Origin of the sequence: Undibacterium sp. Ji49W (assembly GCF_049340205.1) — a bacterium.
In the GTDB taxonomy this organism is placed as follows: domain Bacteria; phylum Pseudomonadota; class Gammaproteobacteria; order Burkholderiales; family Burkholderiaceae_D; genus Undibacterium.
This window is the reverse complement of sequence record NZ_JBMPOW010000027.1, coordinates 1-57,671: the sequence shown is the minus strand read 5'-3', so window position 1 is coordinate 57,671 and position 57,671 is coordinate 1. Positions and strand designations below refer to the sequence as shown.

At 50.5% G+C, this 57,671-nt stretch carries 54 protein-coding genes (1 of these 54 running past the window's edge); 13 read left to right on the top strand and 41 right to left on the bottom strand.

Annotated elements, in window-relative coordinates:
* The 5 genes from ACO0LK_RS25325 to ACO0LK_RS25305 form a co-directional block, all read right to left on the bottom strand.
* A protein-coding gene (locus tag ACO0LK_RS25325; protein WP_422980060.1) for a zinc-dependent peptidase crosses the window boundary here: on the bottom strand, positions 1-93 show its 5' portion. 714 nt of this gene lie to the left of the window's left edge; 93 of the gene's 807 nt are visible here — the first part of the coding sequence; it begins with the start codon at positions 91-93; its stop codon lies beyond the left edge, outside the window.
* A 190-nt stretch (positions 94-283) separates the two neighbouring features.
* Positions 284-1,630 carry an MBL fold metallo-hydrolase gene (locus tag ACO0LK_RS25320; RefSeq protein ID WP_422980059.1) on the bottom strand — a complete coding sequence of 449 codons (1,347 nt, stop codon included), beginning with the start codon at positions 1,628-1,630 and terminating at the stop codon, positions 284-286.
* A 15-nt stretch (positions 1,631-1,645) separates the two neighbouring features.
* Positions 1,646-4,168, bottom strand: coding sequence for a TonB-dependent receptor domain-containing protein (locus ACO0LK_RS25315; protein WP_422980057.1), 2,523 nt, complete (start codon positions 4,166-4,168; stop codon positions 1,646-1,648).
* A gap of 126 nt (positions 4,169-4,294) precedes the next feature.
* Positions 4,295-5,269: a FecR family protein gene (locus tag ACO0LK_RS25310; protein ID WP_422980055.1), complete on the bottom strand. Its 975-nt coding sequence runs from the start codon at positions 5,267-5,269 to the stop codon at positions 4,295-4,297.
* Positions 5,266-5,838, bottom strand: a complete 573-nt coding sequence (locus ACO0LK_RS25305) for an RNA polymerase sigma factor (RefSeq protein WP_422980053.1) — start codon at positions 5,836-5,838, stop codon at positions 5,266-5,268. Before ACO0LK_RS25305 ends, ACO0LK_RS25310 begins: the two co-directional genes overlap by 4 nt.
* 209 nt (positions 5,839-6,047) lie before the next feature.
* Between ACO0LK_RS25305 and ACO0LK_RS25300 the strand changes: the two genes are divergently transcribed.
* Together ACO0LK_RS25300 and ACO0LK_RS25295 are read left to right on the top strand one after the other, a co-directional pair.
* Positions 6,048-6,275 (top strand): DUF6500 family protein, encoded by a 228-nt coding sequence (locus ACO0LK_RS25300; protein WP_422980051.1) that lies wholly within the window; start codon positions 6,048-6,050, stop codon positions 6,273-6,275.
* 139 nt (positions 6,276-6,414) lie between these two features.
* Positions 6,415-7,530, top strand: a complete 1,116-nt coding sequence (locus ACO0LK_RS25295; protein WP_422980049.1) for an NADH:flavin oxidoreductase/NADH oxidase — start codon at positions 6,415-6,417, stop codon at positions 7,528-7,530.
* Positions 7,531-7,598: 68 nt separating this feature from the next.
* On the opposite strand, the gene ACO0LK_RS25290 is transcribed toward ACO0LK_RS25295, so the two are convergent.
* The 3 genes from ACO0LK_RS25290 to ACO0LK_RS25280 form a co-directional block, all read right to left on the bottom strand.
* A complete protein-coding gene (locus tag ACO0LK_RS25290; protein ID WP_422980047.1) occupies positions 7,599-8,078 on the bottom strand; it encodes a DUF1870 family protein in 480 nt (159 codons plus the stop codon).
* Between the two features lie 24 nt (positions 8,079-8,102).
* Positions 8,103-10,781: a polysaccharide deacetylase family protein gene (locus ACO0LK_RS25285; protein WP_422980045.1), complete on the bottom strand. Its 2,679-nt coding sequence runs from the start codon at positions 10,779-10,781 to the stop codon at positions 8,103-8,105.
* A 118-nt stretch (positions 10,782-10,899) separates the two neighbouring features.
* A complete protein-coding gene (locus ACO0LK_RS25280; protein ID WP_422980043.1) occupies positions 10,900-11,592 on the bottom strand; it encodes a DNA alkylation repair protein in 693 nt (230 codons plus the stop codon).
* Positions 11,593-11,803: 211 nt separating this feature from the next.
* Here ACO0LK_RS25280 and ACO0LK_RS25275 point away from each other — a divergent pair, with 211 nt between their 5' ends.
* The 3 genes from ACO0LK_RS25275 to ACO0LK_RS25265 are packed head-to-tail and all read left to right on the top strand — an operon-like array spanning position 11,804 to position 15,709.
* Positions 11,804-13,873 carry a ferritin-like domain-containing protein gene (locus ACO0LK_RS25275; RefSeq protein WP_422980041.1) on the top strand — a complete coding sequence of 690 codons (2,070 nt, stop codon included), beginning with the start codon at positions 11,804-11,806 and terminating at the stop codon, positions 13,871-13,873.
* Between the two features lie 28 nt (positions 13,874-13,901).
* Entirely contained in the window at positions 13,902-14,822 is a 921-nt protein-coding gene (locus ACO0LK_RS25270; protein WP_422980039.1) for a DUF692 domain-containing protein, read from the top strand.
* The gene (locus ACO0LK_RS25265; protein WP_422980037.1) at positions 14,819-15,709 is read left to right on the top strand and encodes a putative DNA-binding domain-containing protein; all 891 of its coding nucleotides are present in this window, start codon (positions 14,819-14,821) and stop codon (positions 15,707-15,709) included. The genes ACO0LK_RS25270 and ACO0LK_RS25265 overlap by 4 nt, the downstream gene beginning before the upstream one ends.
* A 25-nt stretch (positions 15,710-15,734) precedes the next feature.
* Here the strand turns inward: ACO0LK_RS25265 and ACO0LK_RS25260 are convergent, their stop codons facing one another.
* From ACO0LK_RS25260 to ppsA, 4 genes are all read right to left on the bottom strand, one after another.
* On the bottom strand, positions 15,735-17,678 hold the full coding sequence (locus ACO0LK_RS25260; RefSeq protein ID WP_422980035.1) for an SPFH domain-containing protein: 1,944 nt from the start codon (positions 17,676-17,678) through the stop codon (positions 15,735-15,737).
* 135 nt (positions 17,679-17,813) lie between these two features.
* A complete protein-coding gene (locus ACO0LK_RS25255) occupies positions 17,814-18,764 on the bottom strand; it encodes an SPFH domain-containing protein (protein ID WP_186945302.1) in 951 nt (316 codons plus the stop codon).
* A gap of 75 nt (positions 18,765-18,839) precedes the next feature.
* Positions 18,840-19,274, bottom strand: a complete 435-nt coding sequence (locus ACO0LK_RS25250) for an NfeD family protein (RefSeq protein ID WP_422980032.1) — start codon at positions 19,272-19,274, stop codon at positions 18,840-18,842.
* Positions 19,275-19,606: 332 nt separating this feature from the next.
* Positions 19,607-22,024, bottom strand: a complete 2,418-nt coding sequence (gene ppsA, locus ACO0LK_RS25245; protein ID WP_422980030.1) for a phosphoenolpyruvate synthase — start codon at positions 22,022-22,024, stop codon at positions 19,607-19,609.
* A 311-nt stretch (positions 22,025-22,335) separates the two neighbouring features.
* On the opposite strand from ppsA, the gene ppsR reads away from it, so the two are divergent.
* Positions 22,336-23,184, top strand: coding sequence for a posphoenolpyruvate synthetase regulatory kinase/phosphorylase PpsR (gene ppsR, locus ACO0LK_RS25240; protein ID WP_422980028.1), 849 nt, complete (start codon positions 22,336-22,338; stop codon positions 23,182-23,184).
* An 11-nt stretch (positions 23,185-23,195) separates the two neighbouring features.
* Here ppsR and ACO0LK_RS25235 read toward each other — a convergent pair whose 3' ends face one another.
* The 16 genes from ACO0LK_RS25235 to ACO0LK_RS25160 all read right to left on the bottom strand — a co-directional run bounded on the left by ACO0LK_RS25235 (position 23,196) and on the right by ACO0LK_RS25160 (position 36,260).
* Positions 23,196-23,990 carry a TrmH family RNA methyltransferase gene (locus ACO0LK_RS25235; protein ID WP_422980026.1) on the bottom strand — a complete coding sequence of 265 codons (795 nt, stop codon included), beginning with the start codon at positions 23,988-23,990 and terminating at the stop codon, positions 23,196-23,198.
* 11 nt (positions 23,991-24,001) lie between these two features.
* On the bottom strand, positions 24,002-24,607 hold the full coding sequence (gene rnhB / locus ACO0LK_RS25230; protein ID WP_422980024.1) for a ribonuclease HII: 606 nt from the start codon (positions 24,605-24,607) through the stop codon (positions 24,002-24,004).
* The gene (locus tag ACO0LK_RS25225) at positions 24,600-24,857 is read right to left on the bottom strand and encodes a glutaredoxin family protein (RefSeq protein ID WP_422980022.1); all 258 of its coding nucleotides are present in this window, start codon (positions 24,855-24,857) and stop codon (positions 24,600-24,602) included. The genes rnhB and ACO0LK_RS25225 overlap by 8 nt, the downstream gene beginning before the upstream one ends.
* Positions 24,858-24,993: 136 nt before the next feature.
* Entirely contained in the window at positions 24,994-26,487 is a 1,494-nt protein-coding gene (locus ACO0LK_RS25220) for a DegQ family serine endoprotease (protein ID WP_422980020.1), read from the bottom strand.
* 12 nt (positions 26,488-26,499) lie between these two features.
* Entirely contained in the window at positions 26,500-27,519 is a 1,020-nt protein-coding gene (locus ACO0LK_RS25215; protein ID WP_422980018.1) for a MucB/RseB C-terminal domain-containing protein, read from the bottom strand.
* Positions 27,520-27,521: 2 nt separating this feature from the next.
* Positions 27,522-28,208 (bottom strand): sigma-E factor negative regulatory protein, encoded by a 687-nt coding sequence (locus ACO0LK_RS25210; protein WP_422980016.1) that lies wholly within the window; start codon positions 28,206-28,208, stop codon positions 27,522-27,524.
* A gap of 65 nt (positions 28,209-28,273) precedes the next feature.
* Positions 28,274-28,876 carry an RNA polymerase sigma factor RpoE gene (gene rpoE, locus ACO0LK_RS25205; protein ID WP_186945311.1) on the bottom strand — a complete coding sequence of 201 codons (603 nt, stop codon included), beginning with the start codon at positions 28,874-28,876 and terminating at the stop codon, positions 28,274-28,276.
* A gap of 131 nt (positions 28,877-29,007) precedes the next feature.
* Positions 29,008-29,463 carry a protein YgfX gene (locus ACO0LK_RS25200; protein ID WP_422980014.1) on the bottom strand — a complete coding sequence of 152 codons (456 nt, stop codon included), beginning with the start codon at positions 29,461-29,463 and terminating at the stop codon, positions 29,008-29,010.
* A gap of 75 nt (positions 29,464-29,538) precedes the next feature.
* Positions 29,539-30,780 carry a beta-ketoacyl-ACP synthase II gene (gene fabF / locus ACO0LK_RS25195; RefSeq protein WP_422980012.1) on the bottom strand — a complete coding sequence of 414 codons (1,242 nt, stop codon included), beginning with the start codon at positions 30,778-30,780 and terminating at the stop codon, positions 29,539-29,541.
* A 32-nt stretch (positions 30,781-30,812) separates the two neighbouring features.
* Positions 30,813-31,052, bottom strand: coding sequence for an acyl carrier protein (gene acpP / locus ACO0LK_RS25190; RefSeq protein WP_110253556.1), 240 nt, complete (start codon positions 31,050-31,052; stop codon positions 30,813-30,815).
* Between the two features lie 151 nt (positions 31,053-31,203).
* Positions 31,204-31,956, bottom strand: a complete 753-nt coding sequence (fabG, locus tag ACO0LK_RS25185; protein WP_422980010.1) for a 3-oxoacyl-ACP reductase FabG — start codon at positions 31,954-31,956, stop codon at positions 31,204-31,206.
* Positions 31,953-32,894, bottom strand: a complete 942-nt coding sequence (gene fabD / locus ACO0LK_RS25180) for an ACP S-malonyltransferase (RefSeq protein WP_422980008.1) — start codon at positions 32,892-32,894, stop codon at positions 31,953-31,955. Before fabD ends, fabG begins: the two co-directional genes overlap by 4 nt.
* Before the next feature lie 228 nt (positions 32,895-33,122).
* Complete coding sequence (locus ACO0LK_RS25175) at positions 33,123-34,109, bottom strand: beta-ketoacyl-ACP synthase III (RefSeq protein WP_422980006.1); 987 nt, start codon at positions 34,107-34,109, stop codon at positions 33,123-33,125.
* Positions 34,106-35,188, bottom strand: a complete 1,083-nt coding sequence (gene plsX, locus ACO0LK_RS25170) for a phosphate acyltransferase PlsX (RefSeq protein WP_186945317.1) — start codon at positions 35,186-35,188, stop codon at positions 34,106-34,108. Before plsX ends, ACO0LK_RS25175 begins: the two co-directional genes overlap by 4 nt.
* A 239-nt stretch (positions 35,189-35,427) precedes the next feature.
* On the bottom strand, positions 35,428-35,610 hold the full coding sequence (gene rpmF, locus ACO0LK_RS25165) for a 50S ribosomal protein L32 (protein ID WP_186945318.1): 183 nt from the start codon (positions 35,608-35,610) through the stop codon (positions 35,428-35,430).
* A gap of 125 nt (positions 35,611-35,735) precedes the next feature.
* Positions 35,736-36,260 (bottom strand): YceD family protein, encoded by a 525-nt coding sequence (locus ACO0LK_RS25160; RefSeq protein WP_186945319.1) that lies wholly within the window; start codon positions 36,258-36,260, stop codon positions 35,736-35,738.
* Positions 36,261-36,386: 126 nt separating this feature from the next.
* Between ACO0LK_RS25160 and ACO0LK_RS25155 the strand changes: the two genes are divergently transcribed.
* The 3 genes from ACO0LK_RS25155 to ACO0LK_RS25145 all read left to right on the top strand — a co-directional run bounded on the left by ACO0LK_RS25155 (position 36,387) and on the right by ACO0LK_RS25145 (position 39,102).
* On the top strand, positions 36,387-36,998 hold the full coding sequence (locus ACO0LK_RS25155) for a Maf family nucleotide pyrophosphatase (protein WP_422980003.1): 612 nt from the start codon (positions 36,387-36,389) through the stop codon (positions 36,996-36,998).
* A 126-nt stretch (positions 36,999-37,124) separates the two neighbouring features.
* The gene (locus tag ACO0LK_RS25150) at positions 37,125-37,877 is read left to right on the top strand and encodes an SAM-dependent methyltransferase (RefSeq protein ID WP_422980087.1); all 753 of its coding nucleotides are present in this window, start codon (positions 37,125-37,127) and stop codon (positions 37,875-37,877) included.
* Positions 37,878-37,941: 64 nt separating this feature from the next.
* Entirely contained in the window at positions 37,942-39,102 is a 1,161-nt protein-coding gene (locus ACO0LK_RS25145; RefSeq protein ID WP_422980001.1) for an iron-containing alcohol dehydrogenase, read from the top strand.
* Positions 39,103-39,344: 242 nt separating this feature from the next.
* Here the strand turns inward: ACO0LK_RS25145 and ACO0LK_RS25140 are convergent, their stop codons facing one another.
* The 9 genes from ACO0LK_RS25140 to ispD form a co-directional block, all read right to left on the bottom strand.
* Positions 39,345-40,568 (bottom strand): hypothetical protein, encoded by a 1,224-nt coding sequence (locus ACO0LK_RS25140; protein ID WP_422979999.1) that lies wholly within the window; start codon positions 40,566-40,568, stop codon positions 39,345-39,347.
* A 90-nt stretch (positions 40,569-40,658) separates the two neighbouring features.
* The gene (locus ACO0LK_RS25135) at positions 40,659-41,423 is read right to left on the bottom strand and encodes a hypothetical protein (RefSeq protein WP_186945324.1); all 765 of its coding nucleotides are present in this window, start codon (positions 41,421-41,423) and stop codon (positions 40,659-40,661) included.
* A gap of 9 nt (positions 41,424-41,432) precedes the next feature.
* Positions 41,433-42,032, bottom strand: a complete 600-nt coding sequence (locus ACO0LK_RS25130; protein WP_422979997.1) for a hypothetical protein — start codon at positions 42,030-42,032, stop codon at positions 41,433-41,435.
* Entirely contained in the window at positions 42,029-42,307 is a 279-nt protein-coding gene (locus tag ACO0LK_RS25125) for a DnaJ domain-containing protein (RefSeq protein WP_186945326.1), read from the bottom strand. The genes ACO0LK_RS25130 and ACO0LK_RS25125 overlap by 4 nt, the downstream gene beginning before the upstream one ends.
* A gap of 122 nt (positions 42,308-42,429) precedes the next feature.
* A complete protein-coding gene (locus ACO0LK_RS25120; RefSeq protein ID WP_186945327.1) occupies positions 42,430-42,909 on the bottom strand; it encodes an FKBP-type peptidyl-prolyl cis-trans isomerase in 480 nt (159 codons plus the stop codon).
* 143 nt (positions 42,910-43,052) lie between these two features.
* The gene (locus ACO0LK_RS25115; protein WP_422980085.1) at positions 43,053-43,211 is read right to left on the bottom strand and encodes a cytochrome bd-I oxidase subunit CydX; all 159 of its coding nucleotides are present in this window, start codon (positions 43,209-43,211) and stop codon (positions 43,053-43,055) included.
* A 95-nt stretch (positions 43,212-43,306) separates the two neighbouring features.
* A complete protein-coding gene (locus ACO0LK_RS25110) occupies positions 43,307-43,579 on the bottom strand; it encodes a DUF4404 family protein (RefSeq protein ID WP_186945328.1) in 273 nt (90 codons plus the stop codon).
* A 38-nt stretch (positions 43,580-43,617) separates the two neighbouring features.
* On the bottom strand, positions 43,618-44,121 hold the full coding sequence (gene ispF / locus ACO0LK_RS25105; RefSeq protein WP_422979995.1) for a 2-C-methyl-D-erythritol 2,4-cyclodiphosphate synthase: 504 nt from the start codon (positions 44,119-44,121) through the stop codon (positions 43,618-43,620).
* A complete protein-coding gene (ispD, locus tag ACO0LK_RS25100; protein ID WP_422979993.1) occupies positions 44,111-44,848 on the bottom strand; it encodes a 2-C-methyl-D-erythritol 4-phosphate cytidylyltransferase in 738 nt (245 codons plus the stop codon). The genes ispF and ispD overlap by 11 nt, the downstream gene beginning before the upstream one ends.
* A gap of 118 nt (positions 44,849-44,966) precedes the next feature.
* Between ispD and mfd the strand changes: the two genes are divergently transcribed.
* Positions 44,967-48,398 carry a transcription-repair coupling factor gene (gene mfd / locus ACO0LK_RS25095; protein WP_422979991.1) on the top strand — a complete coding sequence of 1,144 codons (3,432 nt, stop codon included), beginning with the start codon at positions 44,967-44,969 and terminating at the stop codon, positions 48,396-48,398.
* A gap of 50 nt (positions 48,399-48,448) precedes the next feature.
* Positions 48,449-49,309 carry a phosphoserine phosphatase SerB gene (gene serB / locus ACO0LK_RS25090; protein WP_422979989.1) on the top strand — a complete coding sequence of 287 codons (861 nt, stop codon included), beginning with the start codon at positions 48,449-48,451 and terminating at the stop codon, positions 49,307-49,309.
* 50 nt (positions 49,310-49,359) lie between these two features.
* On the opposite strand, the gene ACO0LK_RS25085 is transcribed toward serB, so the two are convergent.
* On the bottom strand, positions 49,360-52,002 hold the full coding sequence (locus ACO0LK_RS25085) for a hypothetical protein (protein ID WP_422979987.1): 2,643 nt from the start codon (positions 52,000-52,002) through the stop codon (positions 49,360-49,362).
* A gap of 450 nt (positions 52,003-52,452) precedes the next feature.
* On the opposite strand from ACO0LK_RS25085, the gene ACO0LK_RS25080 reads away from it, so the two are divergent.
* Positions 52,453-53,526: a phosphotransferase gene (locus tag ACO0LK_RS25080; RefSeq protein ID WP_422979985.1), complete on the top strand. Its 1,074-nt coding sequence runs from the start codon at positions 52,453-52,455 to the stop codon at positions 53,524-53,526.
* 62 nt (positions 53,527-53,588) lie between these two features.
* Positions 53,589-54,848, top strand: coding sequence for an acyl-CoA dehydrogenase family protein (locus tag ACO0LK_RS25075; RefSeq protein WP_422979983.1), 1,260 nt, complete (start codon positions 53,589-53,591; stop codon positions 54,846-54,848).
* Between the two features lie 75 nt (positions 54,849-54,923).
* Here ACO0LK_RS25075 and ACO0LK_RS25070 read toward each other — a convergent pair whose 3' ends face one another.
* From ACO0LK_RS25070 to ACO0LK_RS25060, 3 genes are all read right to left on the bottom strand, one after another.
* Positions 54,924-55,646 carry an SIMPL domain-containing protein gene (locus ACO0LK_RS25070; RefSeq protein ID WP_422979981.1) on the bottom strand — a complete coding sequence of 241 codons (723 nt, stop codon included), beginning with the start codon at positions 55,644-55,646 and terminating at the stop codon, positions 54,924-54,926.
* A 76-nt stretch (positions 55,647-55,722) separates the two neighbouring features.
* A complete protein-coding gene (locus ACO0LK_RS25065) occupies positions 55,723-57,078 on the bottom strand; it encodes a M56 family metallopeptidase (protein WP_422979979.1) in 1,356 nt (451 codons plus the stop codon).
* Complete coding sequence (locus tag ACO0LK_RS25060; RefSeq protein ID WP_186945337.1) at positions 57,075-57,455, bottom strand: BlaI/MecI/CopY family transcriptional regulator; 381 nt, start codon at positions 57,453-57,455, stop codon at positions 57,075-57,077. Before ACO0LK_RS25060 ends, ACO0LK_RS25065 begins: the two co-directional genes overlap by 4 nt.
* Positions 57,456-57,671: the final 216 nt, after the last annotated feature.

The following is a 57,671-nucleotide window of genomic DNA, read 5'->3' as shown; positions in this document are numbered from 1 at the left end:
AAAAGCCTGCGACAGCACATAGCGCAAACGCGCCCGGGGCAGCACAAACACGCCCAGTCCCAGCAAGACCAATACAGCAAGTAGCCATTCCATGTTAAGGCCAATCAAGGTTGCCGATGCTATAACAAAGTTAGCATCCATTTACGTAAAGCAAATGGGCGCAACAAAGGCAAAATCAATAGCAAAGGCAAAAAATCCGGATTTACAAGATACATGCTGGCATAGCAAGACAGAATATCAACAGTATTACCTTCCGCAAAAAAGTAGGACTCCCATTTTCTCGCTAGCTTGCAGAACCAGACAGATACGGCCCAAATTTCAGCTTGATACGATCTTCTTCATCAGCATTATCAGTGACCAGAATAGTAAAGGTTTTACCACCAGGAGCAACACGAACAATCACATGCCCATCGCGGCTGCTGAGCCGGCTGATCAAACGCCGGTTGGCGAGGAAGTTTTCATGCATGATAGAGGTTGCAAACACTTCACGCTTCCCTGGATAGAGACGCTCACTAAACATGCGTTCCAGTTGAAGCTGATCAGGATGGGAAATATGCCAACTGGGAATAATCCAGGCTTTTGGCCTCAGGATGCGAACGGAATCTGCGCTGATACCGTCAAACATGCCATGATGGTCGGCTGTTGATACATCAACAGGCCCCGATGCGCGGGCAGCGGCAGTAAGGACATCACGCCAGGGAGCATCACCATCAAAGGTATAACTGGTCAAATCACCGGCAGTAAAATAAGCGAAATTTCCGTACCCAATACGGATGGCTGTGGAACAGACGTTCTCATTCGGATAATCCTTGAGCGTCAGGGTATTCAGGGCCGGGAATAACATCCTGGTTTGCTCGCCCTTCCCGGTCCAGACCTGTCCATTCGCAGCAAGATTGCGAATATCAAAACCTGCCTGGTGCCCGGAACCATTTTCAGCAGTCTTATTGCGGGAAGTGAATTGATCGTTTCTCCCTACCATGAAACGCTCAACCTTTTGCCCGGTTTGTATGCGTGACTGAACAAAGGCGAGATAGTTGGAAGCAAATCGCCCATTGGGAGCGACGGGGTAATCGTAGCCAGGGTAAGCGCGGTCGATCAGGGTCGCAACCGGCACAATTTCAGCAACGTCGGTAATGCCTGACAATTGGTAAGCCCCCTTGGCAGATGGAGGGGACGACTCATTAACATCACCGGTATGATCGGGGTGCAAGTGCGTCACCAGCACATAGTCAAGCCCGCCTCGTTTGGTGGCACGTAAGTGACGCTGTACGTAACGACCTATCCATTCACCAGGCCGGCGCTGGGCACTCGGTCTTGGTGCGGCAGACGTGTCAAGCCCATCTGCCGTGGCACCTGCGTCTATCAGCAAACTGGTTCCGTCTGGCATGATGACGAAAGTCGCATTGCCTCGCCCCGTGGCAATATGATGTATGTCGAGGAAGCCCGGTGCCCAGGCGAGCATGCTGCTACCGACTGCATCCAAGCCCGCACTTTGCAACGATTCTCCAGCCACACCTCCAGCCACACCTCCAGCAACACCTCCAGCCACATCGCCAGCCACAGCCATCGTGGACAAGGGTGCTGCCAGCATGCCAAGAATAAATTGACGTCGATTAATTGTCGTATCCATCATCGATCTCAATAATCAGAATTTGGCCGTCAGCGTCAGTCCGAAGGTACGTGGTTCACCCACATATTCGGCACGCACAACTTGTATGGAACGTGTCAACAGATACGTAGTGTTGTTCGCATTTTTTATCCACGCAATGATGCGCCAGCCGCGGTCGGCAGATTCGTAACCGAGACTCAGATTGCTTAAGCCATAACCTGGAATCTGTAAGTTTGGATCATTTGCCGCCCCTGTGTTATAGCCGTCACGCCAGGAATAATTGGCCGAGCCCACCAGATAGCCTGTCGATTCAAGAGGAATAATGACATTTGCAGCAGCAGAAAATTGATTGCGCGGTGCAGAGGCAATCGGGTTGCCGCTATTGTTGACGGTGCCCACCACAAAACTATCGTAAGTACCGTCAATCCTGCTATAGCTGGTCGATAAATCCAGCCAGTTCACTGGCTTGTAGGTAATTTCGACTTCACCACCTTTGACCGTTGCTTTGCTGGCGTTGACAATAGTCAAAATGCCTGTCAATGAGTTATTCACCAGTTCTTGCTTGTCTTTATATTCCAACTTGTAGAGTGAGGCATTCACCCGCAAGCGATTCTGTAACCATTGGGTTTTAAGACCCGCTTCATAGTTAGTGACTTTTTCAGGATTGAAAGGTGTTTTAAAAACACTGAAGGATGATGCGTCGCCATTAAAACCACCGGCAGTGAAGCCACGTGTGACGCTGGCATAGGCCATCAGATTGCGTTCTGGCTGCCAGCTCAGCACCAGACGAGGTGTTACCTCGCTCCATTTGGCCTTGACGTCACCACTGCTAAAGTTGTTTACTGGACGTATGAAGTCAGACCGTATCAGGCTGGCGGTCTTTTCGTCTTGTGTGTACCGCATACCTGCCGTCAAATCAAACGCTGAAGCCAGATGTATGACACCATCTGCGAATACTGCATAGCTTGTTGTATCTACATGCTGATTGGCCAAAGTTGCGCTGGCAAGGATTCCTGTCTTTGCCGCCAGGCCGCGCGTATCCAGTTGCCGCGAACCGTTTTCGCTCATGTAATACAGGCCAGTGACGAAATCGCCATAAGCCCATTTCGGACTGGCGTAACGCAGCTCTTGTGAAAATGTACCTATCTGATCAGCATCTCGCACCAGACTCTGGCTACCTGTACTCAGAAAACTATAATTCGCACCGACGCCGGAATAGTCTTCACCGGATTGCGACTTCCGGTAAGCAGTGACTGAGGTGACTTCACCTGCATCAGATTTCCAGTTGATTTTCGCCGATGTACCAGCAATGGTTCGCTTGAATCCTTGAATCACACCCAATTCTGATGTACGTACATCGCCATCATTTCCCAGCGTATCGGAGGATAGTGTACGGCCACCATTCCAGTCTTCACTATAGTCTGCACTTAACATGGTTTCGACACCACTACCAGGCTTAAAAAATAATTGCGCACGCGAATTACGGCTATTGATATCGTCTTGCTGCTTGCCGGTAAGACGGTCAACACCGTAGCCGTCACGGCCTCGTACAGAAGCAGAAAGCTTGAATGCAGTACTATCATTTAGTGGTGTGCTGATCAGACCATTAAACTGACGGGCATTCAAATTACCCAAAGTTAATTGTGTTTCCAATACCCGTTCGTCCAGAGATGGAGGACGCGTGGTGAGTACGATCGCACCACCCGTCACATTACGTCCAAACAGTGTCCCTTGCGGGCCTTTCAAAACGGTCAACGAGTCAAGGTCAAACAATTCAAAATTGGCGGCACTGTTGCGCGGGATGAACACATCATCAAGCACGACTGCAACCGGTTTGCTCACACCAATTTGCGAGAAAGTATTGCTGATGCCACGAATCGCAATCGTGGGATTATTTTGGCTGAAAGCAGACACCAGCAATCCGGGAGTCAGACGCGCTACGTCCTGCAAGCTTTGGATGCGATTGACTTCCAGTGCCTTGGCCGAAAATGTCGTCATGGAAATAGGTACGGCCTGGGCCAATTGCGGGCGCTTTTGTGCAGTGACGGTTACCGTGCTGAGCGATATTTCCGCCTGACGCCTAAGAAAGATGGTAGTGCCATCATCGCTCGCCAGTTCCAGCCCACTGTCGACAATGAGCTGGCGCAAAGCGTCTCTTGCCTCGAATGCACCTTTCAGGGGGTTGCTGCGCAGACCCTTTGCCTCAGCAGGCACAACGATGTGCAAACCGGTTTTAGCTGACAATGCAGCCAGCGCCTCAGTCATATCCTGCGCAGGCAGATCGAGCACCGTGCCACGAAAAATGACAATCGCATTTCCCCCGTCACGCTTCACCAATAAACCACTGTTACCCAGCAGCGAAGTCAGTGCCTGTTCCTGTGACACCAGACCTTTGATTCCCTTGGTAGAAATTCCACTAATGTCGCCCGGCTTGTACAGTAACTGAATGCCATATTGGGTGGCATAAGCATCGAGCGCGATCCTCAAATCGCCGCCCGGTATATTGATCTCGCTTGCCTGGGCCCGAGCTTGGGATTGCGCCTGTACTTGAGCTGACATGCAGGTTGTCATTATGCATAGTGCACCGACAAGTTGATGACGAACCATTTTCATTCCTTTGAAATAAGTGAAGTTTTTTTGCTACCCACTTACTTAGACGAGTCCATCTCGAAAATCCGGCATGTCTCAGCGAAGGATTTTTATGTCATCCTTTCCAATTTCAACTTTCAGGCCAAAACCCTGATGCAACAGGCGGGCAAAACCATCAACATTATCGACATTAAAACTGCCAGCGATTTTAATCTGGCCAGCAGAAGCGTCAAGAATCACCAGCTTTTTTTGGTTATAGCGATTGAATTCTGATACCGCCTGGGCCAGTGTCATGTCATCGAGTACCAGCTTACCCTGGCGCCAGTCAAGTTGCCTCATGATCTGTTCAGTGGTTTTATGATTGACAACAAGCTGGCCACTGCCGGTTTCCAGCGTTTCGTTTTTGGTCATCACCACGGCGTTTTCTGGTATCTGCTGGCTGGGGGATTTCGCATCACTATTGCTGACCTGTACCCGTCCGTCGACAACATTTACTTTAATTTGATTGCCATCCCTGCGTACTGAAAATTTGGTGCCAAGGACAGTGACCCGATTTTTGCCTGCATCAATGACAAAGGGGCGCTTCGCATCGTGGGCAACCTCAAAATAAGCTTCCCCGCTATCCAGCCACACCAGACGCTTTTCAGAAGATATCTGCGTCCGGATATGGGTGTTGGTATTGAGTGCCAATCTGGAACCATCAGGCAAGGCCAGCGTCTTGCTTTCACCAAGCACGGTGCCATATCTTGTTGCCGGGGTGAGGATGTCAGACGAAACCACCAGTGCGCCGGCACCCACGATGAGCAATACACCTGCCGCGATTCTCCACCCGGCCAGCAGTGAAAATGTAGCCCTTGGTTTGGGTACAGAATATTGTTGAGGCATTTTCAATGAGCTGAGACGATTGGCCCGCTGCCACACACTCTTCAGCCTTAAATAAGCAATCCGGTGTGCCGTTGCTTCATTAACCCAGGCCTGCATTGCCGTTTCCTGCTCATCAGACCAGTTGCCACTGTCGCGGCGTGCTAACCAATTGGCTGCCTGCTCTTCAATTTCAGACGCGCTTTTCATATCGAGTCGTCCTTTTTGCGAATTTTTAATGATAATTTAGTTACTCCTACGTTTACGCCTTTGACAAGGAGAGAGCTGGCCAGGACACGCATTCCCTTGGATATCTGTTTTTCTACCGTGTCTTCGGTAATGCCCATGTATAGCGCGACATCTCGCTGCGACATATCGTCAATTTTTCTTAATTGCACGACTTCACGGCAGCGCGCCGGCAACATGTCCATTGCCTGTTGCAGCAAACGTAGTTCCTGATGTCCGGTTGCGTGCCGCTCGGGCGTGAGCTCATCGCTGGATACATCCAGGATATCCAGATCAGCGTAGGCTTCAATTGACACCACTTGCGCGCGGCGTGCCAGATCGATCAGCAGGTTACGCGCCGTCGCGAAGACAAATGGCTTGACCATGTCTGGCATGCGTTTCGCAGCAGACTCATACAGACGCACGTACACTTCTTGCAATAAATCGGCAACATCGTCCTCTTGCCTGCGATTACGGCGCAAAAAGCGGATCAGCGCGGCTTCCAGCGGCAACACCTCGAATTCAAACCATTCATCCAGCTTATTGGATTCCATGAATCACACTTTCTTAACCAGATTGAACGAAAATACACCCCTACTCTAACTTAGACGAAGATGAAAAAGAAATCCGCCATATCTTGAAGCGATATATATTGAAGCAATGAATCACATTATTATTGTCGTCTCCAACGACATGCCAGGTTTGTTGACAATTGAACCTTGCTCAGACCTTCCTATACCTCAATAAATAAAACTATTTCCCTATGCAAGATGTATTAAGAAAAAAAATCATTGCCGTATGCGACAACAAAATCAAGCAAAAGGGTACGGATGTAGGTTTATCCTTTTACGCCTTCTTCGCCAATAAAAATGATGACCCGGAATTGCTGATGGAAGCAGCTACCTGGTGGATCATGGAAAAAAAATTCGACCACTTTGAAAAAGCAGTCAAAATCAGGCAGTTGGTCACGGCCATGGATATGAAGGATTGACACCACCGGGCAGGCACCGGCAGCCTGCGGGCAACAAATGGAAACTGCGGGCATAATGTATAGGTACCAGTCTGGCCTTAGCCCACTGTTCCACGTGCCCTTATCCATCTATCGATCTCTACAGCAGGTTTGCAAAACTATGAGTGCCCTCTTTTCTCCTCTAAGCCTTGGATCACTGAATCTGACAAACCGCATCATCATTGCGCCCATGTGCCAGTATTCTGCCGACCAGGGCAAAGCCACTGACTGGCATCTTATCCACCTGGGTGGGCTGGCCCTGTCGGGCGCCGGCTTGTTGATATTGGAAGCCACCGCGGTTGAAGACATAGGCCGCATTTCTCCCTTTGACCTGGGCTTGTGGTCAGATGAAACCGAGGCTGCACTTGGCACAGTTTTGCAATCCATACGCAGGTATTCAAACATGCCGGTTGCCATACAGCTTGGTCATGCGGGCCGGAAGGCGTCCAGCCAGGTACCCTGGCATGGTGGCCAGCTTATCGCGATAGAAGATGGTGGCTGGCAGACAGTTGCGCCTTCCGCAGTGGCACATGCCAAAGGCGAGCACCCTCCTCTGGCGCTGGATCAAGCTGGCTTGCAGCGAGTAAAAAATGCCTTTATTGATGCTGCCGTGCGTGCCCACAGGCTGGGCATCAATGCCATAGAAATACATGCTGCACACGGTTATCTGTTACACCAGTTCCTGTCACCGATTGCCAATCAGCGCACGGATCAGTATGGCGGTTCAGTTGAAAACCGCCTGCGTTTTCCGCTGGAGGTATTTGATGCCGTGCGGGCCGCAGTTCCCGGCGACAGTATGGCAGTCGGTCTGCGTCTGTCGGCAACAGACTGGGTAGATGGTGGCCTGGATATCTCGCAAAGCAAACTCTTCGTACAAGCCCTGCAAGAGCGTGGCTGTGACTTTATCCATGTATCCAGCGGTGGGGTTTCGCCAGAACAGAAAATTCCTTTGGGGCCTGGCTATCAGGTTCATTTAGCAGAAGAAATCAAGCGGCATTGCAGCATACCCGTCATCGCGGTAGGCCTGATAACGGATGCGCAGCAGGCAGAAGATATTATTACGGCAAGTAAGGCAGATGCGATAGCGATTGCCCGTGGGATTTTGTACGACCCGCACTGGCCATGGCATGCAGCTGCAAAATTGGGGGCTACGGTAGAAGCACCCAAGCAGTACTGGCGCTCGCAACCACGTGATCAGAAAAACTTGTTTGGCGACACCCGTATAGGGCAAAGATAATCAGCGTTCATTGCAAGGCTGTGCCACCACACAGCCTTGACTTTCAATTTCTGATTTTAATTCTAATTTTAATTCTGCGGCAGCCGTACCTGCTCTGCCGCCCACTGATTGCGCATGGAATCGCTATCTGTACGTCGGCCCAGCCAATTCTCATAAGCAGCAGCATCAAACTGCACGATATTGCAGTTTTCTACCGAGATCAGATGGGCTATCACTGACTGCTGTGGCCTCCACATGATTGATTCACGATACGGCAAAGTACACCAGTCTTCAAAATTATCGTACCACACCAGTGCTATCGGCTTTTTATCCGCATTGGCGGGCATTTGCTGGTAATAGGTTTTTATTGCTACCTGCGTATCTGCAATCGCCTTCTTGCGGCACACCATCAGATAATTAATCATCGATATCACGTCTTGCGGTATCTTTTGCGCCCCGGCTTCCCAGCCACTCCAGTTGCGCAAGGTGACACCGCCGATCAACTCGGCCGCTTCGTTTTGACTGAAATGCAGCAAACTGCGGATTGCCTTCAATGTGACACCGTTCATTTTTATCCTTTACCCTAAGTCGCATCAATCCAGTTTTTTGAGGGCTTCTTTGACATAACTGGCATTCGGGCTATTCGGCGATAATTCCAGGAAACTGGTGTACGCTTTTTTAGCCTTTTCATTTTCATTCAGCATGGCTCTGGCATCCCCCAGATTAAGATAGGCGATGGCGCGGGAGGGATCAATCTGCAAGGTGTTTTCAAACCAGCGCGCTGCCTCTGCGTATTTTTGCTGTTTGAAGTAGACAAAGCCCAAGTTGTTGGCTGCCAGACCAAAATCAGGGCGGTATTTCAAGGCTTCGGTAAATGCCGCTTCGGCCTGGGCATACTGTTTTTCTCTATACAGTTGCAAACCACTGTCATTCGCTCTTTGTGCCAACTGGCGCGATGGCGCATCCACCATTTTGGGGGCGGCAATTTTCTGCTCACCACCATTCAGGTTTTTAATGACAATAGGTGCCTCGCTGCCGGCTTTGGCAGTTGCCCCGTCAATTTTGTTGTTGAGCGCAATCGCATCGGCAGATAACTGATTGGTTTTTGCACTCAAGAATTCGCCTTCGCTGCGCATCTCAAATACAAACTCGCCACCTTCAGAACCAGGCAAACTGCCAAATGCAGGCGTCTGCTGCGACATGCTCGACACAGCCGGGGCAATATAGGCGGCCAGTTCGGTCGCAGTAATCATGCCGTCACCATTCAGATCCGCCTTGCCGCTTAATGCCTGCAACAGAGTCCAGGTAAATACGGAATGGCCATTGGGCCCGCCGTCTGCCACCAGTTGATCAGCGCCACCAGCCGTCAGCATTTGGCGGCCCATACGGCGCGCATTTTCGCGCAGGAAGGCGCTGCTGCCACCACCGCGCGTCAAGCCCAGACCGCTGTAGCAGGCATCCATCACAAACAGGATATGTTTGGCATTCAGGCTTTCGGCAATGTTTTGCAGATCCGTCATGGGAATGGCATCGACTGACAATTGTTCAGGGTCAGAATCTACCGGGATGATATAGCCCAGATTGCGGCCAGAACTCAGCTTTCTGGTGGCGCCATGACCGGCAAAGAAGACGAACACTCTGTCGTCTTTTTTCAATTGTCCGTGCCCCAGTTTTTCATGGAACAGGGCCAGGATATTATTTCTGGTGGCATCACCATTGGTCAGTGTCAATACCTTGTCACCCGGGAAGCCCAGTTTGCTGACCAGGGTATCGCGAATGGCATTGGCATCCTGCACGGCATATTGCAGCTTGGGCCATTTGGCATAATCATTAATGCCGATCACGATGGCCCAGCTATTTTGATAGTCGGTACTGATGCTGACTTTCTCCGGAGTTGCCTTGCCGCCCTTGACAACCTTGAAGTCAGCCCCATCCCAGGATGCAAAGCTGTAGCCATCGGCGATCAGTTTATCCAGCACCAGAGGCAGGGCTTTGACCGTGCGTTCGTGAATATCATGGAAAAGAATGATGCCACGCTGTTCTTTTTCCAGCGTACCCAGGACGCGGCCCGCAATCGAGTTCGGCACCGGATCAGCCCAGTCCAGAGAGTCAATGTTCCACATGACAGAGCGCAGCCCCAGCCTGCCAAGGATTTGCATGCCTTCCTTGCTCTTGGCACCATACGGGAAGCGGAACAGGGCCGAACGCGCTGGGTCAATCGCTTTCAGCAATTTATCGGTCTGTTCGATTTCTGCGTTCAGGCTGTCGCCACTTTGCTTGGACAGCAAGGCGTGGCTGAAACTGTGATTGGCCAGCACGTGACCAGCGCTCAACAACTTCCTGCTGGTTTCGGCATTCTTATTCAGCAGCTCTTTGCCCTTGCCGTCGATACTACCGACGTTTTTACCTACCTGGAAGAATACGCCGGGCACATTGTATTGTTTCAAGATCGCCGCGATTTCATCCGTGTAGGTGGCATGAGGACCATCGTCAAAGGTCAGCACCACGGTCTTGGCTGGCAAGCCCTGGCCGAAAATGTCTTTTTCTTTTTCGCTTAGTGGTTCCGGCTTTTCTGGATACGGCAAGATAATGCCGTAGTCTTTCAGGATTTGTTCGCGGTTATATAATTTGCGCAGTTTGGTGAGATAGTCATCCCAGCGTTCGCGTTTCAACTCTATCGAGCGCGACTCGAAGCGAGAGAATATTTCCTTGAGCTCTTTGTCGTATTCCTTTTCAATCTCACTCAAGGCATTCAGATCGTCGCTAACACGTTTGTGCAATTTAATGGAAGGCAGGGTCTGCTCGGTAGCAATCAGTTTTTGCATCCTGACCAAGACTTCCCTGAACGCCAGACGATCAGCGTCATACAGGTCTTCGCCGGATTCTATATATGTCAGTATGGTGTCGAAGCTGGCTTCGCGCTGAACGGCATGGCGCGTCTTGAGCTTGTCGAAATAGGCATCAAGATTATTCAATCTGACCAAGTTTTCATGAAACAGAGCCTGCCCTATGCGATTGGCCTCATTGCGTTCTTTGGGCCCCTGTTTATTTTCATCTGCCAGCAAGACGATGATCTTGCGGTAGGCGACCAGCAAGCCATTCAAGTCATCCGGAATTTTGCTGGCATCGAAGCCATCCTTGGGGTCAATCAGTGCAGATTCTGAGCTGGTACCGCCCCCCGCAGCCGAGGTGGTTTTATGAATAACAAAATAGGCGGCAACAGCCAGACAAACTGCCGCTACGGCAGGCACAATAATCTTGATTGGTTTCATTGAAAAAATCGGTATAACAAAATGATAAGCAAACTAAAAATAAGCAGGGGCAATCAGTCAGTTCGATATCATATTGCAAATAGGGGCTTGCATGCTCATGCGAAGCGGGTTTCTTTCACTAAAAGCCCAGTTTTTCCAGATTTTTGCCTGCTTCACGTTGTGTCAATGCTGAAAATTGCGCCTTATGCTGATCAAGAAAAACACTGATCATCGCCGGGTCATGCCAGGCATAATCACGCAAGGCCCAGCCTATGGCTTTACGGATGAAAAATTCATCTTCTGCGGCCAGGGTCAGAGCATACCGGCACAATCTGCCTACATCCGTCTTTTCACGCCAGCCCAGTTGATGTAACAAGGCGATGCGTCTGACCCAAAAATCTTCATGCAGCAAAGCCGCATCCATGGTTTGCTGTATTTTTCTATCCTCCGTGAGATGCAGGCGCAGCAGATCACCGAATACACCGGCCAGACCATCCACACTATCCCACCAGGATTTTTGTTGTACCAGTGCCAGCAAGGCTGGTACATCTTGCACGCGCAAATGCCGGTAATGTTTGGCCAGGATATCTACTGCCAGATACTGATATTCGCGTTCCTTGCAGTCCCATAGGCTCGTCGCCACTGCCAGTAGCTGGTCAGCATCTGCCGTTTTCAATTGCCGGGTGATATCCACACAGGCCTTGCGCCTGTCAGGGGCGGGAATGCCCAGAAATTCAAAGCGGTTTTTCATATAGGCGCGCATCCCCTGCGCCCGCACGGGGTCCGCCAGTGGCAGCAGGCTAAGCCTGCATTGTTCGATGATTTCTTTCATATTCGCTGTTCCCAAAATAGCGAAAAAACTGTATTAGCAGGACAAAAACTGGTGGCTAAATCAGTCAATCCAGAAAGAGTATGACTTGCTCAAATAGTTTCAAGTACACATTCTTTTATGTTAAAGTCATTATGTTTTTATTCACATCTTACCGCATCACCCCCGTCTGCATCTCCCTCTAATCATACCAAGCCAGCGCAGGAGCAGCCCCATGTTCGCAGCCATACCTGAAACACCGCAGCACGCCATCAAGAATCGCCCGCTCTCAGAATTTGACACCGATGCCGCTGCCGTAAGAGCGATTGCCCAGGCGACCGTCAGCGTCGAGTTATTTACGATACCGCTGTATATGAATTCCATGTATTCGATCTATGGCACGCATCAGATCAATTCCAAAGGTAACAAGTATTATAAGGGTCGCCAATGGCCAGGCATGGCTACCACGGCAGAAGCCGTTACAGCCAATGAACGTGCCTTCAATGTCATATTCAGCGTATTCATTCAGGAAATGCTGCATTTGCAGATGGCCGCCAATATCGCTACGGCCATTAGTGTCGCTCCCAGCTTTACTGAAAATTCAGGTCTGCAAAACACTGAGCGTGGCTGGATTTGCTATGGCCCCGACAAGCACACCATACCCTGCATTGTTGATCTCAGGGACACCGACAGCTATAAGGATGTCAGGGTCAATCTGGAGTCATTGAATAAAAACCAGATTGAACTGTTTTTGGCAATCGAGCAGCCAGAAAAGCAGGCACGCGAAGAATTGCGCCACAATGCCGATAAATATTTCCCCGATGTACCGCTGGCGAACTGGAATCCCGACAAGGGATTTGCTGACCTGCCGCTGTTCGGTACCATAGGCTATATGTATGAATGCTATGCCAGATACATCAGCATGGAATATACGGATGGTCAGACACTATGGCAAAAACTCTTTGATAACAATGCAGTACAAAAAGACATGTTCAATGTCCATAGCACACCCAAACAGCCCAACGACAGCCATCCCAAAAAAGAATATCCGCATTTTGATACTTTGTTCGGCCCTGACGATCTTGATGGCGGCAAGGCCGGTTCGCAAAACAAGGCCATCGACATGATGTGTGCCATTACCGATCAGGGCGAAGGTAATTCCGCAGGGATCAAACACTATCGCCGCACGCATTTACTGCGTGCCGTACAGCCTGACTATCGCGAATCAGACGAAGCTTTGAGGCTCGATTACCCTGCGTATGACGGTGATGGCGTGTTAGCGAAATCGAGAGACGCTTCCGCACGTTTCCATAGCGCGGCATTTGATCACTATGAACGCTTCCATGATATCCGCAAAGAGATGGAACATCCCGGAGCGAGCGCCACGGATCACTTGCTGACCTGGGAACAATGGCATGCCGTTGCAGGCAATCAGTGGACGGCTGCCATGTTGACCAATAAGGATTACGATGCCGCGTCAGCGCCACAAAATATCCCTACGCCTGACGAAGTTGCCGGTGCGCTGAATCGCCTGAAAAGCGAAGGTGCAAAAACCGTACAGATGTTAAGCAGCGTATCTGCGGGGGCCATTTATGGCATTACCTCAGTACTGGATGAATACTGGACAAACAAGGACACAAGCTTCCCCTATCCATCCATGGTTGGTTCAGGCGACCGTATGTCAATTTGCTGGGCGATCACAGGTTGCTCGCCAGATTTATCAGTCAGCGTTCCGCTACCAGACAAGAATGTTTTGTACCACGCCTGCCAGGGTCTGGATTTCAACGCCAGCAAGGGATCAGAAACCGAGGAAGCAAATAATCAATGCGCTGCGATTGCCGTTTATCACAGTTGCCGTGGTTCAAATAGCTGTGAAGCCCAGGGTGGCTGTGGCTTTGCCCAGATAGATATGGTCGTTGATCCAGAAAAGAAACCGGTTCTGGGCGCAACGGCAGACCGTGGCTCACACGGCATTTGTGGCGCGCCACCTGGTCCAGCACCTACCGGCACCTTATACAGCGCACCTAGTGATAACCGCTGTAAAACCTATGGCGGCTGTGCCGTGCCTATCTCTGCATCGCAACTGTTTCCAGCGAGTGGCACAATGACACTGTACACTTTTGGTACTGAGCCACCCCACGAAGCACAATTGTTGAAAAACAAGAACATCGATTTCAAACAAGGCGATGCCGTGTTTGACACGGCCTGGGCAGCGTATAGCAAGGTCATGGCGGCGCGTCACAAAAACCCGGGGGAAATGCCGAAGCCAAATGACTTGCGCCTGGCTTTGCCACCATCAACATGATGAAATAAACATGACTGAGGCATACCTCATGCAAACTACGCAGCCACGTCTGGGTCTGCCCAATCTGGGCCTGGGCGTTGGTCTGCGCAATATGCACTTTGAGCACATACTGAAATACGGTGCCGGCGTAGCCTGGTTTGAAGTGATCACAGAAAACTTCATTGATAACCATGGCTATGCGCGTCATGTGCTGGAACACATCGCGCAAACCTGCCCCATTGTCATGCATGGTGTTTCACTGTCGATAGGCAGCACCGATGCACTGGATTTCGACTATCTAAAAAAACTCAGGCAACTGGCAAAGGAATTGCAGCCTGCCTGGGTGTCGGACCATTTGTGCTGGACTGGTGCGGCAGGGATGAATACCCATGATTTACTGCCACTCCCCTTGAATGAGGCCACGCTTGAACATGTGGCAGAACGTGTACGCATAGTGCAGGATTTTCTGGAACGTCCACTGATCATGGAAAACCCCAGCACCTATGTAGAATTTGAACAGTCAAGCATGGCTGAAGATGAATTCTTAAGTCGTTTAAGCGAAAAAACCGGCTGTGGTCTGCTGCTGGATGTCAATAATGTTTATGTCTCGGCCTATAACCATGGCTTTGATGCTGAACGCTATATACGTAATCTGCCAGCGGACCGCATTGTGCAAATTCATCTGGCGGGGCCAAGTCATTGTGACGACTATATGATAGATACGCATGATCAGCCAGTGCCTACGCCTGTATGGCATCTATATGCTTTGGCGCAGGAATTGACAGGAGGTGTGTCAACTTTACTGGAATGGGATGCCAACATCCCCTCTTACCCTGAATTGCGGGCAGAACTGGACAAGGCAAGATTAGTCATGGATGGTCACTTTCCAGACATGAAAATCAATACGGCATCTGCGGCAAGCATTTCTACGCCTTTGCATTTTCAGTTGGAAGAACTCAGCACCTCATGAATCAGCCCTTACCTGATCCATCGCTATCGCAATTACAAAACTGGTTTTTAACAGTGATGACCGCACCCGGTGGACTGGAAAGAGGCTTATCTCTGGCACAGGAACATCTGGGCCTGGCAGAATCAGCCGTCATCAAGACTGCGCCAGGCAAGCAATCACGCATGCATATATATGCCCACGGCTATATCCTGCGTTTACAGGAATGCCTGCAGGCTGACTTCCCGGTTTTACATCGCCTGATGGGCAATGATCTGTTCAATTTTTTTGCACACAACTATATCTGGCGCCATCCATCCCGCGCACCGTCTTTGTATGATCTGGGTGCTGGTTTTGCCGATTTTCTGCAGCAAAGTCAGCCCACTAGCATAGGTGGAGAAAATGCAGGTGAGGCAGATCTGCTATTGCAGTTTCCCATTGAAATAGCAAGGCTGGAACGGGCATTTACCGAAGTCATACGGGCACCAGGGCTGGAACAAGACCGCAACATCAAAACCCATCATGCATTTGACTTGCTGATGGGTTCACATGCCAGCATCCATATTCCGGCCTGCGTACGTCTGCTGAAAACCAGCTTTCCTTTACTGGCGTACTGGGAACAGGCCAAACATGCACCCGCCGACCAGGATTTGCCAGCGCCACCAGATCCTGAAACCAGCTATCTGGCATTTACACGCCAGAATTACCGGGTACAGCTGATCAGCCTGCTGCCGTGGCAATATCATTTTTTACTAGCTGCGTATCACCATCCTGATCTTCATCAGTGTGCAGTACAGGCATCAAAAGAAACCGGGCTGGATATTCAGGCTCTGCTGGCAGATATTTGCCTGTGGCAGCCACAAGCACAGGCGCTTGGACTGCTTACGACAGAAAAGATGACCTTGATCTGATCAAGGTCACCTCCCATATAAACGCTTAACCGGCATTAATAATTGCTGTCTTGCCCTCCCCTTTATTCAGCAAGTCTTTTGCTGCCAGCGCCAGGAAGGCATCAACGGCTGAACTGCTGCCGCTGCCACCGGTTTGTATGCTGGGCACCATGGCAATATGGCCTTTCTCTATCGCCTCGGCAAAACGCAGCAGTACGGTTTGCTGGAATTGCAGTTCAGGGCCGCCATAGGCTTCCACATTCAGCTCAGTCGCTTTCGCCTGCGCCTCACCTATCTGCTGGATCTGATAAGCCTCTGCATTGGCTAAAGTGCGTTTGGCGTCAGCCGCACCAGAAGCCACCTGACGTGCTTCTTCTGCTGCCTTGATGGCTTTTTGTACGGCAGCACTACCCTGGTTTTCTGCAATTTTCACTGCCAGCTCAGATTCGGTAATGGCGGTCTGCTGTTTGGCCTTGGCCTCTGCTTCCCGCAGGATGCGTTCTTGCACGGCTGCGGTTTCCTTGGTTTTGTAGGTTTCCAGCTGTTCTCTGGAAACCTGGCGTTCACGCAATTGCTTCAATATCACTTCAATCTGCGTGTCGCCAGTCTTGGCACGCGGCGTACCGATCAGGACTTCATTCAGGGTCAGGTTATAACCTTCAAAGTTCTTGCGCATCTCGGCTTTTGCACGCTCTTGTATATCCGAGCGTTCCTGCAACAATTCAATCAGAGTCTTGCCCTGGCCTATGTTTTTGAAATAAGCGGCCACCATGGGGTCCAGGGTCTGTTCCACCAGTTTCTGGATATCACCAAATCGTTGTATCACCAGCGGTGCCATTTTATAGTCGATGTTGACGACAACGGACAAAGGCAGGTCAGGCTCGAACGCATCCTTGGTAATCAGTGAAACTTCGCTCAGGTGTTTGTCCAGCTCATGCGAACCGACCTGGCCGGATTGCCATTTCAGGATGAAGTTGGTGGTGGGCACATCGATCACCCGTTTCGCATAGGGGTTCAGCGCGTATTTACCTGGCAACAGTGGGGTCACCTGCACACCTTTTTCATCGCTGCTGACCAATTCACCATGGCGATATGATTCACCGGTGACGTCGTTACCGGCCTTGCCAGTATAAGAGACGACCACACCGACGTAACCGACCGGTACAACCCGTTTTTCGACGATCTCATAGGTGGCGAAGCGAGCGTTCAAATAATAGGTACCCTCGACCAGCACCTGCAACTGGCGGCCTTTATATCCGCCACCTTCGATAAATACCTCGGGGTTCTGGAAGTCGTGATGGTAACTGCGGTCTTCATGCGGATCAGCACCAACCACGGGGGCCACTATCGTGCCCTCAGGCAGTGAACGACCTTCATGCGTCGTAATAACGGCCAGTTTGTCGTCACGTATCACCAGCGGCAAGAAGCCATTGCGCAAGCGCAGTTCATCCAGCATTTCTGCCAGTTGACCAACCACCATACCTTCAGAGCTGACATTGCCATCACCCGGCAATGGCAAGGCATACACGCGGTCGGCAGTCAGCACCACAAATTGCGCCAGGTTGATGGCGTAGGTACCTTCGCGCAATATCTTGCGTTGCAGACCCTTTTGACCGTCACTGGTCAAAAAACTGCGCACATTGGTAAAGTCATTCGCTGCCTTGTTGCAGGCCAGGTTCTGGGTAGGTGCCATGGCCTGACCATCGCGGGCAAATACATAGGCCAGGGTGCCCTGCTGTATCGTCACCAGGTCATGCCTGTGGATAGCATATTGAAACGGGAAGAACACATGAAAACCACCGCGCAAGACTTCGGGCTGGAAACCGGCTTCACCATTCAGCGCAATAAAGCCTTGCTGTACAGAACCGCCGGTAGACCATTTCTTTTCTACGATACCGATTTTTTCATTCGAGATATACACCAGGATATTACTGGTATAAAACAGCAGAATCAGGGCGACAACACTGACTGCCAGGATAATTTCAAACATGAATAGCCTCTTCTTCTATATGTTCCGATGTGTGCGGAAATGCAGCGGCGCTGCTGGCACCTGATAGGTGCCAGCAGTACAGCAATGGGGATGAAATCAGGGATTCAGGAAGGCCTGTCACGCCTCCCCTTCAATTTAGACGGGTCGTCGTGGCGACTCGATGATGGCAGGCTTTTGTGACTTGGCAACTTGCATGGCGGTAGCGATCAGGCCACTCATATCACCCAGATTGGCCGGGACGATAATCGAGTTATTGGTTTTCGCCAGATTGGCAAACGCTGCTACATATTGCTCAGCCACTTTCAGGTTGGCTGCATCAGCACCACCTGGCGATTGCATTGCGGCAGCAGTCTTGCGTATCGCCTCGGCGCTGGCTTCTGCAATCGACAGAATGGCAGCAGCCTGACCTTCTGCACGGTTGATGGAAGCCTGTTTTTCACCTTCGGATTTGGCAATCGATGCTTCACGTTCACCGGTGGCGATATTGATTTGCTCTTGCTTGCGGCCTTCAGAAGCAGCGATCAGGGCACGTTTTTCACGTTCAGCCGTAATCTGCGCCTGCATGGCATGCAAGATTTCTTTTGGTGGCGTCAAATCCTTGATTTCATAACGCAGGACCTTGACACCCCAGTTGGCAGCAGATTCATCAATCGCATTGACGATGGTGGTGTTGATGTGATCACGCTCTTCAAAGGTTTTATCCAGTTCCATTTTACCGATGACCGAACGCAAGGTGGTTTGTGCCAGTTGCGTGATCGCCGCAATATAGTTGGAAGAACCATATGAGGCGCGCATGGCATCGGTGATCTGGAAATACAATATGCCATCCACCTGCAATTGCGTATTGTCCCTGGTGATACACACTTGCGGCGGTACATCCAGCGGAATTTCTTTCAGGATGTGCTTGTAGGCGATGCGATCAACAAAGGGCACCACGATATTCAAACCTGGCCCCAGCGTGGCGTGGTATTTACCCAAACGCTCGACCACCCAAGCATGCTGCTGCGGCACGACATTGATGGTCTTGAAGATAAACACGACACCCAAGATCAGTAAAACCAGAGCGACTGTACCTATATTTTCCATTTTCTTACCTTTATTGTTATTTAAATGATTTTTTATTTACGCTAAAAAACTGATGCAACTGATTTTTATTTGTTGTCAGCACGGCTTCACAAGCAAGCGGCTACCTTGTATTTCTTCAATCATATAAGCACCGGGATAGCCAGCCGAGTGCTGTAATTCCACATCCCACATGGCACCGCGATACATGGCGCGTGCCACAAATTTGCCATTACCCTGATCTTTCCAGTCATCGACCTGCAGGCTTTGGCCTATATCCATGTTGACGTTGGGGTCGCGTGCTGCATTAGCATTTTCTTTCCAGCCGTATTTGCTTTTGTGCAGAGCCGCAGTGGCGACTGAGCCAACAATCGCCACCACGATCATCTGACTGGCGGCATTAAATTGAAATACGGCCGCTATCGCGCCAGCTACCAGACCCAGAGATATCATCAACAAATAAAATGTGCCCGTGAACAGTTCCAGTATCACGACCACGCCCGCCAACACCAACCACATCATCCATCCGTTCATTTTCTTGTTCTCCTTATCAATTTTTATACCACCAGTGACTCTGCTGCTTTTGCATTCTCTACGAACTGCTTATATTTTTCATCGGTAATCGTCGTAGGAATTTACTCACAAAAAAGCCCTCGTTACCTACTCGGTAGCGAGGGCTTTTCCAGGAATTTTGTTGAAGTATTGATTTTCTTTTTCTTAAGTTTCGACACCGGTAGTCTAGTCCTAATTCAAGAAAATACAAGGGTCCAAAATCATTTATGTTGCGGCGCACCAACAAGAAAAAAACGGGAATGTCAGTTCAGACATTCCCGTTTTTCCGGACAGAAACAAATACTCAACCAGGCTTATTTGGAAACCGCTGCCAGCTTCTGCCAGGTGTCGATGACTGAATCAGGATTCAGGGAAATGGATTCAATTCCCTCTTTCATCAGCCATTCGGCAAAGTCAGGATGATCCGAAGGCCCCTGGCCACAAATGCCTACATATTTATCCAGCTTGCGGCAGGCAGCGATAGCGCGTGACAACAGAGCGCGCACGGCAGGATCACGCTCGTCAAAGTCGGCAGCCAGCAGTTCCATGCCGGAATCGCGATCCAGGCCCAGCGTCAATTGCGTCAGGTCATTCGAACCGATAGAGAAACCGTCAAAGAATTGCAGGAATTCTTCAGCCAGTATCGCGTTCGATGGCACTTCACACATCATGATCAGGCGCAGGCCATTTTCACCACGGCGCAGGCCATTTTTTGCCAGCAGATTCACAACTTTTTCTGCCTGGCCCAGTGTACGAACGAAAGGCACCATGATTTCCACATTGGTCAGGCCCATGTCGTTACGTACGCGCTTCATTGCCTGGCATTCCATGTCGAAACATTCGGCAAAGTCTGGTGCCAGATAACGCGCTGCACCACGGAAACCCAGCATAGGATTTTCTTCATCCGGTTCGTAGCGGGAACCACCTATGAGTTTCTTGTACTCATTGGATTTAAAATCAGACAGGCGCACGATGACTTTTTTAGGCCAGAATGCCGCAGCAATGGTCGCCACGCCTTCGGCCAGTTTGTCGACATAAAAAGCCTTGGGTGAAGCATGGCCACGGGCCACGGATTCCACTGCTTTTTTCAGATCTGCATCAATATTCGGGTACTCCAGAATCGCTTTCGGATGTACGCCAATATTATTGTTGATGATGAATTCCAGACGTGCCAGGCCGACACCTTCATTAGGTACCGACTGGAAGTCAAACGCCAGTTGAGGGTTGCCAACGTTGAGCATGATCTTCAACGGCAACTTCGGCAATTCGCCACGCAACTCTTCTGTGACTTCGGTTTCCAGCAGGCCATCGTAAATCTTGCCTTCATCACCTTCGGCGCAAGAGACGGTCACCAGGGTGCCGTCTTTCAGCACGTCCGTCGCATCTTCACAGCCCACCACAGCAGGTACACCCAGTTCACGCGCAATAATTGCCGCGTGGCAGGTACGGCCACCACGGTTGGTGACGATAGCGGCAGCACGCTTCATGACTGGTTCCCAGTTCGGATCGGTCATGTCAGCCACCAGCACATCGCCCGGTTGTACTCTTTCCATCTCTGACGGATCATGAATCACACGCACACGGCCTGCACCTATCTTCTGACCAATCGCACGGCCTGATACCAGGACTGTGCCACTGCCCTTCAGTTTGAAGCGTTGCTGTGCATCTGTTGGTTTTTGCTGAGACTTGACGGTTTCTGGACGCGCTTGCAGGATGTACAGCTTGCCGTCACGACCATCTTTACCCCATTCTATGTCCATAGGGCGGCCATAATGCTTTTCAATGATGGTCGCGTATTTAGCCAGCTCCACCACCTCGGTGTCATTCAGCGAATAACGGTTACGCAATTCCACAGGTACATCCACGGTCTTGACGGAACGACCGGCCTTGGCTTCACCGGTAAATTCCATCTTGATCAGTTTGGAGCCGATATTGCGACGAATGACGGGCAATTTACCCTGTTCCAGCATAGGTTTGTGGACATAGAATTCATCCGGATTTACCGCACCCTGGACTACGGTTTCACCGAGGCCATAGCTGGATGTGATAAACACCACATCCTTGAAGCCGGATTCGGTATCTATCGTGAACATGACGCCAGCGGCACCCAGATCCGAACGCACCATGCGCTGCACACCAGCAGACAAGGCGACTTCAGCGTGGGTGAAGCCTTTATGGACACGGTAAGAAATCGCCCTGTCGTTGTACAAAGAGGCGAAGACATGTTTCATCGCTTCCAGCACATTGTCGATACCGACGACGTTAAGGAAAGTTTCTTGCTGGCCAGCGAAAGACGCATCCGGCAAATCTTCAGCGGTAGCAGAAGAGCGCACGGCGAAGGACATTTCTGCGGTGGATTCGGCAACCAGTTTATTGTAGAAGGCTTCGATTTCCGTTTGCAGACGTGGCTGGAAAGGGGTGTCGATTATCCACTGGCGAATCTCGGCACCGGCTTTTGCCAGTTCCTTGACATCATCAATGTTCAGGTGTTCAAGACGATCAGCGATACGCTGGGCCAAAGGCAGGCCACCGTCGATACTATGAGCAAGAAAATCACGAAACGCCTGCGCTGTGGTGGCAAAACCACCAGGTACCCGCACCCCGGCAGTGGCCAGCTGGCTGATCATTTCGCCTAATGATGCATTTTTCCCGCCGACGGATTCAACATCCGTCATGCGTAAATGCTCAAACGAGGCAACATAAGTTGCTTCGGTATTTGCTGCGTTGGACATAACAACCTCTTTTTGATGGTAAGAAATCTTTGCCCTACAGCTTCGTCTCCCACTGTTTTTTTGTTATTCTTGAGGCGAGCTGCTGAGGGCGTATTGAGATGTGCTTTTTTATTGACCCACCAGCTATACCAAAAACACATCTCAACACGTCCTTGAACATGCTGTTGCAGCATTTTACATTGTGTCTCGCAAGAATTTCTCAAGCAAATGAGAATTTGCTGTGTTTTTTGTTTGTACTTATATAAAAAATCTTACAAAAACCGTACAGACACCCCTTATAAATATATTTAATTAACCATATCAAAATAACTATGCCAGACTCCCCTCAACAAACAAGGCCAGCCGCCAACCGTACCGTGTTCTTTGTGTCAGACGGCACGGGTATTACGGCAGAAACCTTCGGGCATTCCGTGCTGACGCAATTTGACCTGAAATTCAAGCAAGTCCGTCTGCCTTTCATTGATACTCTTGATAAAGCCCATGATGCCGTACGTCGCATCAATGACGCGTTCAATGCCGATGGTAACCGCCCCATCGTCTTTTCCACCCTGGTAAAAACCGACCTGGCTGGCGTGGTTTTCAAGTCCAAGGGTCTGCATATGGACCTGATACAGACGTTTGTGTCGCCGCTGGAACAGGAATTGGGGATCAAATCCACCCATACCATAGGGCGCAGCCACAATATTGCCGATTCTGAGGAATATAAAAACCGCATTGAGGCTATCAATTTTTCCCTTGCACATGACGATGGTCAGTCGAACAAGAATTTATCGACGGCAGATGTGATACTGGTCGGTGTTTCGCGTTCAGGCAAGACCCCGACCAGCCTTTATCTGGCGATGCAGTATGGCATCAAGGCAGCCAATTACCCCTTGATACCGGATGATTTTGAACGCGGCAGATTGCCTTCGGCCCTGCCCGAATTCAAGGGCAAGATCTTCGGACTGAGCATTGCGCCAGAACGTCTGTCGGAAATCCGTAATGAACGTCGCCCCGGCAGCAAATATGCATCGCTGGAAAATTGCCGTTACGAAGTCAATGAAGCAGAGTTGATGATGAAACGGGAAGGCATACGCTGGCTGTCATCGACCGCCAAGTCGATTGAAGAAATATCCACCACGATATTGCAGGAAATTAAATCTGACGTTCGGGTTTATTGATATCAACAGTATTAATTCGACTGGCCCAGTTGCTGCCTAACCTGTTCAAAAAAACAGATGGCAGCGCTGGCTGCCACGTTCAGCGATTCTATGGCTGCCTGCTGGGGAATAGTCACGGTTTTGCTGGCCATCGCCATCAACTCTGGTGACACGCCCTGCCCTTCATGACCAAACAGCCAGACCACATCCTTGCTCAGGTCAGTCTGGTATATGGTTTGTTTGGTATGCGAGCTGGTTGCCAATACGGGAATGCTGGCATTCTCCAGCAGTTCAGCCAGGTCCACGTTTTCAAAAATGTTGAGCAGGAAATGCGCCCCCATGCCGGCCCGCATGACCTTGGGTGACCAGGCCGCAGCTGTTCCTATACTGCAAAACACGTTGCGTATGCCGGCACCTGCGGCACTACGCAAAATGGAACCCAGGTTGCCCGGGTCTTGCAAGTTGTCAAGCACGACCGAGGACACAGCCAATGCTGCTGGCAGTTGCTGCGCCGGTGTAGCAATCACAAACATCAGGCCCACACCATGCTCAACCTGACTTAAGGCCTTGTACAGCGCATCTGGCAGGCAAATGCACTGGACTGCCTGCTGTTCTATATTTGCCAGAATAGCGGTCACTTCAGGATGATACAGGCTGCCTTCAGCAACGATGCAGCATTGCGGTAAACCGTGATGCTGGGAATAGGCCTGACACAGATGCACGCCATCCAGCAAGGTACGGCCCGCCTTGCGCAAGGCCTGCGCGCTGGTAGCCAGATGTTTGAATTCCTTGTAGAGCGGATTGTCGCGAGAGGTAATCGATTTCATGTAGGGTGTATTTATTTGAGCAATGCCTTCACGGGCGCATACGATTTTCTGTGTATCGGTGACACGCCGTGTTCGCGCAGGCGTTCCAGATGCAATGCGGTCGGATAACCCTTGTGCTGGTCCAGCGCATACTGGGGATAGGTTTCATGCAATTGCATCAAAACATGGTCGCGCGCAGTTTTGGCGAGTATGGATGCGGCCGATATGGCTGCCACCTTGTCATCGCCCTTGACGATGGCTTCGGAAGGAACAGCCATGACCGGGCAGCGGTTGCCATCAATCAGGGCCAGTGTCGGTGTTACAGACAATCCTTCAACCGCGCGGCGCATGGCCAGCATGGTGGCTTGCAGGATATTGAGTTCGTCGATTTCCTGTTCCGAGCATTCGGCGATACACCATGCCAGCGCATGCTGCTTGATTTCTACTGCCAGCAGCTCACGCTTTGCTTCACTGAGCTTTTTGGAATCGCGCAAGCCCGGTATTGGACGTTGCGGATCAAGAATCACGGCAGCCGCCATCACCGGTCCTGCCAGCGGGCCACGCCCGGCTTCATCAACACCACAAATCACTTCGGTTTCGTAATCAAACAGGGGCAAGCCAGGTATCAGGTCATGCATGGAAAAATGCTTTCAGTGCCGCGGGGTCTAAAAAATAATGGCAGATGCGCTGCTGTTGCTCTTGCCCTTGCTTCTGCCCAACCAGGACAGGCACCAGCTCATCGTATGCGGCCAGCAGTTCATCGTCCTGGTCAACATCGACCACTTTGACTGTAAAACCATATTCCGGGCTGTAGGCTTGCAACTGCTCCAGCATGTCGTCACACAGATGGCAATAGCTGCGCGAGTATAGGGTAAATTGAATCATCATCTTGCCAATCAGGTTATCCGCAATCACATTTGCGTCATTACACCTATATTATAAGTCGCTGCGATCGGTGCCACCAAGTCGTAGCCAAATAAAAAAGGCCACCTGAACAGGTGGCCTTTTTTGCTATCAGACCGGTTTATTGGGCAGTCGGACGGACGGCAACAAACTTGGATACTTCACCACGTTTCACCAGCAGCAACACTGCTTTCTTGGCATCCACTTTCGCCATTACCGCAGCAAATTCCTTGGCATCCTTGATATCGGAATTATTCACACGGGTAATGATGTCACCAGCCTGCAAGCCCGCCTTGGCAGCGCCGCCATCCACACTTTCCAGGATAACGCCGCCACTGACTTGAGATTCACGCTTTTGCGCATCGCTCAGGTCAGTCACATACAGGCCAAATACATTGACAGCAGGTTCAGCTTTTTGTTTGCCAGTTTTGGCAGCAGGGGTTTTTTCAGCATCGGCTTCAGCGACCGTGATCACGATATCTTTTGCGCCACCTTTGCGCCAGACTGTCACTGTCGCCTTGCCACCAGGTTTGATGTCGCCAACGATACGGTTCAGGTCCACTGCTTTTTCGATGACAGTGCCATTTACTTTCTGGATCACGTCACCGACTTCAACTCCGGCTTTTTCAGCTGGAGAACCAGGCATAACACGCTGTATCAGTGCACCCTGGGCTTTTGCCAGACCCAGGCCTTCTGCCACTTCTTTCGGTACATCAATACGTTCCACACCAAGGTAACCACGCACAACTTTACCGGCAGATTTCAATTGTTCGACGACGCGCATGGCTTCATCAATCGGGATCGCAAACGAGATGCCCATGTAGCCGCCAGAACGGCTATATATCTGGGAATTCACACCAATAACTTCACCGCGCATATTGATCAGCGGGCCACCAGAATTACCTGGATTAACCGCTACGTCAGTCTGTATCAACGGTAGGTAATCACCGGTATCACGTGCCTTAGCAGAAATAATGCCGGCTGTCACGGTATTGTCGAGATCAAACGGAGAGCCGATGGCAATCACCCATTCACCAGCCTTGATCTTGTCAGAATCACCGATGGTGACGCGTGGCAACTTGTTGCCGTCAATTTTCAATACGGCGACGTCAGTGCGACGATCAGCACCAATCACCTTGGCCTTGAATTCACGTTTGTCCGTCAGCTTGACATACACTTCAGAAGCGCCCTCGACCACGTGGGCATTCGTCAAGACGAAACCATCCTGCGAGATGATGAAACCGGAACCAACACCGCGCGGCACTTCTTCCTCCTGTGCCTGTGGTGTCTGCTTGCGATTTTTTGGTGTAGGCTGCGCTTTTGGCGTAGGTGTAGGTACAGGCACACCAAAGAAGCGGCGGAAAAATTCTTGCATCTGGTCATCATCCAGACCATTTGCATTCTGACCGGTAGGGACTTTTTCTGTTGTCCTGATGTTCACCACGGCTGGGCCGGATTTTTCCACCAATTCGGTGAAGTCAGGCAAGCCTGTTACCGGGGCCGCCAATGCGACCGGGTTGGCATTGATTGCTGTTGGTACGACCAAACCCACGCAGGCACTCAGTACCAGTGTGGAAGCAATTTTTTCAATTGGAAAAAGTTTGTTCACGTTCATGGCGTCATTCGCTTATCTAGGTTTAAATTCAATCGAGTTCATTACCTGCCGGATTGCGCCTGCCGGTACCTCACCCACCACGGTCAGCCAGTATTCAGCATGACGCTTGCCCATGATGGTCATAGCGCCCTGCTGCAGACTACCTTCCGTGCGATTATCACTATCTGGTTCAATAAAAACGGAAATTGCCGCCAACCCGTCAGAAAAAATCATTTGTATGACCTGATGCGCCTTCGCTGCATTTGCCTCACTGCTTTTGGCAGTAGCTGACGCAGGAATCAGACGTTTCATTTCACGAATCTTCTTGAATCCGGCTGGCAAGGATTTTACAACCCAACCAGAATTGATATTGGACTGCACCGTCAAATTTTCAACCTGCCATTGTGCAGTATTTTGAAAAGTAGGCCTGACCTTCTGTTTATCGATATCACCTATCGTCAACTGGGTAAAGGCGATTTGCTCTATCACCTCATTCTTGGGATTCAGTGTCTGTGCACGCAACAACAGCCCTGAATCACGCTCTACGCACAGGCGATAGCCATAGCGGGAAGCATCACGTGGCTCCAGTGAATACGTCTGGCAATCGATGCCGGCAACGCGGCTGAGTTCTGCTTTTTTGATCGAATATGACTCGGGGAGCGCATGCGCATTGGAGGTCAGCAAGGCAGGAAAAACTTCTTGCGTGACATTTTTTTCTACCTGCAATGTCTTACTTTCTGGCAAGTAACACATGACTTCATCATTTTTCCGCACATATTCACGCGGCTGACCATCCAGAATTTCCAATTTTTCCAGTTCATTGCGAGCTTCGAGAATATGGGTAATTCTGGAAGTGCGAATCTGATTCGCCTGCTGGTACACGAAGGTGCCCGAGTAATTCAGTTTCTGCGCAGATGCCTGCATTTTTCGCAAAACGCCATGTACTTCCCGTCGGTCTTCCGACGAATCCTGCGCTGCTGCCGGTGCCATCAATGCACTCAGCAAGCAGGCAGATCCCGCCACCGCGATCTTAAAACGCCATACGCACATCATACTTATTTTTCCGAAGCGGCTGAAACGGCATTGGCACGGGTAACGTACTGTGTAGCGTTATTCAATGAAGGTGAAAAACGCTGATGGGCCTGCAGGTAACTATCGATACGCGGATCACGCAACATATCCGGCATGTCGGCTGCCAGCTTGTCATTGGCCTGGGCATTTTTTTCCATGACGGCTGGATTCTGGCTGCTATTCACTGCCAGTGCCGACATGGGCGTACTGTCACCATGCGATGCCAGTTGCACATTGCCTGTAGGTGCAGGCTTGCTGCTGACCTGCGTAGCAACATCCTGGCCGTTGTGCATGAATGGCAGTTGCGGGGCCAGAATGAAGGCAAACACTGCAGCTGCGGCAGCGCTGGCTACCGCTACGTAAGAGCCTAGAAATTTCTGCCCCTTCACCCCTTTCTGGGCAGCAGGAGCATCATTTCTGATCAGCGCATTTGGTGCCAGGATGGCAGGCTCTGCATCCAGTCTTGCCGACAGCCGACTGGAAAAATCTGCACTGAAACTCACAGCCAGTTCTTCGGAACGCAGCACATCACCAATCTGGTGATAAATTTCCCAGGCGTCCTTGTTTCCGGGCTGGTTCAAACCTGCCAGCAAGGAATCCAGTTGAGCATCACTGAGCTCGCCATCTGCCATGGCGGAAATGCTCTCATGTTGATTTGTGCTTTTGTCCATAATTTTCACCTTTTACCACTTATTTTGAATTCGTTTTTTACTGCCTTGTGCCGTGCCAGCCTGGTTTACCAGCGCTGCTCCAGCGTTGTACCTAGCAGAGGCCGCAATTTTTCAGCGATGGCCTCTCGTGCCCTGAATATCCTGCTGCGTACCGTTCCTATCGGGCACAGCATGACTTCCGCGATTTCGTCATAGCTCAGGCCTTCTATCTCGCGCAGGGTGATTGCGTTCCGCAATTCTTCCGGCAAGGTGGACATGGCGCTATTCACCGTTTCTGCGATCTGCTTGCTGGCAAGCAGGGATTCTGGCGTATTAATATCTCTCAGACCTTCTGCATCGGAAAAACTTTCTGCTTCATCGACATCGGCATCCGTCGAAGTCGGCGCCCTGCGCCCTTGCGTTACCAGGTGGTTTTTCGCGGTATTCACACCTATCCTGTACAGCCAGGTGTAAAACGCGGACTCGCCACGAAAATTCGGCAAGGCACGGTATGCCTTGATAAATGCTTCCTGTACTACATCTTCTGCTTCGGCATGATCATAGACGAGCCGGGACACGAGCCGCATTAATTTCCTTTGATATTTGGAAACCAGAAGCTCGAATGCTTTTTTGTCACCACGCTGGACGCGCTCAACCAATAGCTGATCAATTTCGCGTTCTGTCGTCACTCATTCATTCCTATATGCGCAAAGTGCAGCGTACAAAAGCGGCAAATGCATTTTATTAACGTCAACATACGCGATTTATACCCGGTCAGAGTACTCATTATTGCTAAAAGTTCCTTCACAGAGGTAACATTTCATTTCACATAGTGCTGGCTAATCCACATCAGGCTTACTTTCAATGCCCGAAAAACAACAGGATTCACAGAATCAGGCAAAATTAGCAACTTATGTTCCCGGCCCTGCTCATCAATCAGAAAAATTGACAGCAATTGCGGTAGCAAGCGGCTTTTGGGACTCAAGCTCACGGTCAGGCCCGCATGATGAATAGCACCCGCAGGTTCATGCAAGATCATGGAACCACTGTCGGCAATACTCAGTTTGCAGAACCGCGTCTCCTTACACCAGGCCCGGTATAACTGAAGCACAATCAGGCACGCGGCGGCCACCCACAGCAAGGCTTTCACCGCCACTGCCATGCCCGACTGCCAGATCACCAGACTCACGCTGGCAAGCGCCAGACCTGCCATGCCAGTTAATACAGCAAGCAGGACACGTGAAGGCCTGATTTCAGCAAACAGTGAAATAGACATGGTGGACACGACTACAAAAAAAATGGCACTTCATTTCAAACAGAAACGAAGTGCCAGGATTGATTCTTTTCCGAATCAGGCTTTTGCAAATATCAAAGTGCCATTCGTTCCACCGAAGCCGAACGAATTTTTCATTGCATATTCGATCTTCATATTCCGTGCCGTATTGGCACAGTAATCGAGATCGCATTCAGGGTCTTGATTGAAGATGTTGATCGTCGGTGGCGACACCTGATTGTGCAGGGCCAGCACCGTGAACACGGATTCAAGACCACCTGCACCACCCAGTAAATGACCGGTCATCGACTTGGTCGAATTCACGGTAATTTTGTAGGCATGGTCAGCAAAGGTTGCCTTGATCGCGTCGGTTTCGTTCTTGTCACCAATCTGCGTCGATGTACCATGCGCGTTCAGGTAAGCAATTTGCTCAGGATTGATGCCAGCATCCTTCATCGCATTGATCATGCTGCGACGCGGACCATCCATAGTAGGCGAAGTGATGTGATAAGCATCACCGCTCATGCCAAAGCCGATGACTTCAGCATAGATTTTCGCACCACGTGCCTTGGCATGTTCATACTCTTCCAACACCATGACACCAGCACCTTCACCCAGGACAAAACCGTCACGGTCCTTGTCCCAAGGACGGGAAGATGTGGCAGGATCATCGTTTCTGGTCGACAGCGCACGCGCAGAAGCAAAGCCGCCCAAACCCAGGGGCGAAATCGTCGATTCTGCACCACCAGCGATCATCACGTCAGCATCACCGTAGACGATCATGCGTGCGGCAGAACCGATGCAGTGCAAGCCGGTCGTACATGCCGTGACGATTGCCAGATTCGGGCCTTTCAAACCATACTTGATGGAAAGATGGCCAGAAATCATGTTGATGATGGAAGCAGGCACAAAGAAAGGACTGATACGGCGTGGTCCACGCTCTATCAGGGTTTCTTTGGTTTCTTCAATCAGAGGCAGACCGCCAATACCAGAGCCAACAATCACGCCGATGCGTTCTGCATTTTCTTCGGTAACGGTCAGACCGCTATCTACAAAAGCCTGCGCCCCTGCGGCAATGCCGTAGTGGATGAACGTATCCATGCTGCGCGCTTCTTTTGCCGGCATGTAGTCTTCGACATTGAAGCCTTTCACTTCACCGGCAAAATGCGTGGTGAAGGGAGTTGCATCAAATTTGGTGATCGTAGCGATACCGGACTGCCCAGCAGTGATGGCACCCCAAGCATCTGCAATAGTATTGCCGACTGGCGAAATACAACCGAGCCCGGTAACGACGACTCGACGTTTAAGCGAACGACTCAAGCGCTTCTCCTGGATTTGAAAAAATTCGACTATTAGGCCTTGAGGTGGGCTTTAGCGTAGTCAATCGCTTGTTGAACAGTCGTGATTTTCTCAGCTTGTTCGTCAGGGATTTCCATTTCGAATTCGTCTTCGAGTGCCATCACCAATTCAACTGTGTCCAAAGAATCTGCACCCAAATCGTCCACGAAAGAGGATTCGATTTTGATGTCAGCTTCAGCGACGCCCAGTTGTTCAGCGACGATTTTCTTAACGCGTTGTTCGATATCGGACATGTGTGTCTCCAGTGAAAAAATCAAAAAAATAAGGGCCTACAGAAAGTGCGCGCATTTTAGCAGGTTTGTGAGCAAAAAAAGCAAGCCCCCGATCTTCAGCAATAACTCCTGTTATTTTCGTCGAAGTTACAGGTAAAAATCAACAAAATGATTACGCCAAGTACATTCCGCCATTCACATGCAGTGTTGTACCAGTAATATATCCAGCATCCGGTGATGCCAAAAACACAGTTGCAGCTGCAATATCTTCCGGACGCCCCAGTTTTGCAAGTGGAATTTGCTGCAAAATTGCGGCTTTTTGCTCATCAGTCAATGCCCGGGTCATATCCGTATCAATAAAACCGGGTGCAATGCAATTAACCGTGATATTACGGCTGCCAATTTCCCTGGCCAATGCACGACTCATGCCAGCCACGCCAGCCTTGGCAGCAGCATAGTTCATTTGCCCCGGATTACCGGAAGAACCGACAACGGAAGTAATATTGATGATGCGACCACCCTTGGCCTTCATCATGCCACGCAATACCGCACGCGAGAGACGGGCCACAGCGCTCAGATTGGTGGAAATAACGTTATCCCACTCTTCTTCCTTCATGCGCATGGCCAATTGATCCTGGGTAATGCCGGCGTTATTCACCAAAATGGACAGACCACCAAATTCTTTCTGTATTTCTTCCACCAGGCTGGCACTACGCTCAACCTCATTGACGTTGAATACCACGCCCTTGCCCGCACCTGGTGCAACTTCTTCCAGATAGGCGGTAATGGCGGCAGCGCCGGATTCGGACGTTGCCGTGCCGATGACTTTTGCGCCCGCCTTTGCCAGACCGACTGCAATTGCCTTACCTATGCCACGTGAAGCCCCGGTAACCAGGGCAATCTGATTTTCCAATTGTTGTGTCATTTCAAGATTTCCAATACTTTATCCAAACTTGCCTGATCAAATACAGCATCGCCAATCAACTCTGCCTGAATGCGCTTGGTCAGGCCGGTCAATACCTTGCCTGGACCGCATTCAATGACATGGCTGATACCATCAGCGTGCATTTTATTAATGGTTTCCACCCAGCGCACCGGGCTGGCAGCCTGCCTTACCAGCGCATCGCGGATAGACTCGGGCGTATTCAGCACAGTTACGTCGACGTTGTTGATCAGTGGAATGACCGGCGCAGAAAAATTGATACCTGCCAGGTAATCACGCAATTTATCCGATGCCGGCTTCAACAGGGATGAATGGAAAGGTGCAGATACCGGCAAAGACAAGGCGCGCTTGGCACCTTTGGCTTTGGCGATTTCACAGGCACGCTCAACCGCAGCCTTGCTACCGGCAATCACCACTTGCGCAGGCGCATTGAAATTGACGGCTTCAACCACCTCGCCTGGTGTGCCGGATACTGCCTCAGCACAGGCCAGCTTGACATCTTCATCCGACAAGCCAAGGATGGCAGCCATGCCGCCCTGCCCGACAGGCACCGCATCCTGCATGGATTGCGCACGGAAACGCACCATGGGCACAGCATCAGCAAAGGCGATCACACCTGCGGCCACCAGAGCCGAATACTCACCCAGACTATGGCCAGCGACCAATTTTGGTATCGGGCCACCGGCAGCTATCCACGCACGGTAACAGGCTACGGCAGCTGTCAACATGACTGGCTGCGTGTTAGTTGTCAGGTCCAGCGCCTCTTTCGGGCCTTCGTTGATCAGTTTACCCAGATCAAGCTTCAGGGCATCAGATGCCTCGGCGATGGTTTGCTGGACTACGGCATTGTCGGCGAAGCCGTTCAACATGCCTATGGCCTGCGAGCCCTGACCGGGAAAGACAAATGCAAATTGCGTCATATCTATCTATATCTCTGTTTATATATTATTTGTGTATTACTAGTGGACTGTAACAGTTGAAACAGAGGTGAATGGCGCGTGCCCGTCGATCAGAGCAAGGCGCAAAGCACAGCGATAGTGGGACTATCGCGAGCATTTGCAACACAGCCATGGTCGGCGCGCGCGTGACAGACACTCTGTTTTCAATTGTTACAGTTCACTAGCAGCTACTACTGATTACATCCTGAATTACATCTTGACTATGGCTGCACCCCAGGTAAAGCCACCACCCACGCCTTCAAGCAAAACCGTATGGCCTGGTTGTACCCGGCCATCACGCACGGCCAGATCCAGCGCCAGCGGTATCGATGCAGCGGAGGTGTTGCCATGCTGATCAACCGTCACCACCATTTTATCCATAGGCAAGCGCATTTTTTTTGCCGTGCTCTGCATGATGCGTATATTGGCCTGGTGCGGTATCAGCCAGTCAATCTGATCGGTTTTCAGACCAGCAATTTCCAGGGCTTCGTTGGCTACTTTTTCCAGCACGGATACAGCCAGCTTGAACACCGCCGGGCCATCCATATACAGGAAAGCACTGCCAGCCACCACACCACCCTGTACATTGCCAGGCACACACAGAATATTGGCGTGACTGCCGTCGGCATGCAGCTTGGTTGCCAGCACGCCCGGCTCATCAGAACGGGACATCACGATCGCACCAGCACCATCACCAAACAGCACGCATGTGGTGCGGTCTTCAAAATTCAGTATCTTGGAAAATACTTCAGCGCCGATCACCAGCACATTTTTATGGCTGCCCGACTTGATCATGCTGTCAGCCACCGACATCGCATACATGAAGCCACTACACACTGCCTGCACATCCATGGCAGCTGCGCCATTGTTGATGCCCAGCTTGTTCTGCACCACGCAGGCAGTACTAGGAAAGCCACCCAGAAAATCCGGTGTCGATGTCGCCAGGACGATCAGATCAATATCATTCGGCTGCATTTTTGCAGCATCCAGCGCCTTCTTTGCGGCCTCTACCGCCAGATCACTGGAAGTAACCTCAGGCTCAGCATAGTGACGGAACGAAATACCACTGCGCGAGAATATCCATTCATCCGAGGTTTCTATACCCTTTGCCGCCAGTTGGTCGGTCAATTCCTGATTACTTACTTTGTTGGGAGGCAGGTAGCTGCCAGTACCGATAATTTTGCTAAAGAAAGTCATGCGGTTTTTTGTACCAAGAGTTCGTTGTTGTCCGGAGCGACTGCAGCTACTTCTGCAATGGGCATCAATTTTGCCATTGTGGTCGCGATGCGGGACAATACATCATTTTTTGCGGCATCAAATGCGCGCTGTATTGCCCATTCATAACTATATTTGTCTGCACTGCCATGGCTTTTGAATACCAGGCCACGCAGGCCCAGCAAACTGCCGCCATTATAATTGGAGGGATTCATGGTGCGCGATATGGATTTCAGCGCACCACGCGCCAGCAAGGCACCCAGCATATTCAGGGGATTGCTCTTGAACGATGAGGTCAGGGTGGTTTTGACGAAACGCCCCATACCCTCGGCTGCTTTCAAGGTGACATTACCAACAAAACCGTCGCAAACGACGATGTCGGTCGTGCCCTCAAAGATGTCATTGCCTTCGACATTGCCATAAAAATTCAGGATGCCACGCTCATGATCGGCACGCAGCAGTTGCGCCGTCTTCTTGACCATGTCATTGCCCTTGATATCTTCTTCACCGACGTTCAGCAAGCCTATGCTGGGCTTGTCCTTGCCTTCCAGCGCCGACACCAGGGCAGAACCCATGATGGCAAACTGATGCAAATGCAGGGGCTCGCAATCCACGTTCGCGCCCAAGTCAAGCATGTAGGTCGGTAAATTTTTCTGGTTCGGCAAAATACTGCAGATGGCCGGACGATCAACGCCCTGCATGGTTTTCAGCACATAGCGCGACACGGCCATCAGGGCGCCGGTATTGCCCGCAGACACGCAGGCCTGCGCATTGCCTTCCTTCACCTGGTTGATTGCCACACGCATGGAAGAATCTTTCTTGCGACGCAAGGCAACTTCGATCGGATCATCCATCTCCACCACTTCGGTGGCATTGATGATTCTCAGGCGCGCATGATTGCTGGCGTGACACTTCTTCAGTTCAGCCTGAATGACAGCCTCAGTCCCCACCAGAAGAAATTCAACATCGGGCTCGCGGTTGGCAAACGCCACGGCCGCTGCCACGGTAACTGCCGGGCCATGATCTCCGCCCATGCAGTCTATGGAAATTTTAATTGTCATGTAGTGATACGAAACTTCAATCCGAAACAGCTAGTGTATCAAACCGAGACTGGAATCATCCCGAATTAATTTTTCAAATGCGGAATTATCTCAAAATTTCAAGAAATCACCCGCACTATTCCATCATAGAACTTACGCAAAAATTATTTCGGCAAGGTGCAGGCAAAATGCAGGTTAACGAAAAAAAGCGGCGCCAAGTCCAGGACTCGTCACGCCGCTTTTTTTACCAGGAACAGGTATTACTCGTCGTTCTTGGTTTTCAATACTTTACGACCACGATAAAAGCCGTTAGGGCTGATGTGGTGACGCATATGTGTTTCACCAGTTGTTGGCTCGATACCCAGTTGCGGTGCAACCAGGAAATCGTGGGAACGGTGCATGCCACGCTTGGATGGGGACTTTTTGTTTTGCTGAACTGCCATGATAACTCCTAATACTTCAAAAAATGTTTCTAAAAATTTAACACACTTGACTGGAGAGTGCAATCATCACCAGCCAAGAATCCCTAACAATACTTCGACCTGAGTGTTTTTTCAGAATAATGCCACTAGGTACGCCCATTAATTTTCTTCAGCACAGCAAAAGGTGATGCTTTTTTACCGACTTCTGCTTCAATCGCTGCAGTAGTACTTGCTGAAGCCAACGGTTGATCCGGGCATACTGCATGTTTGGGCGATTGGGGTATTGCCAGTAGCGCCTCATCCTCTATCAAATCCTTGATATCGAATGTTTTGCTACCCACTACAACATCGACCTCGTCATCATCAAGCAATGCGTCTATTTCATCGGCATTTTCTTCGTTTTTGGCGAGTATCAATACAGATTCAGAGTCAATTTCAAATGCCAGCGGCGTCAGGCAACGCTGACACAACAACTGCACCGAGCCAGCCACAGTCAATTTCAACTGCGCATGTCCCAGCTTGTCCTTGCCACCTTGCAGAGTCCAGTCCAATCCGCCTTCGGCACTTGCACTCTCTTCTGACAGACGGGGCAAATCTGTAACCAAAAACCTTCCCGAACGCTGCTCTTCGAGCCGAGAAAACGTGAAAGCGTCGATCACAAATGCTTGCATAGGATTATTTGAACCCAGAAAACCTGCGATAATAACAGGATTACACCTTCTTAGTCAAAGCATTGCCGTAATTTGCGCTAATTTTTCATGATTTTTATGCGCAAAATCTGGCACACATGTCCAAAAATGCAAATAAACCAGCAAACAACCCGGCTCATTCTGGCCTCCAGCTCAGCCTATCGCCGTGAATTATTAGGCAGACTGCAACTCGGATTCGAAAGTATAGCACCAGAGCTGGATGAAACACCGTTCGACGGTGAAAGCCCGGTACATACCGCGCTGCGTCTGGCACGCCAGAAAGCCGAGGCCATTGCCTCCAGTCAGGGCGAAGCCATCATCATAGGCTCAGACCAGGTTGCCACGCTGGATGATTTGCAAATCGGCAAACCTGGCAACCATGAAAATGCATTGAAGCAATTGCAATTGATGCGTGGCCGTGAAGTGATATTTCATACCGCCCTGTGTGTACTGGATACACGCCAGAATGCCCCGGTTCGTCTGCAAGTCGAAGACATTGCCACTACCGTACAATTCCGCGACCTGAGCGATGCCGAACTGGATGCCTATCTACGCATAGAGCAACCGTACGATTGCGCCGGCAGCGCCAAAAATGAAGCCCTGGGCGTCAGCATACTGGGAAGCATACAAAGCACAGACCCGACTGCCCTGACCGGCCTGCCCCTGATTGCATTGACCACTATGCTAAGAAACGCTGGAGTGCGTTTTTTTAAGATGTAAAACCTATCATCAGGACTTTCACAAATTACCCTGGCAAGTAACTGCAACGTAGCCGGGGCGGTTTTGCGAAAGTCCTTAAACAATGAATACAACGAACACAACGAAAACAAAGAGAATTTCACCACCATGACAGGCACGCTCTACCTTATCCCCAACACCCTGGGCATCAATGAGAATCAACAGGGCAATTTACTGGCAAGCATCATCCCCGATAGCGTGCAGGCATTCAGCGCACAATTGCAGTACTTTGTTGCTGAAAACGCCAAAACCACCCGCGCCTATCTGAAGTTCCTCAGTCAGCAACATCCATTGCAACACAGCATCCAGGAAATGCATATTTCAGAATTGAACATCAACACACCTGAACAGGCGCTGGAAGGTTTGTTACAGCCACTATTGCAAGGACATGATGTGGGCCTGATCTCAGAGGCTGGCGTGCCTGCGGTGGCCGACCCTGGTGCCAACCTGGTCAGGCTGGCCCATAAGCGCCAGATCAAAGTACGCCCGCTGGTTGGCCCCTCATCACTGCTGCTGGCCCTGATGGGCAGTGGACTGAACGGCCAAAGCTTTGCCTTTCACGGTTACCTGCCTACCGATGCAGCCCTCAGGGCAAAACGCATCAAGGAACTGGAAGACCGCTCAAGAAAAGAAAAGCAGACGCAATTACTGATAGAAACCCCATATCGCAATATGGCCATGCTGGAAGCGCTGAGCAGCCAGTGCCAGCCATCCACCCTGATTTGCGTTGCCACCGACCTTAGCCTGGATACAGAGTCATTGCAAACCAGAACCGCCGCTGAATGGAAAACCCGCCTGGCCAAACAGCAGGCACCTGATTTTCATAAAAAACCGACCGTTTTCCTGTTTTTATCACAATAAAAAAGAACGACCGGTTCATTTTTTATATTTGCGCTAAGATATCTTCTTTCTGGAGGAAATGAACATGCTGAATTTTGATTTCTACAACCCGACACAGATATTGTTTGGCAAAGGCCGCATTGCCGATCTGAACAAAGTCATCCCTGCCGAAGCCCATGTAATGATGCTCTACGGCGGTGGCAGCATCAAACAAAATGGCGTGTACGATCAAGTCATGACCGCACTGGGAGAACGCAAGGTCACCGAATTTACCGGCATCGAACCCAATCCCAGCTATGAAACCCTGATGAAGGCCGTCGAAGTCATCAAGCAAAGCAAGATAGACTTTTTGCTGGCAGTAGGCGGAGGTTCTGTTATTGATGGCACCAAATTCATTGCAGCGGCAGCCTTGTTTGAAGGTGGCGAACCTTGGGCCATCATGGAAAAACGCGGCAGCAATGTCACCAAAGCGATGCCGTTTGGCAGTGTGTTGACCCTGCCGGCCACCGGTTCGGAAATGAATAATGGCGGTGTCGTCACTCGCAAATCCATCAAGGCAAAAATGGCCTTCTCCAGCCGTCACTGCTTCCCGCAGTTTTCCGTGCTGGACCCAACCACTACCTATACCCTGCCAGTACGCCAGATCGGCAATGGTGCGGTCGATGCCTTTGTTCATATCATGGAACAGTATCTGACCTACCCGGTCAATTCACCGGTACAGGACAGATTCGCCGAAGGCCTGTTGCTGACCCTGATCGAAGAAGGCCCGAAAGCCTTGGCCAATCCGGAAGATTATGATGTACGCGCCAATCTCATGTGGTGTGCCACCATGGCCTTGAATGGCCTGATTTCCACTGGCGTTCCACAAGACTGGGCAACCCATATGATAGGCCATGAACTGACAGCCCTGCACAATATTGACCACGCCCAAACCCTGGCCATCGTCCTGCCCAGCATGCTGCGCGTACGCAAGGAAGGCAAACGGGCAAAGTTACTGCAATTTGCAGAACGCGTCTGGGGTCTGCACGATGGCGATGAAGACAGCCGCATAGAAACGGCCATCAGCCGCATGCAAGATTACTTCGAACAGATGGGCGTCAAAACCCGTCTCAGCGACTATCAGCTTGGCAGCAATGATATTGCGCCCATACTGTCGGCACTGGAAACCCACCGCATGGTCAGCCTGGGTGAAAAACGCGACGTGACACTGGATGTCAGTCGTCAGGTATTGGAGCTCAGTTTGTAATTATTAGGACTTGCGCAAAACCGCCCCAGCTGCGTTGTAGCTTCTCTCCTAGGAGCCGCGTACTAAAGTACTGTCTTCGTCGCTACGGTGAAGTTGGGGTTTCAGGCAATATATTGTCTGCCAACGCAACGAACCTCCCTTGCAAGGGAGGTTTCCTAAAAGCGATAGCCTTGCTGGGACAATTTTGCACAAGTCCTAATATTTAAGTGTGTGCAGCCATTCAACTCTGAATGGCTGCAAGTTTATTTCTTTGTCGGCTTCGCAATATGGCAATTCGCATCCAAAAAGCGCATGGCCCCGGTGTAATTGGTATCCCAGTCATCCAGCAAATAATTGCCAGCTTCCTCTACAAAATTATTCCAGTCTTCCAGCAAACCTTCCTGCTTTTCATGGGGGGCAGCCGTTTTAATCCATTCCGTCGCCAGCTCTGGCTGAAATCCCTCGTCGCGGAATTTTTTCACCAGGCTTTTTGCCGTTTTCTCAGGCAATGTCGTTTTGGGTGTAATGCCACCCACGATGCAGATAAACAGGGTCAACAGCGAATCGATATCGGTCTTGCCCTTGGTCAGCCTGGTCCACTCTTTGGATACCAGTGCATCGTATTCTGACGTATCTTCCACTTCATGGTCACGCAGGTAGTAACGATCCTTGAGTTCAAACACTAGTTTGTCCAGTGAGTCCGTTTTATCTTGCAGGCGCGGCAGGTCGTGGGATTTGATCTCACCCAGCACGCGCTCGACAATAGCGTGAAATTTCTCAGGGATATCAGCCAGATCAATGGCTGACCAGGCTTTTTTCAGCTTGGCTGCCGTAATTGTGCGTATAGAGTCAACCAGGCTGGCAAATTCCACCTGGTTCTGCAACGTCGCATCGGGCTTGCCAAACATCTGCAACAGCAAGGCTGTGCGGACTACCGACACCGCCTCCACATCTTCTTCTTTCAGGTAACTGGCAGACAGGCCCAGCATTTCACCGAACCAGTAACCTGCCTCGATTTCCAGCGCATTCATCTGACGGTGTTCGAGTGTATTTCTGTATTCCAGCGGTTTTTCTTTCAGCGACCAGGCTTCCAGAAAATCCTCTACCTTGCCTTTCGCTTCATGTCCCAGCAAGGCATATTCAGGCAGGGCGAACAAGGTTTTCAGCAAGCCAGAACCGCCACGCGACAGTGTCAAAAAAGTGTTATCACGTATTATCTTCGCTGCCAGCTCCAAATCACCCTTGCTGGTTTCTATCAGATACAGGCTGGCCAGATTAACGATACGCTTGCGTGCTGCTTCAATTTCGGGGCGCAGGTATTTGCTGCCAAAAGCTTCGGCAATCTGCACCATGCCCTTGGGTGCCTCGGTCTCTATTGCCGCAATTTTCGTGGAACTGATAATTGCCTTTTGCACGCCATAGCGCAACGCCGATTCAAAGAAGGGGCGATTGTCCAGCAACGCAATTTCGAAAGTATTTTCAGACATGGGTGTGCAGATGATTCCAGGATGAAGGCAAGACTATCGCCGGGTACAGCAAGGCATACCCGGCATCTGAACGAAATACAGTATCAGTGATTACAGGGCAGACTCTTCGTCATCATCCTTGTCATCGCCGTCATCATTATTTTTTGGACGTTCTTCCTGCTCTTCTTCCACGCCCTCACCACCTTCCAGTTCATCCTGGGCCAGGCTGGCCTGATAGGCTTTATAACGGGCACGCAATTTCATCAGCACTTCCCGGAAAATTTCCGGTAATTCATAGCGCAGAATATAGGTGACCTGCATCCAGTCATGGTCTTCCAGGTTTGCCATATCCAAAGGTGAAGCCAGGCTTTCGGTATCGCGAGTCAGATTCAGCAAATCATCATCCAGCGCACGGGTCTTGGATTCGTCGCCATATTCATACAGATCAAACGTGGCATAACGGTAAAAATGTTCGACCATCTGCGTACGGTCCAGCAGATAATCAACCAAGGCATCATAACCCCCATCGACTTCGGCGATTTCATATAAAAATTCCGCCGGATCAGCCCCTTCACGGAAAATCACGGAATTGACCATGCCGCGCAATTGCTCATGCGTCTGGTCGCCATAGCGGCGCTCCAGCACTACCGCCTGAGCAAACTGCTCAGGCGTCACCAGCAAATTCACCAGTGATTCTTTGGACGCATCATATTCGCGGATGATGGCCAGCAAATCCTTGGCCGGAAATTCATCCAGTGCTGCCACCAGGGCTTTATCGCCCTCGGTTTCCGCCAGATTTGCCAATGCATGTTCAGCGCCAGCGATATCGCCAGCCTTGACCAGGCTCTGTGCTTCGATTAATGCGGGATAGTTCATCAATACTCCTTATTCTTTACGGTCAAAGCCCTGTTCCGCCAGCCAGTCGGCACCAGCTTCACCCAGGTCATAGTCATCACCATCGTCGCCATCATCCCTGCCATGACGGCCATACTGGCCATCCAGGTCACCGCTTTCCTTCAATTCGTCGCTGGCCTCGTTGGCTTCCCTATCTTCGTCATCCTCATCCTGCGCGTCACTGGCACCAAGTTTGCGCGTCTGCTGGCTGCGGTTCAGGTATTCCAACCCTGCCGCAATCACCAGAAACGCCTCGCCTGCCGGGTCTTTCAAGACGATGCGGCTCAAAGGCTCTGCCCAAGGTTCCAGTTTGACTGCCGCCGACAGACTCTTCCACGAAGGCAATTTATTTTCTTCCTTGGAGGACAAGGCTTCCAGCGCCAGCGGATTCATGAAAATGAAGCCCTGGTGAAAAGCTACCGCCAGCATTTCTGGATTGCTGGCCATCATCGGCAACAACATGGGCAATTGTTCTGCCTTTTCGCGCAACCTGGCCTTGAGTACATTTTTACCCTCGGAATCGGATTTCAGGTCTTCCAACTCGGCCTTGTATACCGACATCAGGTCTTCAAAAAAACGCGACAATTTCACTGCAATACTCCTGATAAATAATTTTTCCAGATTTCACCAGCTGTTTCCAGTGGCGAATCCAGCAAGTTACGTCGCCTGTTTTCATCATAGGCAGCACGGGCCGCCTCATCCGACAAGACATCGTAAGCTTCTTTTACGGCATGGAATTTTTCTGGTGCCAGTTCCGAATCATTTCGATCCGGATGGAACTCTGAGGCCTTTTGACGAAAGGCTTTTTTAACGTCGGCCAGACTCGCATTACTGGCGATGCCGAGAACAAAATAATAGTCTTTCATACACACTCTTGGCTTGCATTTGGACTGACATTACTACAGCAGACCTGCCGTCATGAAAGAGGTACGAGGAGAGAAACTTTCTCTCCTCACCGGGTCTGCACCCGAAGTCCCATCAAGAAAGATCAGTGATGGTGACCGTGTTCGCCGTGCACATGTCCATGTACGACTTCTTCATCGCTGGCTTCACGCACTTCAATGACTTCCGCTTCAAAACGGATGGTCATGCCAGCCAGAGGGTGATTACCATCCACCGTGACGATACCAGCATCGATGGCCGTCACACGAAACTGCATGGTTTCTTCAGTTTCTGGGTCACGTGTTTCAAACGTCATGCCAACTTCGATATCTGGTGGGAAGGCACTGATATCTTCTTCACGTACAAAACCTGGGTCAAATTCGCCAAAGCCTTCTTCTGGAGCCAAAGTCACGGACACCTTGTCGCCAGCGGCTTTACCTTCAAGCGCTGCCTCAACCGCTGGCAGGATGTTGTCATATCCGCCATGCAGGTAAACAATAGGTTGCTGATTCTGGTCGATGAGCGCGCCTTCGGCGTTATACATGGCGTAATTCAGGCTGACGACGGTATTTTGTGAAATTTGCATGGCTGTAATAGGTTTGATTGCGAGATGTAATTGTGCATTCTATGCGACAAAAATGAAAAAGACTGGGGGCAAGGACAAAAACAGGCATACAAACCGACCACCCCATCCCTTCAGGCTAACCCTCTATTCTAACAGAGGCAGCCTTAAGTATCATGTTTGCCTGCCCTGCCTTCTCTAGACCCCTGTCGCGCCTGTTCGAAACGTTCTTTGGCCTGTGCTTCGTCGCGGTCACGGTCACGGAAAGCATAGTCCGCTTCCAGCCACATGGCATTAATGATACCAAATGCCAGCACCAAGCCTATTTTCTATTCCCAATGTTCAACATGCCAAATGAAAAACCGCCATGATGGCGGTTTTAGGCAGAAGCAGTTGAAATGAAACTTGCCACAAAGCACATTCACACGCCGATTTTCTCCAGCATGGTCCCCAGTTCACGCAAAGCCGGTTCCAGTTTGGGATGCTGGGCTGCAAATTTTGCTGACAAGGCTTGTGAACGTTCACTGAGTGCGGCGAACACAGGGTCGTCATGCTGCTTCGACGTCGTCAGCACCTGATGGATATCAGTGCTCAGGGTTTCCAGCAAAGATTTCAACTCTTCATCAACGGGACCAGCACCGGCCAGTTCCTGATGTAACTGGGTCAATAAATTTTTCAGGTGTTCGCTTTTCATACGGCATCTCCTCCATTGTTTTTCATATTACATTCAGTTTAGGCGTTTGCCCTGGGAAAAACCAGCACTACTGCTTCAGCAGCAATCCCCTCTTCCCGCCCCAGATAACCGAGACGCTCATTGGTCTTGGCTTTGATATTGACCTGATCCACAGTTACCTGCAAATCATCGGCAATATTCGCCACCATGGCTGCAATATGCGGTGCCATCTTCGGCGCCTGGGCAATGATGGTGGCATCCAGATTACCCACCTGATAGCCAGCCGCATGAATCCGGCTAACGGCTTCCCGCAACAATACGCGCGAATCGGCACCGGCAAAGCGGATATCCGTATCTGGAAAATGTCTGCCTATGTCGCCCAGTGCGGTTGCGCCAAACAGTGCATCGGTAATCGCATGCAGCAACACATCGGCATCTGAATGCCCCAGCAAGCCGGTATGATGCGCAATTTCCACACCCCCGATGATCAGTTTGCGTCCTGGCACCAAAGCATGGCAGTCATAACCTTGCCCTATCCTGAAGGGCAGCATCTTATTTTGCATCAATCTTTCTTTCTTCAAATGGAATATCCATCAATCTGGCAATCAGGGCCAGATCACCCGGCAGCGTCAGTTTCGCATTGCAAGGGTGCCCTTCCACCAGTGCAGGCACATAGCCTGCAGCTTCAATGGCGCTGGCTTCATCCGTCACCTGTTCAGCCTGGTCCAGGGCATCACACAGCAGTTGATAGCGAAACATTTGTGGCGTTTGTGCCAGCCACATACCATCGCGCGAGGCGGTCCTCACCCTGCCATCAAGCACCTGCTTGACCGTATCTACCACCGGCAGGGCTAGCAAGCCACCGACGGGGTGCCCGTCCAGACTGGCCAGCAAATGTTGCAGCAAGTGTTGATTCAAACCCGGCCTGGCAGCATCATGCACCAATACCCAGTCATCCGCCTTCAATTGACCGGCCAGTTGCAATGCCATCTGACGCAGGCCATTGCGTACCGTATCCCTGCGGGTATCGCCGCCACAACGCAGCACGGTCAATTTCTCTGCTGTTTGCAAATGTGTATCGACATAACTATCACCAGCGCTGACTACGACAAAGGTGTGCTGTACCGGCGCAAAACTTAAAAAAGCATCGACCGCATGTTGCAAAATTGTCTTGGCGCCCAGTTGCAGATACTGCTTGGGCGTTGCTGCGCCCATGCGAGATCCCACCCCCGCAGCCGGAATCAGTGCAAAATAGCGTAGTTCATCCTGTAATGTGATTTCCGCGACCATACAATCCAGATTTGCGCTCTCTGATATCAAAGAGCCCGTTCGTTTATAATGAGGCGCTCATTTTAACCGCGTATCCTGTTCCGTAATACGTTTTACGGCATCCTTTCGTCTAGCCGCAATGTCATTTGATTTCAGCAAATCTTTAGCAAAACCCGGCCACAGGCTGGCACTTCCTTATCTGCACGGCTCTTCCGATGCGTATGCATTGGCACAAGCCGCTACTGCGCTCAAGCTGGAAAAGCGCATGCTGACCATTTTTGTTGCCAACCCGGGAGATGCCCAGCGCCTGCTGGATGAAATCCCCTGGTTTAATGCAGAATTGCGTTGTCATTTGCTGCCAGACTGGGAAACCCTGCCTTACGACGCCTTTTCACCACATCAGGATCTGGTATCAGAACGCCTGGCCAGCCTGCATGAAATACAGAACGGCAATTGCGATGTCTTGCTGGCACCGGCTACTACAGCCTTGTTGCGCATGGCTCCGCCATCTTTCCTGGCAGCCTACACCTTCTTTTTCAAAAAAGGGGACCGCCTTGATGAAGCCAGGCTAAAAACCCAGCTGACACTGGCCGGTTACAGCCATGTCAACCAGGTCATGTCACCGGGTGAATATTCGGTGCGCGGCGGGTTGATAGACCTGTTCCCCATGGGTTCCCCCCTGCCTTACCGTCTGGACCTGTTTGGCGACACCATAGAAACCATACGCACGTTTGATGCGGATACCCAACGTTCGCTGTACCCAGTACCAGAAGTACGGCTGCTGCCCGGGCGTGAATTTCCCATGGATGAACCGGCACGAGCCGCCTTCCGCAGCCGCTGGCGTGAAACTTTTGAAGGTGACCCTTCGCGTTCGTCCATCTACAAGGACATTGGCAACGGCATCCCTTCAGCCGGCATAGAATATTATCTGCCGCTGTTCTTTGAACAAACGGCGACCCTGTTTGACTACCTGCCCGAATCGCCATATTTTGCATTGATAGGCGATATCGATGATGCTATCAGACGCTTCTGGAACGATACCCGTTCACGCTACCAATTTTTAAAGTCTGATCGCGAACGTCCGGTACTGGCACCAGAAACCGTATTTTTACGTGATGAAGATTTCTTTGCAGCCCTGAAGCCTCTGGCCCGCTGGACCATCGCTGATACAGACAAAACAGCCGCTGCCTCAGAAGTCTCCAGCTTTTTGCCAGATATCGCCGTCAATCGCCGTGCCGATGATCCACTGACGAACTTGCGTTCTTTCCTGTTGCAAACGGATAAGCGCGTGATGATCTGTGCCGAGACACTGGGTCGGCGCGAAACCCTGCAACAGTACTTCACTGAATATGATATCCGCCTGAGCCTGTGCGAAGGCTATACTGACTTTGTCACGGCAGACGCCAAGCTGATGTTGGGTGTTGCTCCCTTGCACGCCGGTTTTGTGCTGGCAGATGGACTGGCTTTCATTACCGAAGCCGAGCTATATGCCGGCAGTGGCAAGCGTATAGGTCGCAAAAAGCAGGAAGCAGTCACCCAGGTTGAGCACATGGTGCGCGACCTGTCAGAATTGAAAATAGGTGATCCCGTCGTCCATAGCAACCATGGCATAGGCCGCTATATGGGCCTGATCAGCATGGATTTGGGGGAAGGTGAGACCGAATTCCTGCATCTGGAATACGCAAAAGACACCAAGCTGTATGTGCCAGTATCGCAATTGCATGTGATTTCGCGCTATTCCGGCGCGTCACCTGATGATGCGCCCTTGCACAGCCTGGGCTCAGGTCAGTGGGAAAAAGCCAAGAAAAAAGCCGCGCAGCAAATCCGCGATACCGCCGCCGAACTGCTGAACCTGTATGCCCGCCGCGCTGCACGTCAAGGCCATGCCTTTGAATATTCTGCGCGTGACTATGAAGCCTTTGCCGACAGTTTTGGCTTTGATGAAACACCAGACCAGGCAGCCGCCATCACCGCCGTGATTGGCGACATGACGTCCGGCAAGCCCATGGACAGGCTGATCTGTGGCGATGTAGGCTTTGGCAAGACAGAAGTGGCCTTGCGTGCTGCCTTCGTCGCCGTCGTGGGTGGCAAGCAAGTCGCCATTCTGGCACCCACCACACTGCTGGCAGAACAGCATGCCCAAACCTTTGCCGACCGTTTTGCCAACTGGCCAGTGAAAATTGCGGAACTATCGCGCTTCCGTTCTGGCAAGGAAATCAGTCTGGCCATGAAGGGCATGGGCGATGGCACCATCGATATCGTCATCGGTACGCATAAATTACTGTCTGGCGATGTCAAATTTTCCCGCCTTGGTCTGGTGATCATCGACGAAGAACATCGCTTTGGTGTGCGTCAGAAAGAAGCCCTCAAAGCGCTGCGTGCAGAAGTCGATGTATTGACACTGACAGCGACACCCATACCACGCACCCTGGGTATGGCACTGGAAGGTTTGCGTGACTTTTCCATCATCGCCACTGCGCCGCAAAAACGGCTGGCGATCAAGACCTTTGTACGTGGGGAAGATGATTCCGTCATCCGCGAAGCCTGCCTGCGTGAACTGAAACGTGGCGGTCAGGTGTATTTCCTGCACAATGAAGTCGAAACCATAGAAAACCGCAAGGCCATGCTGGAAGCCCTGCTGCCAGAGGCACGCGTGGTCGTGGCACATGGCCAGATGCATGAGCGAGACCTGGAAAAAGTCATGCGTGACTTTGTGGCCCAACGCCATAATATTTTGCTGTGCACCACCATTATTGAAACCGGCATTGACGTACCCACAGCCAATACCATCATCATGCACAGGGCGGACAAATTCGGCCTGGCGCAATTACACCAATTGCGCGGTCGCGTCGGTCGATCCCACCATCAGGCCTATGCCTATTTGCTGGTACATGACGTGCAAAGCCTGACCAAGCAAGCGAATCGCCGCCTTGAAGCCATTCAGCAGATGGAAGAACTGGGTAGCGGCTTTTACCTGGCCATGCATGATCTGGAAATTCGTGGTGCCGGTGAAGTACTGGGTGACAACCAGTCTGGCGAGATGCATGAAATTGGTTTCCAGATGTATTCCGACATGCTCAATGAAGCCGTGCGCTCGCTGAAGAATGGCAAGGAACCTGATCTGGCCGCACCGCTATCAACCACGACCGAAATAAACCTGCACATCCCTGCCCTGCTGCCGAATGAATTCTGTGGCGACGTGCATGAACGCCTGTCCATCTACAAGCGCCTGGCCAATTGCAGCAGCGCCAGCGGCATTGATGACATGCAGGAAGAAATGATAGACCGCTTTGGCAAACTGCCAGAAGCCGTGAAATCGCTGCTGGAAACACACAGACTGCGCGTTGCCGCCAAACCGCTGGGCATCATCAAGATCGATGCCCACAGCGAAGCTGCGACCCTGCAGTTTGAGCCCAAGCCACCGATAGATGGTATGCGCATCATAGAACTGGTGCAAAAAAATAAAAACATCAAGCTCAATGGTCAGGACAAGCTGCGCATTACAGCCGCCATGCCCGACCTGGCCAGCCGTGTAGCCCAGATCAAGGCCACTATCAAGGCACTGCACTAAATAATTGAATAAAATCAGCGAATAAAATAAGTGAATAAAAAGAGAAGACAATGCATTTGACCATACAAGGCCTAAACAGCACACTCCGTAATAACACCGCACTCATCCAGGACATCGCCAGCCAGACCAAGGGAAAACTGGTACAACTGAATGATCAGGCAGTGCGCCTGGATAATACAGAATGCGATGAGCAGACACTGACTGCAATACGCGAAGGCTGCTTTGCTGCCCAACTGGATGTCACAGCTCTGGACAGACAACTTGCCCTGGCCGATTTCAAGCTGGTGGCGATGGACATGGATTCAACCCTGATCACCATAGAATGCATCGATGAAATCGCCGACATGCAGGGTCTGAAACCGCAGGTAGCAGAAATCACCGAAGCTGCCATGCGCGGCGAACTGGAATTTCAGGAGAGCCTGACCCGTCGCGTCGCCCTGCTCAAAGGCCTGGATGCCGGCGCCTTGCAACGCGTATATGACGAACGCCTGCAATTGTCACTGGGCGCAGACCAGATGCTGAAGACCATACAGCAAGCCGACCTCAGGACCTTGCTGGTATCCGGTGGTTTCACCTTCTTCACCGACCGCATGAAATCACGCCTGAACCTCAATTACACGCATTCCAATGTACTTGAAATCCAGGATGGCAAACTGACCGGCAAAGTCATAGGCACCATCGTTGACGCAGATGAAAAACAAAGAACTGTGGAGCGCGTATGTGCTGACATGGGTATTTCAACCAGCCAGGCTATTGTCATGGGTGACGGCGCAAATGATTTGAAGATGATGAAAATTTCGGGCTTGTCAGTTGCATTCAGGGCCAAACCCGTAGTGCGTGCACAGGCAGATGTCGCCTTGAATTTTGTGGGACTGGATGGGGTGTTGAATCTGCTGAAAACGCCAGTCTAAGACATTGCATCAATTAACTCGCGCCTGCTCATGACAGGCGCGAGTCATATTCATCCAGCCGGAAATAACTTCCCGCCAATCAAAACACCCAGTTTGCGATAACTTTCCCACTGTGCGTCGTCAAAAAACTGGTCCACGGTTGACTCTTGTGGGAAATCGGTATGCTGGCTGTGATACTGGACCAAATCCAATGGGGCGTCACTAATTAAACGAGGTTTGATGACGATCAGGGTTGTTTTATTTGGTAACTGACCAGATGCAGGATAAGTGACCTCATATAAAAGTGCACACTGATTTCCATTTCCGGCCTCGATTGCCAAATCTGAAGGACTGTTCGCAAACAATTCGTTGGCATGGCTTAGATCAATGGCAGCATCATCAGGCTGTATCAATGTAAATTCCGCCTGAAATTCTATACGTGCCAGGCGTATCAGATTTGCCAGATCCTCAAACTGATAAGTAGGGTCAGCACCACAATCACAGCACACCACGACTGCTACCCGCCTTCTCAACAATTCAAACACACCGGTATTTTCAAAATGCCCACCATCGCTTAAATACCAGTGAGAGCCCTCTTTCCCCATAAAACTAGCCTGCATTTCTCGCCTCAAATAAGCTTGGTTTCGCAAGACAGGTGGCACCGGCTTTGTATCTTTTTGACCTGATTTCCACCACCAACCAAGACGTACATTAGCCAGTGAAAACACCAGGGCCTTGCCAAGTGAAGTACCGCGCCCGATTCCAGTGGAAAATGCGGCACCCGAAATACCTGTCCACTGCCCTATACTTAATTCAGCAAAATCGCCTTCCCATTTCTTTCCTTCTACCATTACTCCATCGGGCGTAATGGCCAAAGGCAGGCCATGTCTGTCTCTCAAAGTAAGATTGTCACCCTTGCCAGTCGTTGCATTGATAGTGACATTGATCAGGTGAGCAGGCCCCAGATTATGACCATCGTAATATTCCATGTGATTAAAATCATCAGAAACGACGGGCGTGGTCACCTCATCTTTGGCACTACCATCTTTTTCGAACCTATACTGGTTTGATGCGCCAAGATAAGCACGTGTCAATCGCGCGCAATACATGCTCTGAAGACTGGATTGATTAACGAAACCCAGAAAATACCCTGCCGTAGCCGTCGCGGCATAGCAAAATAGAAGCAAGAATTCCCATGAAAAATCAAGCCTGGGAAGACTGGCATTTCCTATCAAATTGGTTTGTACACTGTGCAAAGACATATCGCCCAAAAACAGAAATGCAGCCAGTACATACCAAGCAACAAGCAATATCAGCAATAACACTACCCCGAGTACGCCGAGTATGACATCCAGTGGTATTTTATTGAGAATACTGTTTTTACCAGGCTGTGCAATTCCTGCTGAAAAACTACGCACAAATGTAATTGTCGCTCCAAATACCGCAGCTGCACTGGCAAGTACTGAAGTAATACTTTCACTGCTACGCAACCACAAATACAAAGATTGCCCACAGGTTTCAATTACTGCCAAGCACAGCAAGAACAAGGCTGTGGTGAAATTTATAGAAAGCCAGGATGTCATTTTTTGGCGTAATTTTTTGTGCACAAATTTAACTTCGCAATTTGCGCAAAAGAACCAAACGAGTGAGAAAAGGATCATCACTGCAAATAGTGCCAATACCAAATTAGCTCCTTGCTGCAAAGGATACTTAATCGGCCAATTAAAATGAAAATTCATTCCATGCAAATAGAAGGCAACGATAGTCGCGATAAGCAAAGCCGGAACCCAGGGATTACGTAGCGAATAAAATCTCTTCGGAGGCACCTCAACCACATACCAATATGCGACTGCGAGTGGAAGTACGCAAACAGCTGTCCAGCCAATTGCAAAAATAAACCAGGGGCTCCACCATATCCCTGTTTTGATATGAGAGACTCCCTGCACTGTAAGCATGTCTATACCCCAGCCACATAAGTCAACCGGAATATAAAGCAGGTTGGCGGTATATGATATGTCAGGTGCTGTGAATGCTTCGATACTAAAGAGGTCACGTGTGAGATAACGGAAAGTGAAAGCCAATAAAAACAGGGTCAGCAAGCTAATACCAAAAACATAGTGGACAGCACACAGATTTCGTATAGCTATCGTTATGTCATACATTAAATCACCCGCGCCATTGGGACTAAGGTAACGTCCATGATCACGCAACCAGCGTAATGGAACCAAGTGGCTCATTTCCTCAACAGGCTCATTAGCTGCACTTCCCATGCGGCCCGGAGGATCTTTTTTCAAGACTGTATAGGCATGCAAGGCAATGGCATCCGGCGACTCTGCTGGCGAATCCAAGTATTGCGTTTTATCTGCCTTTGGATTTTTACGGGGTCTGAACAAACTGGAAAAGAAAGCGCCTATGTACCCGCCACCACTCACGGTAGACAAATAATCGAAACGAGCGAGCAAAGGAATGTTGTCTTTATTTATTTGGCTATTATTCGATCGGTCGCCAGACTGCTCAAACTTTGCCAGAGCCAGGGCCTGTAAAACTCCCAGACAAAATGTTGCGCTTCGAATGCCGCCGCCGGAAAGCGCCAATCCCCAGGTATTTTTTGGTTCGCCCGATTGGGTATTTTCATCACCAAACAAAAAGTGTCGACGTCGTTTGATCACAGCCTGTTCACTGTCGAGATGAGTATCGCTTTCAGCCTTCGTCATGGACTGCTCCCCTATTAGTTTCTTCCAAAGAATTGAACAGCCACGAAACACACAAGATATTCAAACGCCCGATTTAATATAGGCCATCGGCGCTTAAATTGTCAATTTTTAAATACTAATTAACAATTATTATTAATTCAATCATGGAAATTATTCAAATATTAAATAGTACGCTCGTTCACTTTTAAGATAGAATCTCCGGGATAAGCACTTGAGCCGTGACGTGTCTCGAAAAGCACGAATCAGCTAAACTGCATAAATAGGACTTACGCAAAATTGTCCCAGCAAGGCGTAGCGAAAAAGACAGTACGAATAGTACGCGGCTCCTAGGAGAGGAGCTGCAACGCAGCTGGGGCGGTTTTGCGTAAGTCCTAATAAAAATTAAATGCCTTATTTCTCATATAAGCTCAAATCATCAGAGCTAATTTTCGTGATTAACAGGAGACACCGATGTTTGAAGAATTCATGGGCACCATGCCGGTGGCCGAGCGTCAGAAATTTGATGTGGCGGCGCTTGCAGACTATATGCGTCAGCATGTTGAAGGTTTCGATGCTTCACTGGCAGACAAGCTGGTGGTTGAACAATTCAAGGGAGGGCAATCCAACCCTACCTTCAAACTCAGTGCCGGCGACCAGCGCTATGTCATGCGTGCCAAGCCTGGCCCGATAGCAAAGCTGCTGCCGTCTGCCCATGCTATCGAACGTGAATTCAAGGTCATGAATGCCTTGAACAAAGCAGGTTTTCCGGCTGCACGGCAATATGCGCTGTGCACCGATGAGGATGTCGTCGGTCGCGCGTTTTACATCATGGAATTTGTCGATGGCCGTGTGCTGTGGGATCAATCCCTGCCCGGCATGACGCCTGTACAACGGGCAGATATCTATGATGAAATGAATCGCGTCATTGCCCAATTGCACACCATAGATTATGCCGCTATTGGTTTGGCCGACTACGGCAAGCCGGGCAATTATTTCGCCCGTCAGATAGACCGCTGGACCAAACAGTATCGTGCTTCCGAGACTGAAAAAATCGAAGCCATGGACAAGCTCATAGAATGGCTGCCACATAATATTCCGCCTGGTGACGACACCAGCATCGTACATGGTGATTACCGCCTCGACAATATGATGTTCCATCCTACTGAGCCACGCATCATGGCCTTACTGGATTGGGAACTGTCAACCCTCGGCCATCCACTGGCTGATTTTTCTTATCACTGCATGAGCTGGCATGTAACGCCCGGTCAGTTCCGTGGTATTGCCGGACTTGATCACAAGACCTTGGGCATCCCCAACGAGCAGGAATACATTGCCAAATATTGCGAGCGTACCGGCAAAACCATACGCCCGGAAGATTTCAATTTCTATCTGGCTTATAACCTGTTCCGCATGGCCGGTATTTTACAGGGCATCATGAAGCGTTATGTCGATGGTACTGCATCCAGTGCACAGGCAAAAAAATCTGGTGAATCAGCACGCCCTATGGCAGAACTGGGCTGGAGTTACGTCAAAAAGCAAGCATAAATCCAGGCGGTACATTCTTTCAGATCCACAGTAACAAAAACGAACACAATATTGGAGACAACATGGAATTCGACTACTCAGATCGCTGTAAAGACTTGCAAGGCCGGCTCTTGCGCTTCATGGATGAGCATATCTATCCGAATGAAAAAGCCTACAAGCAAGAAATCGATCGCAATGGCCTTGAAAAAGGCAATCGCTGGATCGCCACCCAGATCATTGAAGATTTAAAACCGAAAGCACGTGCGCAGGGTTTGTGGAACTTGTTCCTGCCAAAATCGGTGCGTGCGCCAGAAGGTTTGTCGAATCTGGATTACGCACCACTTTGCGAAATCATGGGCCGTGTGGGTTGGGCACCGGAAGTATTCAACTGCTCCGCCCCCGATACCGGCAATATGGAAACCATAGAGCGCTATGGCAGCGAAGAACACAAGAAACAATGGCTGGAACCTCTGTTGCGTGGTGAAATCCGCTCTGCCTTTGCCATGACAGAACCTGGCGTTGCCTCATCGGACGCGACCAATATCGAAACCCGCATCGACCGCGACGGCGATGACTATGTCATCAATGGCCATAAATGGTGGATATCTGGCGCAGGTGACCCGCGTTGTGCCGTGTACATCCTGATGGGCAAGACTGATTTCAATGCCGCCCGCCACTCACAACAATCGATGATACTGGTAGATGCCAAAACCCCGGGTATCACTGTGGTCCGCCCTCTTCCGGTCTTTGGTTACGATGATGCGCCACATGGCCATTGCGAAATTCTATTTGAGAACGTGCGTGTACCGGCATCAAATATACTTTTGGGTGAAGGCCGAGGTTTTGAAATTGCCCAGGGTCGTCTTGGCCCTGGCCGCATCCATCACTGCATGCGTGCCATAGGTGTGGCAGAACGCGCACTGGAATTGATGTGCAAACGCCTGAACAGCCGTACTGCCTTTGGCAAGAAAATCTCGGAACAAAGTATCTGGCGTGAACGCATTGCCGAATCACGCATACAAATCGACACGGCACGCCTGCTGACCCTGAAAGCGGCGTACATGATGGATACCGTCGGCAACAAACATGCACAGGCAGAAATCGCCATGATCAAGGTGCTGGCACCGAATGTCACCCAGCAAGTACTGGACTGGGCCATACAGGCCCATGGTGCAGGCGGTGTTTCTGGCGACTTCCCGCTGGCGGCGCAATGGGCCGGCAACCGCACTTTACGTCTTGCGGATGGCCCGGATGAAGTACACAGAAATGCAATCGCCAAGCTGGAACTGGCCAAGCATATCAGTCTGAATGAAGACCTGGGCTTGCCGATTACCCGCTCTTAAGCAATCAAAATTTGTTAGAAGCGTGTGCGCAATTCAATAGTTTCACGAATTGCGCACAACCACCTCAACCTGGCATCACCGGGTACGGAAAATCACATTGACGGATTTTTTGTACATCAATGCCCCGGGCAAAGACAGATCAGTCATGGTGGGTTTGTCGCCCGCACTGGTGTTGGCTTTTATCAGCCTGGCCCCATCCAGTCCAAGTTCACTGTCTATCCGGCTTAATGCCTGCTCCGAAATCGCAGTTGGTCCCACCAGTTTGACTGAAAAACCCGTCGCCAGTTCCTTCGCCCTGTCCCGCGCATTTTCTGCCGCACTGGCTGTCAGTTGATGCTCGATTTGCGCATAATCCGTACGTCCAAACCGCACTGAAAAATTACCCAGATAAGGCCTGGACAGCAGGTATTGTGTCATTACATTCCATTGCTCCAGATTTTTGACATAAATATGGAATGTCCTGATCAGGCGGTGATGTTGCAGGCGCGGTTCATTTGCCTGCATTTCATTCGCGCTGACCAATTTTCTGGTGTCATGCACTTCAATATCAGTTGCAGCAATGTGATGACTCAACAAAAATTCGAGTGCTTCATTGGATTGCGTATTTAACTGTGCCAGCGTTTCGTCTGCACCAGCTTCGAAAGCAGTTAGTTCAAAATCCATCTCGGCAACATCGGCTGGCAAAGTGATCGTGGCGCTGCCATTGACGTGAATAAAGGGATAGGCAGGCAATGTGCCTGCTTTTGCACCGATGGAAATCAATGCGAAAAGAAAAAATCTGAAATGGCGAAGCTTCATATTTATTGATTATTATTTTTGCAGTCTTGAATTAGAAACTGGTGGCAGCCTCGCTGCCACCAGCAAAACCTGATACTTATTTCAATTTCCAGACATACTGCACTTTCACCCACAGCATGGCATTTTCACCTTTTACTTGCCCTGGAATCGCCTTGACGGCACAGTTTTCAAGCGCGTTAGTGACCGCATTGTCCAAATCCGGGAAGCCTGTTGAGCGATCCACTTTGGCTTTTAATATCTGTCCATCAGAAGCAACCAGTACCGATGTCTGTACAACTCCCGTTTCTTCACGACGGATTGATGCACGGGGATATTCTGGCTTGCAGTCTTTGAAATTGATAACAGGTTTCTTGTCCCCATCTCTTTCATTTGCCAATTTTGCTGCATCCATGGCCTGCTGGCTGATTTCGGCTGATGTGACTATTGCGACTGGTGCAACTGCTGCAACCGGAACATTTGCCTGAGCATACGCTGCCAGGCAACTGGTGGTGATTCCCAGAATGGCAAGCGCGGCCTTCCAGTTGACGGTGCTTACTTCAGGTTTGACAAGACGTTTGATACGAGACATAAGATTTCCTCCATGTGCCGCCTGGGCTAGTTGAGGGGTTGTGAATTGGAAGTTGGCCAATTCAGAAAGTGCAAGAGCAAGGCGCCGCGGTTCGCCTGTCACTCTTGCGGCTAGATCATCCGCAATTTCTTCTCTGTCATGACGGATCTGCCTGGATATCCACCATACTGCCGGGTGATAAAACAGCAGCATTTCTATCGTGGACTGCACTAGGTTGAGCAAATAATCATGACGCTTGATATGGGCCATTTCATGTGCCACCAGCATTTCCAGCAGGTCTACCGGCATGCCGCTCAGCATGGCGCCCGGTAGTAAGATCATGGGGCGGAAAATACCAACGGCCAAGGGTGTGCTCAAATCATCCACGACACGCAGCACTACCTTGCCCTGAATCTGAAATTGTCGGCTCAGTTGATCAATGCGCGCCTGCCACCACAGGTCTGGCTTGCTGCGCCGAGGGCTTGCATAGGTGCCTATCCATAGCAGACCAATACCCATGCGCATGGCCAGCAAGGCAACGCATAGCAGCCATACCATTACGATGTCGCTCAGATGCATTTCCAGCCAGGCTGATATGCTCATCGTCCCAGTTGAATTCCACACCGGATAAACCAAGATCTCGCTCAATACCTGTACATCTCTGCCAGTTGCAGAGGTCCCCAGGTGCAGGTACAACTCCCTTGCTGGCACAATGATGCAGGCAAGCAAAGCGATGTAGCTACAGACATACCGCAATCTGAGATGACGTTGCCCGATCAGGGTATGCAATAAAGCCAGCGCCAGAGCAATCAGGCAGCCTTGCCACACAAAGTGCAGCAAAGCCCAGCCTAGGGCGTTGATAAGGGATGGAAGAAATTGGCTCATTTCTTTTCCTCATTCAACAATTTCTGTATCTCGGCCCGCTCCTCCTTGCTCACATGCCCGCGCAGAGCGGCCATGACCAAGTCTTTTGCCGAACCGGAGAATGCCTTGTGTATCAAATCCTTCAACAGATTGGTCTGCAAGGAATCCTGGGCTTGTGCTGCCGCATAGATGTGTGAACGTTGCTCTTCATCCCTGCTAAGCAAGCCCTTGGTATGCATGACCTGCATCAGACGCAAAACCGTTGCATAACTGAGTTCTGGCCGGTCTTTGATGGCAGCCTGATGCACTTCCTTGACCGTCGCCGGCCCGGTTTGCCAGATCAGGCGCAGTAAATCGAGTTCTGCGGCGGTAGGTTTGCGCGAGGTGTTTTTGGTCATGGCTTGCTGATGGCTAGTGTTGATGTGAATGTAGAATATATGGTCTAGATTAATTTGTCTAGATCATTTTGTCTACTTTTTCCAACAGCACTAGGGGCTGTTAACATTCAATAAATCCAAAGGTAAGCAAATACAAGATTGATGAAGGAAAGGAAGTTTCTATCCAATTTTTCATACCGTGTTGCAAGCCTGCGGAATTGCTTTATGCGATTGAAA

Excerpts from the sequence above, each read along its gene's own strand:
- ACO0LK_RS25290 (WP_422980047.1), bottom strand. The coding sequence starts at position 8,078 with ATGAACGGTGTCACATTGAAGGCAATCCGCAGTTTGCTGCATTTCAGT.
- ACO0LK_RS25280 (WP_422980043.1), bottom strand. The coding sequence starts at position 11,592 with ATGAAAGAAATCATCGAACAATGCAGGCTTAGCCTGCTGCCACTGGCG.
- ppsA (WP_422980030.1), bottom strand. The coding sequence starts at position 22,024 with ATGTCCAACGCAGCAAATACCGAAGCAACTTATGTTGCCTCGTTTGAG.
- ACO0LK_RS25140 (WP_422979999.1), bottom strand. The coding sequence starts at position 40,568 with ATGTCTGAAAATACTTTCGAAATTGCGTTGCTGGACAATCGCCCCTTC.
- ACO0LK_RS25175 (WP_422980006.1), bottom strand. The coding sequence starts at position 34,109 with ATGACTTTCTTTAGCAAAATTATCGGTACTGGCAGCTACCTGCCTCCC.
- ispD (WP_422979993.1), bottom strand. The coding sequence starts at position 44,848 with ATGGTCGCGGAAATCACATTACAGGATGAACTACGCTATTTTGCACTG.
- ACO0LK_RS25200 (WP_422980014.1), bottom strand. The coding sequence starts at position 29,463 with ATGTCTATTTCACTGTTTGCTGAAATCAGGCCTTCACGTGTCCTGCTT.
- ACO0LK_RS25250 (WP_422980032.1), bottom strand. The coding sequence starts at position 19,274 with ATGAACGGATGGATGATGTGGTTGGTGTTGGCGGGCGTGGTCGTGATA.
- ACO0LK_RS25285 (WP_422980045.1), bottom strand. The coding sequence starts at position 10,781 with ATGAAACCAATCAAGATTATTGTGCCTGCCGTAGCGGCAGTTTGTCTG.
- ACO0LK_RS25260 (WP_422980035.1), bottom strand. The coding sequence starts at position 17,678 with ATGTTTGAAATTATCCTGGCAGTCAGTGTTGTCGCCCTGATTCTGCTG.
- ACO0LK_RS25125 (WP_186945326.1), bottom strand. The coding sequence starts at position 42,307 with ATGAAAGACTATTATTTTGTTCTCGGCATCGCCAGTAATGCGAGTCTG.
- ACO0LK_RS25270 (WP_422980039.1), top strand. The coding sequence starts at position 13,902 with ATGCAAACTACGCAGCCACGTCTGGGTCTGCCCAATCTGGGCCTGGGC.
- ACO0LK_RS25295 (WP_422980049.1), top strand. The coding sequence starts at position 6,415 with ATGAGTGCCCTCTTTTCTCCTCTAAGCCTTGGATCACTGAATCTGACA.
- fabG (WP_422980010.1), bottom strand. The coding sequence starts at position 31,956 with ATGACACAACAATTGGAAAATCAGATTGCCCTGGTTACCGGGGCTTCA.
- ACO0LK_RS25080 (WP_422979985.1), top strand. The coding sequence starts at position 52,453 with ATGTTTGAAGAATTCATGGGCACCATGCCGGTGGCCGAGCGTCAGAAA.
- ACO0LK_RS25310 (WP_422980055.1), bottom strand. The coding sequence starts at position 5,269 with ATGAAAAGCGCGTCTGAAATTGAAGAGCAGGCAGCCAATTGGTTAGCA.
- ACO0LK_RS25300 (WP_422980051.1), top strand. The coding sequence starts at position 6,048 with ATGCAAGATGTATTAAGAAAAAAAATCATTGCCGTATGCGACAACAAA.
- fabD (WP_422980008.1), bottom strand. The coding sequence starts at position 32,894 with ATGACGCAATTTGCATTTGTCTTTCCCGGTCAGGGCTCGCAGGCCATA.
- ACO0LK_RS25305 (WP_422980053.1), bottom strand. The coding sequence starts at position 5,838 with ATGGAATCCAATAAGCTGGATGAATGGTTTGAATTCGAGGTGTTGCCG.
- ACO0LK_RS25145 (WP_422980001.1), top strand. The coding sequence starts at position 37,942 with ATGCTGAATTTTGATTTCTACAACCCGACACAGATATTGTTTGGCAAA.
- ppsR (WP_422980028.1), top strand. The coding sequence starts at position 22,336 with ATGCCAGACTCCCCTCAACAAACAAGGCCAGCCGCCAACCGTACCGTG.
- ACO0LK_RS25075 (WP_422979983.1), top strand. The coding sequence starts at position 53,589 with ATGGAATTCGACTACTCAGATCGCTGTAAAGACTTGCAAGGCCGGCTC.
- serB (WP_422979989.1), top strand. The coding sequence starts at position 48,449 with ATGCATTTGACCATACAAGGCCTAAACAGCACACTCCGTAATAACACC.
- ACO0LK_RS25110 (WP_186945328.1), bottom strand. The coding sequence starts at position 43,579 with ATGAAAAGCGAACACCTGAAAAATTTATTGACCCAGTTACATCAGGAA.
- ACO0LK_RS25225 (WP_422980022.1), bottom strand. The coding sequence starts at position 24,857 with ATGATGATTCAATTTACCCTATACTCGCGCAGCTATTGCCATCTGTGT.
- ACO0LK_RS25085 (WP_422979987.1), bottom strand. The coding sequence starts at position 52,002 with ATGACGAAGGCTGAAAGCGATACTCATCTCGACAGTGAACAGGCTGTG.
- ACO0LK_RS25060 (WP_186945337.1), bottom strand. The coding sequence starts at position 57,455 with ATGACCAAAAACACCTCGCGCAAACCTACCGCCGCAGAACTCGATTTA.
- ACO0LK_RS25265 (WP_422980037.1), top strand. The coding sequence starts at position 14,819 with ATGAATCAGCCCTTACCTGATCCATCGCTATCGCAATTACAAAACTGG.
- ACO0LK_RS25065 (WP_422979979.1), bottom strand. The coding sequence starts at position 57,078 with ATGAGCCAATTTCTTCCATCCCTTATCAACGCCCTAGGCTGGGCTTTG.
- rpmF (WP_186945318.1), bottom strand. The coding sequence starts at position 35,610 with ATGGCAGTTCAGCAAAACAAAAAGTCCCCATCCAAGCGTGGCATGCAC.
- rnhB (WP_422980024.1), bottom strand. The coding sequence starts at position 24,607 with ATGCATGACCTGATACCTGGCTTGCCCCTGTTTGATTACGAAACCGAA.
- ACO0LK_RS25070 (WP_422979981.1), bottom strand. The coding sequence starts at position 55,646 with ATGAAGCTTCGCCATTTCAGATTTTTTCTTTTCGCATTGATTTCCATC.
- acpP (WP_110253556.1), bottom strand. The coding sequence starts at position 31,052 with ATGTCCGATATCGAACAACGCGTTAAGAAAATCGTCGCTGAACAACTG.
- ACO0LK_RS25220 (WP_422980020.1), bottom strand. The coding sequence starts at position 26,487 with ATGAACGTGAACAAACTTTTTCCAATTGAAAAAATTGCTTCCACACTG.
- ACO0LK_RS25255 (WP_186945302.1), bottom strand. The coding sequence starts at position 18,764 with ATGGAAAATATAGGTACAGTCGCTCTGGTTTTACTGATCTTGGGTGTC.
- ACO0LK_RS25320 (WP_422980059.1), bottom strand. The coding sequence starts at position 1,630 with ATGGATACGACAATTAATCGACGTCAATTTATTCTTGGCATGCTGGCA.
- ACO0LK_RS25150 (WP_422980087.1), top strand. The coding sequence starts at position 37,125 with ATGACAGGCACGCTCTACCTTATCCCCAACACCCTGGGCATCAATGAG.
- ACO0LK_RS25135 (WP_186945324.1), bottom strand. The coding sequence starts at position 41,423 with ATGAACTATCCCGCATTAATCGAAGCACAGAGCCTGGTCAAGGCTGGC.
- ACO0LK_RS25120 (WP_186945327.1), bottom strand. The coding sequence starts at position 42,909 with ATGCAAATTTCACAAAATACCGTCGTCAGCCTGAATTACGCCATGTAT.
- ispF (WP_422979995.1), bottom strand. The coding sequence starts at position 44,121 with ATGCAAAATAAGATGCTGCCCTTCAGGATAGGGCAAGGTTATGACTGC.
- ACO0LK_RS25235 (WP_422980026.1), bottom strand. The coding sequence starts at position 23,990 with ATGAAATCGATTACCTCTCGCGACAATCCGCTCTACAAGGAATTCAAA.
- ACO0LK_RS25315 (WP_422980057.1), bottom strand. The coding sequence starts at position 4,168 with ATGTCAGCTCAAGTACAGGCGCAATCCCAAGCTCGGGCCCAGGCAAGC.
- ACO0LK_RS25215 (WP_422980018.1), bottom strand. The coding sequence starts at position 27,519 with ATGATGTGCGTATGGCGTTTTAAGATCGCGGTGGCGGGATCTGCCTGC.
- ACO0LK_RS25155 (WP_422980003.1), top strand. The coding sequence starts at position 36,387 with ATGCAAATAAACCAGCAAACAACCCGGCTCATTCTGGCCTCCAGCTCA.
- ACO0LK_RS25275 (WP_422980041.1), top strand. The coding sequence starts at position 11,804 with ATGTTCGCAGCCATACCTGAAACACCGCAGCACGCCATCAAGAATCGC.
- ACO0LK_RS25160 (WP_186945319.1), bottom strand. The coding sequence starts at position 36,260 with ATGCAAGCATTTGTGATCGACGCTTTCACGTTTTCTCGGCTCGAAGAG.
- mfd (WP_422979991.1), top strand. The coding sequence starts at position 44,967 with ATGTCATTTGATTTCAGCAAATCTTTAGCAAAACCCGGCCACAGGCTG.
- plsX (WP_186945317.1), bottom strand. The coding sequence starts at position 35,188 with ATGACAATTAAAATTTCCATAGACTGCATGGGCGGAGATCATGGCCCG.
- ACO0LK_RS25210 (WP_422980016.1), bottom strand. The coding sequence starts at position 28,208 with ATGGACAAAAGCACAAATCAACATGAGAGCATTTCCGCCATGGCAGAT.